This is a genomic window from Chryseobacterium panacisoli (genome assembly GCF_008274625.1).
GTDB lineage: Bacteria > Bacteroidota > Bacteroidia > Flavobacteriales > Weeksellaceae > Chryseobacterium > Chryseobacterium panacisoli.
Genome location: NZ_VTRU01000002.1, coordinates 288356 through 346026 on the forward strand (window position 1 = coordinate 288356; position 57671 = coordinate 346026).

Sequence of the window (57671 nt, forward strand, 5' to 3'; positions counted from 1 at the left end):
ACAGCTTACCACTACTGAGCAAATGCTGGACGAAATGTGTGCAACATTGGGAGGTAGAGCCGCAGAACAGGTAATCTTCAACAATATCTCTACAGGAGCGCTTTCTGATCTTGAAACAGTAACGAAGAGAGCCCAGGCAATGGTGACAATCTATGGATTAAGCCCGAACATTGGTAATATTTCTTACTATGACAGTTCAGGACAGTCTGAATACTCTTTCGGAAAGCCTTACTCTGAAGAAACAGCTACTAAAATTGATGCGGAGATCAAATTGATTATCGAAAATCAGTATGAAAGAGCAGTAAGAATTCTTGAAGAAAATAAAGATAAATTGGATGCTCTGGCAAATAAATTGTTAGAAAAAGAAGTGATCTTCCGTGAAGATTTAGAAGAAATATTCGGAAAAAGAGCATGGGATCCTGAATTGACGGAGAAACCCGTGACCAATACTATTCCTGAAAAAGATCAGCCAGTAGTGGAAACACCTCAGATCAAAGAAAAAGAAGAAGAAAGCGAAATACAGGCTCCAGAAAGCCCGACACAGCTTTAAGACTCTTAAAAATATACCTTACAAAAACCTGACAACTTCAAAATTGTCAGGTTTTTTCATATTTAAAGAGATATTTTGAACTCTATTGTAATTTATTTTCTATTTTTGTATAAAGTTGACTAAAAATAGATTAAGTTGAATTTATTCAAGAGGATTGTAAGCAAACTTACCAACCAGCCTGAAGAAGAGGATAAACAGAGCCTGGAGAAGCTTGGGGATTCGCTGAAAAATGCGGATCTTGACTATAAGTTTGCGCAATTATTTACGCATTCGGGGGGATTTTTTAATTATTGTGCAGATGAAGCGGAAGCTCTACAAACTTTAAATCAAATTATCAAAATTGAAGGTATCCACAACCTTTTCTGTTGGGATAAAGAACTTCAGAATTTTTTGAACGTCGTGAAGTCTACCCATACTTCAGAACTTCAGCCGTCTAATGATGCCGCATTCATTACATGTGAATACCTGATCGCCTATGATGGCAGGATCATGCTTTCGCATAATAATATTCTTCATTATCATTCTTCAAGACTTCCCGATAGAATTATCATAATTGCCAATGTTTCTCAGATTGTAAACAACCTGAATGATGCTATGGGGAAAATAAAAAGAAACGGGAATATCAAGAACCTTACTTCCATCAGCGGAAGCCAGTCTAAAATGGACAGTTCTTCCAATTCCAATACAAAACTGTTTTTATTGCTGCTTGAAGATTAAGCAATCACTTGTAAATTTTAAATTTTGGATAAAAATCTCATTCAAAGAACCGTATCAGGTATAGTCTATGTAGCCGTCATTATACTTTGTTCTACTCCGCTGGGAGCACAGCTGTTGAACAGCATTGCCCCCGGCCTTATCAAACAACAGTATCTTTTTTATGGCTTAATGAGTCTGTTACTGGTTGTGGGAACATGGGAATGTGTTAAAATCATGAAATTTGGAAGCGGATATGAAAAATGGGTAGTATTTCCATTGGTCATTTTTATATTCTATATTTTTTCCAAAAGATATTTCAACCACGATTTCTTTTTTGATTTCAGGCTCAGCGAAATATTAGCGCTGGCTCTGATTGGGATTGCTGTGGTTACTTTATTCAAATTTCCCACCGAATTATACTTCGACAGCGGGAAACTTATTTTTACCGTTATCTATGTAGCGCTGCCATTCAGTTTTGCATTGGGACTGCCAAAGTTCTCCAGCTATAGTGATGCTTTCTCCCTGGAGGTTTTATTCCTCTTTATTCTGATCTGGAGTAGTGACACCTTTGCTTATCTGGTAGGGAAATTCTTTGGAAAACATAAAATGGCGCCTAAAATTTCCCCTAAGAAAACATGGGAAGGATATGCGGGTGGTGTAGTGCTAACATTGGTTTTATCCTACTTTATTGAACATTATCAGCCTGAATTGAGAGGGAACTGGATGGTTGTAGGATTTCTGGTTGCTGCCTTTGCTCCGCTAGGGGATCTGGTAGAAAGCCAGCTGAAAAGAAATTTCGGGGTGAAAGACAGTGGAAACATCATTCCGGGGCATGGAGGAGTTTTAGACAGGCTGGATAGTTTTATTATCTGCGTTCCTGTCGTATATTTGTACTTTATTTTAGAAAAATTTATTTAGTCTCATGAAATTACATAGAGAATCAAAAGGAACAATTACCGTTGCGACCATACTTTTTATTATTTTGGGCGTATTAGCAATTTATTTCCTTAAAATATGGTCCCTGCTGATCATTATGCCTTTGTTGGTTATTTACAGTTTAGTTTTCTGGTTTTTCAGAGTTCCGGATCGTAATATCCTTGATCACAAAGAAAACGTGATAGCTCCGGTGGACGGAAAAGTGGTAATGATCAAAGAAGTGGATGAAGATGAATTTATAAAAGGAAAAGCCATTCAGGTTTCTATTTTTATGTCTCCGCTGAATGTTCACATCTGTAGATATCCGGTTTCGGGTGAAGTGATTTACAAAAAGTACCACCCGGGAAAATATCTGGTAGCATGGCATGAAAAGTCTTCTACAGAGAACGAAAGAACTACTATGGCCGTACAAACGATGACCAATCATAAAGTTGTCTTCAGACAAATTGCCGGATATGTGGCCAGAAGGATTGTTTTCTACTGTAATGAAGGTGATAAAGCAAAAGCCGGGCATGAATTCGGATTTATTAAATTCGGATCCAGAATGGATGTATTCCTGCCTTTGGATACTGAGATTATCTGTAAGATCGGAGATATTACAAAAGGAGGTTTGGATGTGATTGCTAAACTGAAAGAAAATTAAAAATAGTACTACTATATAAAAAACTAAAGAGAGCCTTCGTTGCTCTCTTTTTTATTTGAAAAATGATCATTTGAGTTTAACTACGCATGCGTAATATTGCGTATTCAGATATTAAATCTTTTTCATTAAGATGAATAATTTTGCAGCTACAAAAACACAAGTTATTCATGCTTTCAAGCCATAAAATGGATAACGGAATATGTTTTATGGTTTTTACTATTGATTTTTCTTTGTTATTAGTTTAATAATTTAATTTGAATTTTAGTAAATTAGAACAGGAAAACACAAATCATATTCTTTTATCACTGAAAAACACAAACATATATTTTGTTTTGTGAGTTTTTATGTTACTTAAAGGCTGTTAATATTGGAAAATTTATGCTTTCAGTAGTACGAATGCCAACTTGAGCTTGTGAAAACATAAAAAAAAACACGATGATTTATAAGTTTTTCTTTAAGATGATCAACGATGAAGCGGAGAAAATGAATGACGATTTTGATAGCAACTATCTAAATCTTATCAACCGGTATCTGCTTTTATTGTTCTTCATATTTTTGTTTTACTCCATTTTTATTATTGTTTTTTTCGGGGATATGTTGATTTCAATATTTCTTACCGTTATTACCTTTTTCTGGTTGTTTTTAATGGCAATAAAAGGGAAAACGAAGCGATTCAGGAACGTGCTGAAAACGTCTATCATCTTTACATTTGTGTTACTGACTTTTATAGTGAGTTTTTTTAATGTTTATACTTTCAAAAATGCAGGGGTAGAATATTTTTATTTTTGTCTTTTGTTTGCCGTTCCATTCTTTTTGAATTATAAGAAAGATGCTTTTTCTATCTTTTTCATTACATTCATGATCTGCATCAACTTCATTGTATGCCTTTACTTTGATTTTGATTTCCTTCCAAAAAGCAGATTTATAGAAGCAGAAGACTTTAAAACAATAAAGCTGCTTAATATCTTATTTTCTATTGCCTCTTTTCTGATGGATATTGTTTTTATCACCCAGAAAGACGCGCTGATTAATGGTTTAATTACCGATAAAAAAGAGAAAGATTCTACCATCAAAGATCTGGTTAAAACAAATGCAGAACTGATGAAGCACCAGATGCTGATCAATCATCTTTCGGAAGAAAATATCCTGGAGATTTTAAATTTGGCAGAAAGTAATTCACCCGTGTTTTTTGAAAAATTTCAGTTGTTTTTTCCTCACTTTATCCCTGATATTTTAAAAATAAATCCTAACCTTATTCATTCTGAACTGTATTTCTGTGCTTTGATGAAGCTTGATTTTGATACCAAGAAGATTGCGCAATGTACCAACAACAGTATTCGGGCTGTGGAAAGTAAAAAATACAGGATCCGGAAGAAACTGAATATATCCTCTGAGATTAATGTCAATAGCTTTTTGATTAAAATATAAACAAAATTCCGATTTTTGTTACTTATGCGTAATGTTGCGTGCCGATTGATGATGTTTTTTGTTTTTCTTGTCAATATTTTTACTTAAAAACATTGTGATGAATATTAAGAACATTCATATTGGGAGCCTGATCCGAACCAAAGTGGAAGAGCATCAGATTTCAATAGAAAGAATCTCCAGATTTTTAGACAAACCGGAAGATGATGTAGAAATGATGTATCAGGCAAAAAGTATTGATACGGACATTCTGATGAAATGGTGTAAGCTTTTAAAATTTGATTTTTTCAGATTTTATACCAGTCATCTTATTTTGTATGCTCCGCAGTCAAGAATTGATAATGTATTCAGGGAAAAGGGAAGCACTATACTTTTCAGAAAGAGTATTTATACACAGGAGGTAAAAAATTTTATACTTGAAAAAATAGAAATGGGATCAATGACAGCCAATGATGTTGTTGAAAGATATAAGATTCCCAAAACAACTTTGTACAAATGGATGAAAAAACTATAATATGATACCTGACTACAAGCAGATCTATACTGATATTCTTAAAGAAAAGTTTCCGGAAAAATCATTAGATATAACCATCCAAAATAAGCTTGAAAGATTACACTCAGCTATTGAAATTCTAAAATTTAATCAATTGATTTTTGGTGAACCGGAATATGCAATTGAGTTCAATAATCAAAGACTCCGTTCTTATGATGAAGAATCTATTTTGGAAATTCTCAGATATCAGAAAAAAAACGGATTGAGCAATTTTCAGCTCGGCTGTCATTTTAAAATAAGCAGAAATACAATTGCCAAATGGAAAACAGTTTTTAAAATATAACATTGATGTTTCATTTGGTTTAATTGAATTATTTTTTTAATTAATAAGCAATAATGATTTTTATGTTTGATTGACTGTATTTTTTTGAACTTATTATTGAATTTATTTAAATAACTCAACTTTTTGTTTGTGCTTTCATGTGATCGTAATCTGTTGTGGTTTTGTGAGTTTTACTACGCGTGAGTAGTATTGCGTAGGGAAAAATAATTTGTAATTGTCTGAGGGTAATAATTTTGTGACGGTTAAATGACTTAGTTAAAAATTTTACTCATTAAACAATTATAACTTAAAATGATGGACACAAAATTTACAATTCCCCCAATCAAAGTCTTGCTGATAGCACTGCTGTTTGCTTTTGGAAAATTTTATTCTCAAGCCAATAATGGAGCGGTAGGAATTAATACCATTACCCCTAATGCTAATTCCGTTTTGGATGTCATCTCAGGAAATAACAATAAAGGAATCCTTATTCCCAGATTAACTGAGGCACAGAGAAATGCTATTACGATCAACCAGTCCAATGATGATGGTCTGACGATTTACAATACCACAGAAGATTGTTTCAATTACTGGAGCCTTGCAGATAATGAATGGAAAAGTGTCTGCGGGCAGATGGGTAAATCTGTTTTTACCATAGACTGTTCCACTTCCAAAGCAATGGGAAGCTATGTAAAAGGAAAAGAACTTACTGGTTCCAATTACCTGAGCATTGCTGTGAATGTAACAAAACCGGGTAATTATACCATTTCCGGAACAACTACCAACGGATACAATTTTTACGGAACCGGAGTGTTTCTAAATGCCGGAACACAAACGATACAGATTCCAGGACAGGGAATTCCTCAGAATATCCAGACCGATAATGTGTCACTTGAAGCAAACGGAACAGCTGTTACCTGTACTCCTGCGATCTCTGTTACAGTACTAAGCCCTGCGGGGACATATACCATGAGCTGTGGAAGTGCAACAGTAAATGGGGTGTACAAAGTAGGAACAGCTCTTACGGCTTCCAATACGATTACTTTGCCTGTGAATGTTGCGGCACTGGGTAGTTATACCATTACCACCAATACAGTTGATGGAATTTCTTTCAGTGGTTCAGGAGTATTTGCAGCTACAGGAAATCAGAATATTACGCTGCAGGGTACAGGGTCACCTTCCTCCACGGCTGTAAAAACGATAACAATTACTTCGGACAGTCAGGGTGGGGTTTCAACGACATGTACAGTAAATGTAATTGTGGTTGTTCCGAAGAAAAAACTTTTAACGATCGGAACAGCACCAAACGGCTGCGGATATAATGTGTCAGGAACTTCTCCATCAGGGATGGTAACTAAAGCAGTTGCCAATTTTGGAACATTGGCCAACAGCATCGTAAAATACGAAGGATGGGATCAGATCATAGATGGTACAGACAGTCCGAGTGTTGCGCAGCTGACAACCTGGACAACCGGAGCCAACCCTGTAGATATTATTGTCATAGGATATGCATGGGGAATGAATGCTGCTGAGGCACAGGTGTTAAAAAATTATCTGGCAAAAGGAGGTGTAATTGTTGCTTATTCTGAAAGTAACAGCGGAATGCAGAATCTTTTCAGAAATGTTTTTGACGGATCAGTAAACACAGGAAGTGTAAACAGCGCGGGAGCGGTCTATAAACTGCCCATGACAAATGATGAAATTCTGAATGGCCCTTTTGGAGATATAAGAGGATTGCAATGGGGAGAAGATGCTTCTTCTACAACCTATGCAACAGGACTTCCTTCAAGTGAAATTACAGTGTATTCAGGAGATACAAACATCTCTACGGCTTCACCGTCAGGAACTGTAGGTCGTGTAACTGCATTCAAACATAATACTTTAAACTTCATCTGGGTAGGAGATGGTGGTTTCAACTCTCAGTGTGGGACAGTTACTTCTCCAAATACTTCAGATACTATATGTCCGTTCTATGCAGATACTAATTATAAGCCGATTGCTAAACCCAATTATGGAAATGGGGCTGCTGCTTATGAAATGAATGTATATAACTCAATATTCTATGCAAATGCTCTTGCCTGGGCGATTAAAAAGGCAGAATTCAGTGGAATAAACACAAAATGATAAAGTTTTTTAAAGATGACTCCGGCACGATTATTCGTGCCGGAGTTTTTTATTTTATATACTTTTTAATCTCTTCTGTAAGGCTTAATATGAATTCTACCGGCAGGTCTTCTTCAGTGTCAATTAAGAGGATTTTAAACTTCTTTCTGCCATCCAGAATCAGCTCCGGATAATCCAGCTTATCACCGTGGTAAAAGCTGATGTAATGTTTCTTGTATTTTTTGCTGTAATAGAAATAACACAGCATTTTCTTTTTGTATTTGATAAACGGAAGCCCGAAACTGAATGTTTCTGTAATATTTTCCGGATCTGAAGCTAAGATACTATCACGTAAAAATAAAAGAGTACTTCTTTCAGGCTCTTCGATTCTGTAGAAATACTCTTGTATAGGGTTCATTTTAACGGAATTAAAATATTAGTCGAAATTTTGAAGTTCAACAAGCTTGTTATACATTCCTTTTTTAGCGATCAGATCATGATGTGTTCCTTGCTCTACAATATCACCTTTTTCCATCACTACGATCCAGTCTGCTTTCTGAATGGTTGAAAGACGGTGGGCAATTACAAGAGAAGTTCTGTTTTCCATCATCTTCTCCAGGGCATCCTGTACAAATCTTTCAGATTCTGTATCCAGGGCAGAGGTTGCCTCATCCAGAATCATAATCGGTGGGTTTTTCAATACTGCTCTGGCAATAGAAACTCTCTGCTTCTGACCTCCGGAAAGCTTCCCTCCATCATCTCCGATATTTGAATCATATCCTTCAGGAAGTGTTGTGATAAATGCGTCTGCATTGGCAATTTTTGCAGCAGCAATTACTTCTTCTCTTGTCGCATCAGGCTTACCCATCAGGATATTATTATAAACGGAATCGTTGAATAATACGGATTCCTGGGTTACCATGCCCAGAAGTTTGCGGTATTCATTTAATTTTAAATGTTTAATATTGGTGCCGTCAATCATGATCTCTCCTTCAGAAACATCATAGAATCTTGCTAAAAGATTGGCAATGGTTGTTTTACCACTTCCACTTTGGCCAACAAGAGCCACTGTTTTCCCTTTTGGAATAGAAAGTGAGAAGTTTTTAAGAATCGTATGGTCTTTATCGTAGAAAAAGCCAATATTATTAAACTCGATAGAATGATTTAAAGTTGAGATGGAAACAGGATTTGCTATTTCATCAATTTTCACATCAGCATCCAGAATTGCCAAAACTCTTTCAAGAGAGGCTTCTCCCTTTTGTACATTGGAAATTGACTGAGACAGACTTTTTACAGGAGGTAAAATCTGGAAGAAGATTCCCAGGAAAACCAAGAAATCTGCAGGGGAGATGCTTTGCTCTACAATGATTTGTTTTCCCCCATACCAGGCGATAATTAAGAACGTAACCGAACCTAAAAATTCGCTCATCGGAGATGCTAATTCTTTTTTCCTTCCTAAGCTTATAGAACTGTTGATCCATTTCTGCATTGACTGCATAAAACGGTTGTCCATTATTTTTTCTGCACTGAAAATCTTAATCACCTTGGTAGATTTCAATGTTTCGTCTACGATCGAGAAGATCGTTCCCATTTCATTTTGGGCTTGGTGAGAGTCTTTTTTCAGGCTTTTTCCTATTAAAGCAATCATTGTTCCCATTACAGGTAATACCAGAAGAGAGAAAAGAGTCATCTCTGTACTTAAGAAGAAAAGAGTCACCAATGTGCTTATCAGCATAAAAGGTGCATTGATCAATTCAACTAAACTTCCCAGAATATTACCTTCAACTTCACCTACGTCATTTGACATACGAGACATCAGGTCTCCCTTTCTGCTTTCTGTAAAAAAAGAAACAGGTAAAGAAAGAATCTTTCTGTACATCGCTCCACGAAGGTCTTTAGTAACACCTACACGATAATTGATCAACAAAAATGAACCTAAATATCTGAAAAGGTTTCTCAGTAAAAACATAAAAGCCGTTATTACACAAAGCCAGGCCAGAACGTTAAGTGCTCCGTGCTCAGTTACTAAACTCTGAACATAATAATTGGCGTACTCTTTTGCGTAAGAGAAAAAATCTAAAATCTCTCCCGAATAAACAGGAGGATGGCTGTATTTTTTAGCTTCTATGGTTCCGAAAAGCATTCCCAAAACCGGTAGAATAGTCCCTAAGGAAGCAATCTGGAATACAGAATACATAAGGTTGAAAAACAAACTTCCGTAGATGTATTTTTGGTGAGGTCTTGCGAACTTCAGTATTTTAATATATTGGTTCATTCAATGAAAAAATTGGATAGCAAAATTACGTAAAATTAAAAGATAAGACGTTCTTAATCCTGTTTTACTTTAATGGATATGTTTCAAAAAATGTCTTTTTGTTACAACTCAGGGGGATTGTGTTTTATTTTTTAATAAATAATTGGGCATAGAAGCTTAAGCATTAAAAGATAAAAGGCTCTGGTTGTTTAATAAAAAACCGCTGAAACAGCGGTTCTTTATATGATGGTTTAATTAAAATTTTACCTGATCGTTATATTTAGGAGTGAAATTTTTAGGATTCAGTTTATCCAGCGTTTTCCCAAAGTTATTGATGATCTGTGTCATATTATCAAAATCTACGATGTTGATGTCATCATTTTCGTGATGATAATGAGATGCTTTCGTCATGTCTACGGTAGAGAATGAATGGGCAATGATTTTCTTTTTTACAAAGCTTACATTGTCTGAGCGGTAGAACAGCTGCTGTTTCGCATATGGATCTGCATTGAGTTTTAATCCGTTTACTGCATTTTTATTAAAAAGTTCATCAAGATCAGAGAATCCGTCTCCTGTCATATATAATGCATTTTTTCCCCACTGAGATTCTGTAGCTACCATTTCAAAATTGAAAAGCGCGGTCAGCTTATTATAAATGTGATCCAGATTTGTATCCGTTGAAATAGCTCTTGAACCAAGCATTCCTTTCTCCTCTCCATTGAATGCCATGAAAACCATTGAGAATTCAGGCTTTTTGTTTTTTAAATAATCGGCAATACCTACCAGGGTAGTAATTCCGCTGGCATCATCATCTGCTCCGTTATAAATGTTATCACCACTTTTGTCACTGGTTCCAATATGATCAAAGTGCCCTGAAAACCCAAGATACTGATCTGTTTTTCCTTTTTTGATTCCGCAGACATTATATACTGTTTTCCCATTATAATCAAACGGCACCAGATAAGATTTTCCGGTACAGTATTCCAGATTATTTTCTTTGAAAAGCTTGGCGATATAATTGGCTGCATTTTCATTTTCCTGAGTTCCGATTTCACGTCCCTTCATTTCATCCGAAGCGAGAGTGGAAAGGACTGTTTTTATCCTTTCTTTGGAAACCTCCTGAGAAAATGTAAGTATGGAGAATAGTGATAAAGTAAGAAATGTTAGCTTTTTCATTGTCTTTTATTAAACGTTAGATGATCTGTCGTGTTTTTGATCAAAAAGTTGCAATGAATTTACATAAATTAATTGATGTGAGGGTACAGACTGTATAAATAGGAATATGGCAAATAAAAAACAGCTCCTTAAAAGAAGCTGTTCTCACTCAAAAAATCGTTGTAAGGCTATCGAAGTCTGTCTACAGATTTTACGAGCCTCTCATCTTTACGGATATAAATGTTTGCAATAAGCAGACATATTACCGCAATCAATGGGAAAATCGGCTCAATACCCTTCTCAGGAATCTGAATTCCTCCGGATAAGTTTAGTAACCAGTACGCCAATACACCAATCAACAAAACGTTTATAATGATGCTGATGGTATTCAGCAAAATTTGTCTTTTTCTGTTTTTGAAACTAAAAATACTTAATGCTCCAATGATCACAAGCACGATACTGCCCATATTAAGTAAAGGAATACTGTCGGAAATGACAACATCCTGTCCTGTTATAAAAAGGAAAACAGCAGCTAAGACTGCTAATAACGTCCATATAGTTTGTATTCTCTGTAGCATTGAATATTAAATTCTTGGCAAAAATAACATAAATTTTGCACAATTCAAAAATAAGTGTAGATTTGCATTATACAATGTACTTGAAAACCAAAGTCACCGGACTTACTTTTCTTACTCACAATTAATTACATTTTTACATAAATATGTTTAACATAGAAACGTTAAGGTCAAAATCCGTAACGGAACTGACTAAAATCTTAAAAGATTTGGGCGTTAAAGTTGCAAGAACCAGCAATGAAAATGACAAGATCTTTGCTATTCTTGACTTTCAGGCTTCTAACCCTAAAGTTGCAAAAGATTATTTCAACGCCACAGAACCCGCCAGTATAAATACTGAAGAGGCCCCAGCAGAAAAAACTGCTAAAGCCCCGGTAAGAAAAGCTGCTCCGAAAAAACCGGCAGCAAAACCAAAAGCAAATACAAAAGCTCCGGAAGAACCTAAAACAGAGGAAAAAGTAGAAGAAAAGGTATCGGCTCCCGAAGAAATAAAACAGGAAGAACCTAAAGCAGAAGTATCAGTAGCGGTCACCACAGAAGATGTATCAGCTGCAGCTCAAGCTAAAAAGAAAAGAAAAAGAGTTTCTACCAACACAGGTAACGCAGAAGTATCTCAGGAAAGAACAGAAACTTCAAAAAACACAGAACCTCAAGAGCCTGCTCAGGCTGAAGAAAAGCCAAACAATCCCCCTCAACAACAGGCTAACAGACCTCAAAAAGGACACAACCATCCACAAAACAGTGGAAACCAACATAAAAATCAAAACCAACAACACCAGCAGCATCAAAACCAAAATCAGAATCAAAACAGACATTCTGAAAAGGCAGAGGAGCAGCACGACCATAAAAAAGAATTCAATTTCGATGGATTGGTAAGCATTGAAGGTGTTTTGGAAATTTTACCGGATAACTACGGATTTTTACGTTCGTCAGATTTCAGCTACATTTCTTCTCCAGATGATGTGTATGTATCTACAGCACAGATCAGGAATTATGGTTTAAAAACCGGAGATACGGTAAAAGGTATTGTAAGACTTCCAAAAGAAGGAGAGAAATATTTTTCACTATTAAAGCCTACAGAAGTTAATGGTCGTGATCTTGCGTTCATTAAAGATCGTGTAGCTTTTGAATACCTTACGCCGCTTTTCCCTGAAGAGAAATTCAATCTTGCAGGAAGCGAATCTACGGTATCTACAAGAATTGTGGATCTATTCGCACCTATCGGAAAAGGACAGAGAGCAATGATTGTGGCACAGCCTAAAACAGGTAAGACCATGTTGCTTAAAGATATCGCCAATTCTATTGCTGCTAATCACCCGGAAGTATACATGATGGTTCTTTTGATTGATGAACGTCCGGAAGAGGTTACTGATATGGAAAGAAGTGTAAATGCAGAAGTAATTGCTTCTACATTTGATGAAGCCGCTGAAAAACACGTGAAAGTAGCGAACCTGGTTCTGGCGAAAGCACAGAGAATGGTAGAATGCGGACACGATGTAGTAATCTTACTGGATTCAATCACAAGACTCGCAAGAGCATACAACACAGTTACTCCCGCATCAGGTAAGGTTCTTTCCGGAGGGGTAGATGCCAATGCTCTTCACAAGCCGAAAAGATTCTTTGGGGCAGCAAGAAAAATTGAAGGAGGAGGATCTCTGACGATTATTGCAACCGCATTGATTGATACAGGATCTAAAATGGATGAAGTAATCTTTGAAGAATTTAAAGGTACTGGTAACATGGAGCTTCAGCTGGACAGAAAAATTGCTAACAGAAGAATTTATCCTGCTATCGACTTAATTTCCTCCAGCACCCGTAGAGATGATCTGCTTCTGGATGAAGTAACTTCTCAGAGAATGTGGATCTTCAGAAAATATCTTTCTGAAATGAATCCTGTAGAAGCTATGGAATTTGTAAATAAGAACATCAAAGGAACTCTCAATAATGAAGAATTCCTGATGTCTATGAATAAATAAATTTTAATTTAATATTGTTAAATGAAAAGCACGGATCATTTGGTTCGTGCTTTTTGTTGGCCGTAAATAAAAAAAGTTAAAACTTAATTCATTCTAAATCAATGTATCAATGTTAAAGATTTATTAAAGTAATCTACAATCCTTGATAATACCTTAAATATTGGCTATTTTTGGGTTATAACATTAAAAATAAAGATTATGTCATTTGAATTACCAAAACTAGGATATGCATATGATGCATTAGAGCCGACTATTGATGCAAAAACTATGGAAATCCACCATACAAAACATCACCAGGCATATATTGACAATTTAAATAAAGCAATTGAAGGAACTGAACTAGCAGGAAAAACAATTGAAGAAATCTGCCAGACAGGAACTGACAAGCCAGCAGTAAGAAATAATGGAGGAGGACACTTCAACCACTCTTTATTCTGGGAAATTTTAACGCCGGGTGGAAGCAAGGAGCCGGTAGGAAATGTAAAAGCTGCTATCGAAAACTACGGAGGTCTTGAAAAATTCAAAACTGATTTTTCTGATGCTGCTAAAACAAGATTCGGTTCAGGATGGGCTTGGTTAGTAAAAAATGCTGACGGTTCTGTATCTGTTTCTTCTACACCGAACCAGGACAACCCATTAATGCCTGTAGCAGACGTTAAAGGAACTCCGGTTTTAGGATTGGATGTTTGGGAGCACGCTTATTATTTAAACTACCAAAACAGAAGACCTGACTATGTTTCTGCATTCTTCGATGTAGTAAACTGGGATAAAGTAGAAGAATTATTCAATAAATAATTTTCAGCTATTATAAAAATGAAAAGGTTCAGAGCAATTCTGAACCTTTTTTAGTATTATTTACAATTTATCTTATGGCATCGCTTCCGGATAATCCATTCAATCTTAGCTTATACTTCCAGTTTACATACACAAAAACCTGATATAACTTATATTCAAATTTGATCCCGTACTTTTCCTGCGGGTCATAATCTATCCCGGATTCTATGATATTGCTGTATCTCCCGGAATGATAATAACTGTTCCATTCGTTGACCAAAAATGTATTTTTTGTCTTCAGATAAGATTCTGTATACTGGCTGATGGGTTTGGCAACAGTACTCATAAAATAATCGAATTGCGTATCAATAACTGTAAGATCCCATTCTCCGTCTTCGTTTTTAGAAGGCTTCATTTCATGTTGTTCTTTATCCTTCTTTGGTGTTTCCTGAGAGAAACAGCTGTAAGGTATCAATACTGTCAATATCAATAAAATAATATTTTTCATGATGAAGGTATTTATATAAAAAAAGCACTCCAATAAGAGTGCCTAACTTTTTTATGGTTCTTTCTGAAGAACTACAAATGCCGGGAAGTGGTCACTGTATCCTCCTGTAAACTGGTCTCCATTCCAGGATCTGAAAGGGTAACCTTTATAGTTTCCTTCTTTATTAACTAAATAAGCCGGTGCGAAAATTTCTGTTTTGTACACCGAATATTCTTTAGTTACCTGATCTGAAATAACATTTTTAGAAACGATAATCTGGTCAAACAGGTTCGGAGCATCCTGATAGGCAAGAGATGCCACTCCTTTCTTATATAAAGGATACATCAGATTAAGGTATGGTGTTTCTTCACTTAAATCTTTAGGTGCTGCCTGAGCTTTCAGGTGGTTTTTTAAACTTGGGCTTACAGGATCATCATTAAAGTCACCCATTGCAAAAAGCTTCGTTGTGGGGTCTGCAGCTCTTATGCTGTCCATCTGTTGTTTCAATAAAGCGGCGGCGGCATTTCTTTTAGGTAGAGAAACCGCTTCACCACCCCTTCTTGAAGGCCAGTGGTTCATAAAGAATGCTACTTTTTCATTATCTAAGAACCCTGTTACCACAAGGATGTCTCTTGTGTACTCTCTTCTTCCGTTGTCACCGTATATTTTCAGTTCTTTTTTTAATGAATTGGTAGGAGTGAATCTTCTTTTCTGATAGATCAATGCAACGTCAATTCCTCTGTAGTCGTAAGAGTTGTAATGAATGATTCCGTAATCATATTTCTTTAAAGCAGGTTCGTTGATCAGATCCTGGATAACCTGTCTGTTTTCAACCTCAATTAAGCCAACGACCGCAGGAGCTGTTTTGGTGTATTGTGCTCCCATTTCAGAAATTACTTTGGCTTCGTTGGCCAATTTTGCTTTATAAATTTTAGTCCCGTAGTTTTTTGCGCTTTTGGGAGTAAACTCTTCAGAACCCCCTTGTTCTCTTACTACTTTTTTACCAATTAAAGCACCGTCACTCCATGGCCCGTCATATTTTTCAGCTTCCAGAAGTTTGATAGAATCCATAGGAATACTTCTGTGAAAAGCAGGATTCTTAATGTCCTTGGTTCCGTCAATATAATCCGCTGAACGGATAGTGTCCCAAAGGTTTTCTACATTCAAAAAACCTACTGTAGCTACTTTTCTCAGTTTTCCTTGTTGCTGTGAAAATGCCATAATCGAAATAATGATGGCCAACAGACTCGAAAATCTCTTCATCTTCTTTGAGTTATTATTAATACTATTTTAATTTACAAATTTACTTTTTTTAATTCACTGCATTTTAAATATTTGTAAATTTAAAAGCAATTATCTCAGTATCATTTATATAATGATTCTTAAAAGCTTGCAAGGTTAAAGAAAAATGTTGTTAAAAAAGTTACGAATTACAAAATTTGATTACATTTGTGCCCCCAACTTTTAAACTGTTGAAAATTAACAAGAAAAGTATTAAAAAAATAAATATACTCATGATTAAAAAACTATCATTAATCTCTTTATTTACTTTGCTGCCTGCGTCATATTATTATGCGCAGACAACAGTGTTTGCGTATCTTAAGGATGCGGAAGGAAAGCCTGTTGAGCAAGCAAGTGTAGATTTAAAAGGAGCAGGAAATGATGCAAAGGCAGACAAGATCGGTTATTTCCAATTTACAGACCTGATGCCGGGACATTATCAAATTATGGTTACAAAGCCGAATTTTGAAACTAAAATTTTTGAATTTGACGTAACTGCTAATGAGAAGAGAAAAGATCTTGGAGTAATTACTCTTTATTCGGCATTGAATGACACGGATCAGGGTTTAGCTATTATAGAGGATTCGGGAGAAAGTGATGGCGGCGGCGCGCAGCAAACTGCAACGGTAGGATTGCTGCAGTCTTCTCAGGATGTCTTCAACAGAATTGCAAGTTTCGATTTAGGGCCATACTGGTTCCGCCCAAGAGGAATTGATAGCAGAACGGGTGAGAACATGATCAACGGGATTTCTATGGCCGCTGCAGATAATGGAGACGTAGACTTCAGTACCTGGGGAGGATTGAACGAAATTACCCGTTACCCGGAAATTTCAGCTAATCATGCCCCTTCCGAATATGCTTTCGGAGGAACTACCGGAGTATTTTATAAGAATACCAAAGCCAGTGAGTACAGAAGAGGAAGCCAGCTGACCTACTCTCTGACGAACAGAAACTATACCAACAGATTATCTTACAGATTTTCCTCCGGAATGAATAAGAACGGATGGGCATTTACAGGAATGATCGCAAGAAGATGGGCACAGGAAGGGATTCAGGATGGTACTGCTTATGATGCATACAGTGGATATATTGGTATTGAGAAAAAATTCAGTGACAGTCATACCATGACTTTAAATGCCATTGGTTCTAAATATGAAAGAAGCTCTTCAAGCCCAAGTACTCAGGAAGTTTATGATTTCAGAGGAGTTCATTACAACTCATATTGGGGATGGCAAAACGGAGATAAAAGAAATGAGAGGGTAAAAAGAGGTTTCCAGCCAATGATTCAATTGCAGGATTTCTGGAAAATCAATAAAAACTCTCAGCTATGGACATCAGTTTCTTACCAGTTTGGTAAAGAATACAGTTCAAGATTAGATTGGTATAGAGCCAATAACCCGTCACCAACTTATTACCGTAATTTACCAAGCTATTGGTTAAACTATACAAATCCGTCTCCAGAACAGGCTGCTAACATTGGAATTACAAGAGACTGGTGGACTAATGATGATCAGTCGCACACACAGATCAATTGGGATAATCTTTATAATGCCAACAGAAATGTAGAATACAATGCGTTACTTGGAGGAAGAAGAGCGGCTTATTACCTTGTAGATGATGTAAAAGATGATAAAGTATGGAATGTTGCTACTCATTATACTTATAACTTCACCGATACTTCCCGTTTTATCTTAAACTTATCTTATCAGAATTACAGATCTGAACAGTACAGAGAAGTGAATGACCTTTTAGGTGCTGATTTTGCCCTGAATATGGACCCATTTGCATCCAATACTACTGCCGGAAGTGTTTGGGGGAAATTTAATACAAGAGAAAGCGATACCGATGTTGCTAAAAGAGAGGGTGATAAAATCGGGTACAGCTATATTTTCAGAAGACAGGAATTTAAAGTAAATCCTGCGTTTAAATTCTCAACAGGGAAATTTGATGTTTTTGTTTCCGGATTATTCGGATATACGACGAACAGCAGAGAAGGATTGTTCCAGCATTATCTGTATGAGTCTTCTTATGGAAAAGGAGCAGATCAAAACTTCTGGAATGCAGGTGTTAAAGGTCAGGTTACCTATAAAATCAACGGGAGAAACTTCCTGGTTTATAACGGAGCTTACTTTTCACAGTCTCCTTTCTTAAATGATATTTATTTTAATACAAGAGTAAGTGGTGTGACAACTCCTGGGATCAAGAACGTTGTTGTTGATGCCAATGATTTGAGTTATGTAATTTCTACTCCGATTGTTAAAATTAGACTGACCGGTTACCTTGTAAATACTCAAAACGAAACAAGCGTACAAAGATATTTCGCACAGGGAGTTAAACTCACAAACCTTACTGAGACCGGAGATCAGGCTCCTGTGCAGGATGGTGCTTTCATTACACAGGTATTGGCAGGTGCTAACAAAAGAAATATGGGTGTTGAGCTTGGAGCACAGGTGAAAGTTACCCCTACTTTGACAGCCAGCGGATTATTAAGTGTAGGACAGTATACTTATACTAATAATCCTACCGTTTATTTTGCATCTGATGCGGTTGGAACATTCAGAGAGCTTGACGGAAACGGAAATATTGTATCAAGATCTTATACCAATATGGGAGAAGCTACCCTTAAAAACTACAGACAGGGCGGAACACCTCAGGAGGCATATACTTTAGGTCTTCGTTACAGCAGTCCTAAATACTGGTGGGTAGGAGCTACATGGAACTATTTCGGACATTCATTCCTTGATCCGTCTCCGGTAACCAGAACAGAAAGATTCTATACAAACCCTAACACACCGGGAGTCCCTTATGATAACGTAACTGAGGAAGAGCTTGCAAGAATTCTGACTCCGACAAAATTACCTTCAGCGTTCTTCTTCAATGTGAATGCAGGTAAATCCTGGATGATCGGTAAGTATTATGTATTGGTGTCTGCCTCTGTAAATAATATCCTTAATAACAGAAACTTTATTACAGGAGGATTTGAGCAGACGAGAAACGTTAACTATACTGACTATGCTAACGACTATGACAGCGGAAACATGGTATTCGCTCCTAAATATTGGTATAACCAGGGTAGATCTTATTTTGTTAACCTTCAATTCAGATTCTAAAAACTAAAAATTAAAAATCGAAAACAATGAAAAATATATATTTTAAAGCAGCAATCTTTACGGCCATTTCAATGCTGGCATTCTCGTCTTGTGTAAAAACTGATGATTATGAGGTACCGGAAATCAAATGTACCAACAAATTTGCAGCAGCTAATCACCAGTTATCTGAGATTACAACCATTGCAAAAGCAAAACCCGTTGAAGCTGATATCATTAAAGAGGATTTCATCGTAGAAGCTTATGTTTCTTCAAGCGATGAATCCGGAAATCTTTACAAAATGATGTTCCTTCAGGATAAGCCTGAAAACCCAACTCAAGGTATTGAGATTGATATCGACGGCAGCAATCAGTATCTTGATTTCCCAGTTGGGGCTTTAGTAAGAATCAACCTGAAAGGATTGATCGTTCAGGGGGTTAATGGAAACATTAAAGTAGGTTCTTATGATCCTAACTATCCTATCGGTAGAATCAACCCGAATAAAGTTTCTAATTACATGGCAAGAGTTTGCGATGGACAGAAGCCTGTAGTAGCTGCAATGAAGCCATTAGAGTTCAACTTTATCTCTGATGCTCTGAAAAACGGTGCACATATTAACCAGCTTGTGAAAATAAAAAATGTTCAGTTTGAAGAGCCTGAACTGACAAAGAACTTTGCTGACGAATCAGCTACAGGTGACCGTTATATTACGGATAAAAAAGCAGGCAGATTAGATCTTCGTTTCAGTAACTTTTCAACTTTTGGGAAATCTCCGATCTCTCCTAAATATGAAAAAAGTGGTGATATCGTTCTTGTTTTAAGCCGTTTTACAAGCTCAAGTAACGCGACGGTTTTCACAGATCAGGCTTATATAAGGGATCTTAATGATATTAACTTCCCGAACGCCAGATTCACACCAGGGGAGCCGGAACTTCCATCTGCTAATGCGGTAAATCTTTTCCCAAGCTCTGATTTTGAAAACTGGACATCTTTCTTATCAAGTTTAAATAGCTTTGGGCTTATGCCTTATGCCTCTCAAGGGATTGGTTTGGGCTATAACGGAACAAATTCCCTTCAGATTAAAGGTACACCGGCCAATAATGACTATGTATTTACAGCGAATGCTGCGTCAGGAGTACCAGCGGCTCCGAAAAGAATTACAATGTATATCAAAGGGACTGCATCAGGAAAATCACTTTCTTTCAATGTATATAGAGCAACACCGCTTGCTCCTAATACGTCTGCTTTCTATACTTTCAATTTAGGAACATTCTCTACCGGTGCTACTTTAAGTCCGGAAAGTACAAATTCATATACAGGATCTATCAATACGAACGGACAATGGAGACTGATCGAGCTTACCCTTACAGGTCTTACCGATCTTAACACTACTTCTGGAAAAACTATGTTTGCCCTAAAAACCGGAAAAGACGGAGTATATGATCTTCAGATTGACAACATCAAAATTGAGTAATGCATTAGGATAGAATATATTTCTGATAAACTTAAAAAACACGGGCAGCTCGTAAGAGCTGCCCGTGTTTTATTTTATACTTTATTGATTTCAAAAAGCGAAGAATTTTATATTTTTAAAAACAGTTTTAAGCTAAGAATTATATTTAAGATGGAATACTTCATTTATGCTTTGAATCATACCTATACCGATGACTCTCATACGGACACCAAATTTCTGGGCTTCTCAAATAGCCTTGAGGATTTGGAGAAGCTAAAAGCAAAAGCCGTTCTGATGTCTGGATTCAGAGATTATCCGGATTGTTTTGTTACAGATTGTTATATTATGGATAAAATACATTGGAATAATGGCTTTGAGAAGGTAATTGGTGAAATAGGACGTGATTATATAGAAAAAGGTGATGAGATAGATGAGAACTGTATTTCAGTCAAAGAATTAGGTTTAAGTACTGTTTTCAGTGTCAGTCATTCCTATACTATCCATACTTTTTTAGATGATGAAAGATATATCGGAGTATTTTCAACCTTAAAAAAGGTAGAGAAAGCTATTGAAGAACTCAAAAATAAACCAGGTTTTAAAGATCATCAGGATGATTTTATTATCTGTGAACTGGATCTTGCAACACTTTTATGGAGCAGCGGATTTGGTAGCTGTTAAAAAACAAAAACCACCGCATTAGCAGTGGTTTTATTATTTTCGTTTACTTAACCGTAATTGTTGGATCCCAGTAAAAGTAACCGTACAGAATCTGTTTGTTACTGTCATTAGGGTCTAAAATGTAAAGTCCAAACTGTACATAGAAGTTCTCTTTACCTGTAGCTTTTACTTTAGAGTCAATACTGGCAAAAGTGATATCAGCAGCAGCGGCAGGAAGACCATTTTGAGAATTCAAATTTGGTACTGCAGCCTGTCTTCTTTCAACGGAATTGTATATAAAGCTGTTGAAGACCTGATCTCCGGACCAGTATTTAATATTGTAGATGATTACAGCATCATCCGAATTCTGATAGATTGATGTTCCTCTGAATGAGACTGTATCTCCGGCTCTTGCACTGAAGTTCAGATCAGCAGAACCCTGCCCTGAAATAGCGTTGGCATTGGAAACAATCATATGCTGGCTGTTATGATCAATTCCTGTAGGATTATTAGGATCTTTACTTGGGTTTTTATAAGTATCTCTTACATAATCCGTGTCGATAACAATCAGGACATCTATTTCCTGACTCGATGATTTAAGTTGCTCGTCCATGATATTTGGTTTTAGTTTGGTGTTTTCTTACTCATTTGGCTTTTCAGATTCTGCCCCGTGATTTAAGTGATTCCGGCTTCACCTTTTTGGCTGTAATTACAATACAAATGTACATTGCTGAAAATGAAAATATTACAGTGTAAATGCTGAAATTAAAGATTAGGTATTTGTACTTAATTAATCTCTTTTGGGTGAGTTGTTGTTTTGGATAAAAAATACCCTGAAAAGTTTTACTTTCCAGGGTACCCATTTTATAATGGTTAAATCTAATTTTTGCTTAAAAAGAAACCTCGTTCACTTCTTTTCCTCTTTGAAAGTTCATCGTTTTCTGGCTGCCTTTATAGGCGATGTTCACCAGATTGATCTGCTTAGGAAAAGCGCTTAAAAGGATCGTATTTTTAATCTTTAAGGTATTGATATCTGAAACACCACCGGTTTCAAAATATACCCATACAGTTTCTCCACTGACCTGACTTCCTGTGAAGGTTATCGTTTTAGGAGCTCCATTGACAAACACATCAAAATTATTGTTCACATATTTTTTTACCTCTGCTTCAAATCCAGCCGTGTTGGGGTTGATTTTGATCGCATCAGAAATGTGGCTTGTATTCATTTTTGTGGTAAACTTCAATGTCTTGCTTCCATCAACATAATCCACTTTGGTCATTGAAGAGAAAAAGTCTACATACATAAAACTCATTAACACAAAAAATGTTAAAATTCCTGATATATATAAAAGTTTTTTCATCTTAATTAATAGATTTACAATCATAGTTGTTTGTTATAAGTCACAAATAATATGCCAATTAAAAATTTACATTCACAGAATATTTATCATAAAAGGCTTTAATATGTGCTACGGCCTCGTCAGCGGTATCTACCACACGATAAAGATCCAAATCATCTTCAGCAATCATTCCTTCTTTCAGCAAGGTTGCTTTGAACCAATCTAATAATCCTCCCCAGAATTCACTGCCTACCAGAACAATTGGAAATTTTCCTATTTTGTTGGTTTGGATAAGAGTCATCGCTTCAGTAAGCTCATCCAATGTCCCGAAACCTCCTGGCATTACTACAAAACCCTGAGAATATTTTACAAACATTACTTTTCTCACGAAAAAGTAATCAAAATTCATAGAATAAGATTTATTGATATAAGGATTAAAATGCTGTTCAAAAGGAAGATCAATATTCAAACCAATAGATTTTCCTTTAGCATTGAAAGCTCCTTTATTTCCCGCTTCCATAACTCCCGGGCCTCCTCCGGTGATGATTCCGAAACCTATTTTGGTGATCTTTTCCGCGATATCTACAGCCATTTCATAATATTTGTTCTCCGGCTTCAGTCGGGCAGAACCAAATATAGAAACACATGGACCAATCTTAGCCAGTTTCTCATAACCGTCTACAAATTCAGCCATGACCTTGAAGACCATCCAACTGTCTTTAGCGATTGTTTCGTCCCAGGTTTTTTGTCTGAAACTGTTATGTAGTTTTGTTTCGTTAATGTCAAGTTCCGGATTTATTAAACTTTCATCCCTAGTTCCATCAATTTCCATTGCAAAATTTATTTAAAGTGTTTTTCGGCTTCTGTTACAGAAGATGGTCTTCCGACGTCGATAAGAATACTGTTGTGTACAAAACCGTGTATATGCTCGGTCTGCATCAGGTCCAGATATTCTTCCATAACAGAAAATTTGCCTGTTCTTTTTATTTTTTCGAAGATCGTAGGATTGATACAATGAATTCCACTGAACGCAAGAGCTTTAAAGCCTTTGTTGAATTCCGCCAGCCTTTGTTCACCAGTTTGTACATTCAGCCAGCCTCTCAAAACCATATCATCATTGAAAAGGAGTTTTCTCGAGCTTTCTCTGTCAGAAACCGCTAAAGTAGCAAAATCTTTTATCTTTTTGTGGTATGCCACCAACTCATTGATGTTCAGGTCGGTGAGGATATCCGCATTCATAATTAAAAAATCTTCTCCATGATCAAGAAATTTTCTCGCAAAAATCAAGCCACCTCCTGTTTCAAGAAGTTCGTTGGTTTCATCAGAGATTTCAATTCTGCATCCGAAATTATTATTTTTATTTAAGAAATCTACAATCTGATCTCCAAAATGATGAATGTTAATCACAAAATCCTTTATTCCGAAACTTTTCAGGTAAGTGATATTTCTTTCCAGAAGCGGAATTTCGTTTACTTTTGCCAACGCTTTCGGATGGTGATCTGTAAACGGTTTCAATCTTGTTCCTTTTCCTGCTGCGAAAATTAGAGCTTTCATAATAGTATACGTAATGAGTGATAGATAATGAGTAATATATAAGTGTAATAAGAAATTACTTATTGCTCATTACTGATTACTAATGTTCAGTTGCGGTTGTTCATCATGGTGAAGGGTTATCTCGGTTCCTTCAGGATATTTTTCCCGGATAAATTCAGCGATTTTAATAGCGGAATATACCGATCTGTGCTGCCCTCCGGTACATCCGAAGTTGATCTGCAGATGCTCAAATCCTCTTTCAAGGTAGTTATCGATATTGATAGAAACAAGAGATTTTACCAATTCTAAAAACTTTGGCATTTCCGTTTTTGTTTCCAGATATTCCTGAACTCCGATGTCATTACCGGTCTGGATTTTATATTCTTCAATTCTTCCGGGATTTAAAATTCCGCGGCAGTCAAAAGCGAAACCTCCGCCATTTCCTGAATTGTCTTTAGGAATTCCTCCTTTCTTGTATGAAAAACTGTGTATCTCGATGTGTAGCATATTCTTTCTTTTAAATTTTTAAACCATTAAGGTTTATTTAGTGATGTTGAGTGTTTTTTATTTCGTTTCTGTCAGTCTGAGCGGAGCCGAAGACTTAGTTATTTAATATTTCCTCAATTTTTTGCTTTGCCCTGTCTGATGTCAGCTGTTGAATTACTTTTTCCAGTTCCGGATAATTTTTCATCTGTTCCCAGGAAGCTGCAAATTGGGTAATATTCTGAATTCCTTTTTCCAGACTGGCCATAAAATGATGTTTTCTCTGAATCAAACCCCGGAATCCATAGGCTCCCAAAACCTGTAAAAATCTCATCATCTGAATAGGCATCACCGCATCTTTTAGTTGAATTCTTGTGTCGGGATTTTCAAACTGCTGAATATAAAATTCCAGCATTTCCTGTTTGAAGTCTTCAGTGAAGTTTGCTTTAGCCTGAAAAAGAAAAGAAATGACGTCGTACATTAACGGGCCCTTCATTGCAGACTGGTAATCGATGAAAGAAACTTCATTCTTTTCATTCACCATGATATTTCTTGCCTGAAAATCACGGATCATAATTCCTTTAGGCTCAAGACTTTCGATGAGTGATGCAATCTTTTTGAATTCTTTTAAAAGTGTCGATTTGTTGTATTCCAGCTCCAGGAAATCCGCTACAAAGTTTTTAAAATAATAAAGATCGTGAATCACGGGAAGTTCATCATAACTTTCATACTCAAAGGTTTTTGAAAAATCAATTTTTCCTTGTGTCTGCGTCTGCATTTGGAAAAGTCTCTCCAATGTCTGCTGTACTAAAGATCTTACAGCAGAAGATTGCTGTTCTTTTGTAATAATCTCGGAAAGGGTATGCTGTCCCAGAAATTCCTGGATGTACATTTTTCTGTCATCAGAAACAGCAAGAATAGAAGGAGTATTAAGTTTCAAATTTGAAAATATCGCAGAATAGTAAAGGAAACTTTCATTTTCCGGAATATTCTCATTGTAGGTGATGATGTATTTTTCAGTGCCGGCAGTGGCCAGAAAATTTACCCTCGCAGAACCGCTTTGAGCTAATGTGACGAATTCGGAAGATTTTTTACCCAATTGGTTTTCAAAAAATCGTTTTGCGTTTTCAGAAGTCATAATATGGAAACAAATATACTAAATTAACATGAGTTGGGAATTATAGTTTAAGGAAGTGAAAATGTGAAGGAAAGAGACCATTGTGATGAGGTTATGAAAGGAGTGTTGAATATTTATTTTACCAGGTATTTTAAGGAAAATTTTTCAGTATTATATTCAATAATCGGTGGATATGATGGTGTTTTTTAAGTTTCTTGATTCAGATTCAGGATATTACAGGCTAATTTTTATCTTTGCAGAATGTTGAAAGACTTTAAACCTGTTTTAGGTATTTTATTGCGTTTCATTATTATTTACCTGGTATTGCTTTTTACCTATCAGTTCTATCTGAATAGTGGTAAAGATTCCGGGTTAGATTCTTTTTCAAGAATCATTGCCAATCAGGTGGCTGCTTTGCAGAATACCATGGGTTATCCTACGGAGCTTTATGATGATGTAAAGAATGAGCAGGTTTGGTTTTATGTAAAACAACGCTATGAGACGAGAATGGTGGAGGGCTGTAATGCTGTTTCTGTGATCATTCTGTTTGTCTCTTTTGTTTTTGCTTTTTATAAAGGAATGAAAACCTTTGTCTTTGTTGGGGCAGGGCTGATTATCCTGTACATCATGAATCTTCTGAGAATTGTGGGATTGAATATTGTCATGACAGATTATAAGGAATACGGTAAAATGTTCCATGATTTTATTTTTCCTGCCATTATTTATGGAACTGTCGTTGTACTTTGGCTGGTATGGATTAAATTTTTTGCTTTAAAACATGAAAATTCTTAGTTGGCTTCTGGTCATAGCAGGAATCTGCGGGTTGATAGGTGTAAGAGTTCTGGAAGGAACTATTTTTTATGATCCGTTTTTGGGTTACTTTCATGAAGCGAATAAAAATATTGAATTCCCTACATTTGAATGGGGAAGACTGATTGGCGGACATTTGTTTAGATTTGTCTTAAATCTTTTTTTTTCCTGCCTGATCATTTATGGTTTCTTTAAAAACAAGCAATGGACATTGCAGGGTGCTGTAATGATGGTTATTGTGTTTATGATCTCTTTTCCGATTTACCTGTACTGTATTTATGATAAATTCGAGATAGGCTATCTTTTTTCTTTTTATATGAGAAGATTTGTGATCCAGCCCTTGATTATACTGCTGATTGTCCCGATGTTTTATTATAGAAAGCAGATGATGAAAGAGGGAAAATAAGTGAATTTATCTATTCTACGGTATGTTTATCTACGCTCGTTACATTTTCCGGTGTCCATTCTACCCGTCTGATAAAATCTTTTTCGCGGACAGGGCAGTCTTTGATCTGGCAGACCGGGCATGAAATCGGTTTGCAGTCATCCATATGAAAATTGAACTCAATACTGCGCTTCATGTTTTTGGCAAGAAGGATAATGACCTTTTCCATCTCACTATGGGCATCACGAAGGTCATAATACCAGGGAAGTGTAATATGAGCATCAATATGCAATGAAGAACCGAATTGCTGTATTTTCATATTGTGTACATCAATCCATTCTATCTGTCTGTTTCCTTCAAGAATTCGGATGACCTGATTTAATATTTCAGGATCCTGCTCATCCATAATACCACTTAGGGATTTACGGACGATTTTATAGCCTACAAATATGATATAAAGTCCAAAAGATAATGCTACTGCTGAATCCAGCCAATAAATTTTAGTAAAATAAACAATTACCAGGCTGACAACCACTCCAAGAGTGGTAATGGTATCGGACTGAAGGTGTTTCCCAGATGAGACGAGGACCAGAGAATTTTCTCTTTCTCCCTTTTTTATAGAAATATATCCTAATAAATAATTGATGATTGCCGTGGCAGCAATAATCCATATCCCGAGATCTATTTTGCTCAGTGTTTTTCCTACAATAAGGCTGTGAATTCCTTCATAGATAATCATAACGCCGGCAATAGCAATAAGAGCGCCTTCAATACCGGACGTTACAAATTCTACTTTCCCGTGGCCGTAGGGATGGTCCTCATCTTTAGGCTTGGCTGCAAGGTGAAGGGAATAGAGCCCCATGAATGCACTGATGACATTGACAATACTTTCCATAGCGTCGGAAAATACTGCATCGGAATTGGTAAGCTTCCAGGCAATAATCTTTCCGACAAAAAGGATAACTCCAAACACTGCAATAAGCTTTTGGAATCCTATTTTCTCTTTGTGGGTATTTTTCTGGGTATTCATATAAGTTTGATAAAAAAAAGAATCTCAATTCTGAGACTCTTTTTTATTTTGTTAGTTTATACTAAGTTGTTTGCTACAAGGTATTCTGCAATTTGTACAGCGTTTGTTGCTGCTCCTTTCCTCAGATTGTCTGCTACGATCCAGAGGTTGAGCGTTTTGGGCTGTGACAGGTCTCTTCTGATTCTTCCTACGAAGACTTCATCTTTTCCTTCCGAATATAAAGGCATCGGGTAGTGGTTGTTTTTCACATCATCCATCACGATGACACCAGGAGTTTCGGATAAGATTTTTCTTACTTCATCCAGTTCAAATTCATTTTCAAATTCAATGTTTACACTTTCAGAATGTCCTCCCTGAACCGGAACTCTTACAGCAGTTGCTGTTAAGTTGAAGGTGTCGTCACCTAAAATTTTCTTCGGTTCCTTCATCAGTTTAATCTCTTCTTTCGTGTAGTCATCATCAGCAAATACATCACAGTGGGGCAATGCATTTTTGAAGATCTGATAAGGATATACTTTTTCAGTAGATTCATCTCCGCTGATTTCACCGTTTAACTGGTCTACAGCAGCTTTCCCTGTTCCTGTTACAGACTGGTAGGTAGAAACAATCACTCTTTTTAAATCATATTTTTTGTTCAATGGTCCTAGAACCATTACCAACTGAATGGTAGAACAATTCGGATTTGCGATGATTTTATCTTCTTTTGTTAAAACATCAGCATTGATTTCAGGAACGACTAATTTTTTATCAGGATCCATTCTCCATGCCGAAGAATTATCAATTACAGTGATTCCTGCTTCTGCAAATAGAGGAGCGAATTCAAGAGAAGTAGAACCACCCGCAGAGAAGATTGCAATATCCGGTTTGGCAGCTATAGCGTCCTTCATGCTTACGATGGTAAATTCCTTCTGTTTATACTTCACCTTCTTGCCTACAGATCTTTCGGATGCTACCGGGATTAATTCTGTTACAGGGAAGTTTCTCTCCTCCAAAACTTTAAGCATAACTTGTCCAACCATTCCTGTTGAACCTACTACAGCTACTTTCATTGATTTAATTAAAAATTTAAGATTAAACTATTTATAAATTATAACACATATAATTTCTTTATCTTTTTTAAGCTCCGAAGACTCTTGTCCAAGGGAACGCGAATGCAAATAAACCTACTGCAATCAGTCCCATAATCACTACTCCTAAAGAAATAGTATCATTGGATTTTACTTTTTTGTTGGCAATGGTCATCAAAACTGCTGCAATAAGCATAGAGAATGGATGCTCAACATATTGAAATCTCAATGCTGCATTTTTCATTACTTCTCCCATGTTTAATCCTTTGCTGAAAGTTGTGATCAACATAATGATTCCTAATAAAAACTGAACGTGGAAGAAAATCATCGTGAATAGCGTTGTTTTCTTCAAAAATTTGTTCACTTTTCCACTGAAACCAAACATGGTCGCTAAAAGTGCAATGATAAATAATGTTACCAAAAGAATTTCAAGATACCCGAAACCTTTGTGGGCATTAAGTAAAATGTTGTAAAAATCCATACTTTCTATTTTTTGTACACAAAGATAACAAAAATCCCGGCTCAAAGCCGGGATTGATATTTATAAAATCTAATATTGTGATATTATTAGAAGTTGAATGATAAGGTTGCTGCCCAAGTAGTTCCGAATCCGAAATAAGCACGGTTACCTGTTGCGATACCATTGTACATCATACCAAGTTGTTCATAAGTCTGCTTAGCAGTGTTGTTTGATCCATCAGCAAGCTTAGTTGGAACATCGTTAGCAAAAACACTTGTAGCAGAGTCAGAGATATAAATCTTATCAAACAGGTTGTAAACGTTAGCTCCGATTGTGAAATACTGAGCTTCGTTTTGTAGTCTGATTTTGTAAGAGAAACCTACATCAAATAAGTTGAAATCCGGTAATTTTAATACTCCTCTTTCCTGAGCTGAAACATTTGTAAATGTTCCTGCATCAATAGTAGAATAAAGTTTACCTACATATCTCCATGTTCCAAAGATATTAAGATCTTTTACTGGTTTTACAGTAAGTCCTAATGATGCTGTCATCTGAGGGATACTGTTGTTACTTGAACCTCCTACTTTTACTTTATCTAAATATAGTTCATTTCCTGCTGAACCAGCTAGAGTAACAGGATTGTTGTTATCATCGAAAGAAGCTACATTAGCATTTCCTTTGTAATAATAATCTCCCCAAGAGAACATCCCCTGAATTTCCAAGAAACGGTTTGGTTTGTACACTCCGTCAAATTCTACTCCCTGGTGAACTTCAGTAATACCATTGATTTCAGAATAACCTGTGGTAGTAGAACCATCAGCTAAATTGAAAGTCTGACCTGTTTTTCTTAACCATCTGTCTTTCCACTGTGTTCTGTATACGTTAACATTTGCAGTGAATTTTGCAGATCTGAATCCATATCCAATTTCAGCAGAAGAAATTTTTTCGTTACTTAAATAAGGATTAATAAGCTGCTGGTTACTTGGGTAAACAGTGTTTAGGAATGGCTGCTTGCTATAATAACCTAAATTAGCAAAAACGTTATGTTGCTCATTGATGTTATAGTTAGCACCCCCTTTAATGTTATATCCGAAAATATTTTTAAATCCTGTTTTTGTGTTTACTGTTTGTCCTTTTAATGTGCTTCCGTCTACTACGTAGTTATCAATTCTCTGATAACCCTGATTAGATACGGAACCTTGTAAGAATGCAGATAGATTGTCTTTGTTATATTCTACCTGCGCAAATCCACTGTACCAAAGTACTTCTCCATCATTGCTGTATCCTACCTGATCTTCGGCTGGAGCTAGTTTTCCTCCAAAAGGATTCCAGGTAAGTTTTTTATAATCATAAAGAGTATTTACGATTCTTGGAGCAGGTAAGTTTTTGTTAGCGTTATCCTTGTATCCTGCAGCTCCATAAAGGTCTGTAAGAACCTGATAGTGGTAGCCATAGTAATATCTGTCATCTGTACCTATTGAGAAGTTCCAGTTGTCATTGATTTTGTGTTGGAAGTTAGCTAAGATACCATACCAGTTGTGAGAGTTGATATTTGATCTACGAACCAAAGTACTTCCTGCACCAGCAGTATTTAAGTTAACTGCTGCGTTAGCTGCAAAAATAGCGTCATAGTTGAAGTGACCTGCTGCATCATAGAAGTCAGTCATTCCTTTTCCACCTACTCTACCTAAATCACCTGTTCCACCACCTCTACCGTTAGACATGTATAAAACTGTACTTAATTTAGACTTTTCACTCATAGTCCAGTCCCAGTTCAACATCATTACCGGCTTAGCATAATAGTTTGATCTGTTTGCTAAAGCAACTTTGTTCCCGTTAGCATCAGTATAGTATCCAAAGTCTGAATTGTATCTTCTGTAAGGAGATCCATCATGATCCGGGTTATAGTTGATGTAGTTTTGGATTGTAGGAGCAAAAGTTCTTTGATCGTGCCACTGAGGAGCAGATGTTATTGTGAACTGTAAGTTATGTTTTTTATTGATTTCATAACCTAATGCAAAGAAATATGCATAAGATTCATAATCAGTATTTTCAATATAAGTACCTCCGGCTTGTCTGCTCATTAAGAATGATGCAGATACACCATCTTTAGATTTTCCAGTATTGTAAGAAAATGAAGTTTTTAAATAATCGTTGTTACCAACACCTAATCTGATTACCCCTCCTCTTTTCATATCAGCAGAACGGGTAAGGAAGTTTACTGTACCTCCTACAGAAGCAATAGCTAATTTAGAAGAACCTAAACCTCTCTGAACTTGTAATGTACTTGTTACATCAGATAAACCAGTCCAGTTTGAGAAATAAACAGCACCACCTTCCATATCGTTAACTGGCATACCGTTTACCATTACAGCGATGTTTCTAGATTCGAAACCTCTGATTGTAAGACCTCCATCACCAAAACCACCTCCGGATTTTGTAGCGTAAACAGATGGAGTAGTGTTCAAAATCTCAGGTAATTCCTGGTTACCTAATCTTTCTGCTAGTTGTGCTGCTTTAATGGTAGAAGCAGCAACAGGTGTTTTTCTATCTTTAGCGATATCCGTAACACCTCTTAAGATTACCTCCTCAATGTCCTTGGATTTAGTTTTCGTAGAATCCTGAACCTCTTGAGCGTAATAAACACTAGCTGTAGATAATGTAATTACCGCAGTCAGTATTGATTTGTTGATTAATTTCATAATCGTTAGTAATAGTTAGATTTAATTTTCTGCAAAATTCGCAAAATAAAATTTAACTATTATTAACTCAATGTTAATTTTTAATCAGTCTTAATAATGTTAAAGTGTTAAAAACCAGCATTATGGCTAAAAATTGAATTTTTTTATGAAAAAAGTCATGTTATTGAATTTTTAACAAAGTGGGGGTGTTTTTGTTAAAAATTCAACGCTATTTCACTGCTTTGAGACTCAAATCTATATTCTCAGCAGAGTGTGTAAGGGCACCTACAGAGATAAATGTCACCCCTGTTGAAGCAATTTCTTTAAGCATATCACGGGTAATTCCACCGGAAGCTTCAGACTCACATGAGCCGTTGATCATTTTTACAGCCTGCTTCATGGTCTTTACGTCCATATTATCAAGCATGATTCTGTCAACCTTTGCATTGATAGCTTCCTGAACTTCTTCAAGGTTTCTTGTTTCAACCTCTATTTTTAACTTTTTTTTGTTCTTTTTAACGTAATTCTTTGCCATTGCCACTGCATTGGTGATGCTTCCATTGTAGTCGATATGGTTATCTTTCAGCATGATCATGTCATAAAGACCATATCTGTGATTGGTTCCACCACCTATGGCAACCGCCCATTTTTCACACATTCTGAAGTTAGGAGTTGTTTTTCTTGTATCTAAAAGTTTAGTTTTTGTGCCTACCAATCTTGAGTCCCAGTCATGGGTAAGAGTAGCAATACCGCTCATTCTCTGCATACAGTTAAGAACGAATCTTTCTGTGGAAAGGATAGATCTTGCACTTCCTGTTACAATAAGTGCCACATCTCCGAATTTACAAGGAGTTCCGTCTTTAATGAAAACTTCCACTTTCAGATTTTTGTCAAAAGTTTTGAAAATGATTTCTGCCAGCTCAACACCCGCAAGAATACAATTCTGTTTTACTAAAAGCTTAGCACTTTGCACAAGATCCTGTGGAATGGTAGACAAAGTAGAGTGATCTCCATCCTGGATATCTTCTTCAAGGGCGTTTTTTATAAATGTCTTTAATGCTTTATCTGTTACGTAGGCTGGTCTTTTCATTTTGTGATGCTTTTAGGCTAAATCTTTATTATAAAACGCTCCCTTATTTTCCGTCATTTCCATGGATTGGGTAATGATAAGGTGGGCAACGGTTGTTAAGTTTCTTAATTCTGACAATTGCGGAGAAAGTATAGAGTAATGATAGATTTCGTCTACGGCAGCAGCAATCTCCTGATGTTTCTGTAGTGCCATATTCAGACGTCTGTTGCTTCTTACAATACCTACCAGGTCGCTCATCATTTCCTGAAGCTGCTTTCTGAGATAGCTTACGATGACCATTTCGTCCATGATTTTCATTCCTTCTTCATTCCACTCCGGAACGGCTTTCAGGTCATCAAAGTTGAAACTGTTTTCATTCAGAAGGGCTACTGTTTTCATGGCAGCGTTGTGTCCGAAAACCAAACCTTCAAGCAATGAATTGGAAGCAAGTCTGTTGGCTCCGTGAAGTCCTGAGTTGGTACATTCACCCACAGCAAAAAGATTTCTGATGGAGGACTGTCCGTCTCTGTCAACTTCAATACCTCCCATTAAATAATGGCAGGCCGGTACAACGGGGATCAATTGTGTGAAGGGATCAATTCCTTCGTCTCTGCATTTTTTATAAATATTAGGGAAATGTTCTAAGAATTTTTCATGGTTCATTTCTTTGCAGTCTAAACCAACAAATTCGTCTCCGGTAATTTTCATTTCGGCGTCGATGGCTCTTGCAACGATATCTCTGGATGCTAATTCTTCACGTTCATCATATTTATGCATGAATTTTTCGCCCCTTTTGGTTCTTAATTTCGCTCCGTCTCCACGAACTGCTTCCGAAATTAAAAACAACATTCCATCCATTTTGCTGTACAAAGCTGTTGGGTGAAACTGGTAATACTGCATATTGGAAACATTTCCTTTTGCACGGGCTACAAAGGCAATTCCATCTCCTGTAGCAATGGTAGGGTTGGTAGTGTTTTTATAAACATGTCCGGCACCTCCTGTGGCAACCAGTGTTATTTTAGAAGTAATTTTTTTGATGGTCTTGGACTTTTCATCCAGAATATATGCACCATAGCAATGAATATCTCCTTCGTTGAGCTCTTTTCCGGGAACATGGTGCTGTGTAATGATATCAATGACATAGTGATGGTCGAGAATTTCAATATTCGGGCTGTTATTGGCTGTTTCCAGCAAAGCTCTTTCAATTTCAAAACCTGTAATATCTTTGTGGTGTACGATTCTGTTTTCAGTATGGCCACCTTCTCTTCCTAAAGCGAATTCACCATTTTTCATATCGAAATTTGCGCCCCATTCTACAATTTCTTTAAATCTTTTTGGAGCTTCCGTAACGACCATTTCTACGACATCGCGTTTGTTCTCACCGTCTCCGGCGCGCATAGTGTCTTCAATGTGTTTGCTGAAATTATCATTTTTAGAATCTGTAACTACTGCAAGACCGCCTTGTGCATATTTGGTATTGCTTTCGTCTTCGTCAGATTTGGTTACGATAATGATTTTGGCATCAGGGAGCTGTTCAGAAACTTTAATGGCATAGGAAAGTCCGGAAATGCCGGAACCGATTACTAATACATCCGCTTTTATCATATGCTTGCTTTAGGTACAATCGTTTGAAACGATTAAATAAATTTAAACAATTTTTCGTTTGGTTTCCTTACTTTTTTCATGTGCTGAAAATGGTCTTCTTCAGAACGGTAGCCTAAAGCGAGGGTAACGGTTACTTTTTCTGTTTCGGGATTGATATTCAGAATTTCTTCTATAAGATCCTGGCGAAAGCCTTCCATAGGGCAGGAGTCTATATTTTCAATAGCGGCGGCATACATAAGATTGGCCAATACTATATAGGATTGTTTTTCTGCCCAATTGAAGATTTCATCCTCTGTTTTCTGGGTGATATGCTGATTAATACTGTTTCTGAAAGGATCCAGTTTCTCAACAGGAGTGTCTCTTACTTCAGAAATATGATTAAAATATCCCCGGATATAGTTCTCTTCAATAATTTTCTTTGAAATAATAACGATAAGATGAGAACAGGTGGAAATCTGAGAAGGATTATAGAAAGCCGGAATCAGTTTCTGCTTCATTTCTTCACTCTCAACAATCACAATTTTATAGGGCTGAAGTCCCAGCGAGCTGGCAGACAGCTTTCCTGACTCAAGAATATTGTGAAGAGTTTCCTGAGGAATAATCTGATGATTGAATTTTTTCACAGAATATCTTCTGCTTAAAGCTTCCAAATAATTCATAGGACAAATTTAAGAATTGAATATGAATAAAGAGTCTTTAAAATGAAATATCTCCGCCCTGTTAATACAAAAAAATCACCCTGGCTGGCAGGGTGATTCTTTTGATGTGATGGAAAGTGTAATTATTCTCTGTTTTTTACAACAATCCAGCCTGAGAATTTTATCGGAGTACTGTTTTTATTATTTTCATTCCATGAAACAGAATACCAGTAGTTTCCTGTAGGAACTTTTTTACTTCCATTAGTGGTACCTGCCCATTTGTAGCCATTGGTTTTATCGGCCTGGAACATTTTGTAGCCATATCTGTCGAAGATGCCTATTTCCAGATTCTGTTTGTTGGCCAACGCAGAATAATCAACAAAATCATTAATACCGTCATCATTAGGAGTGATCACGTTGATCAGATTAGGTACAGTAATATTAACTTCAACAGGAACACAATTATAACCGTCTCTTACATATATTTTAGCCTCACCTCTGGCAATATTAGTAAAGATATTAGAATCCTGCCAATTGATATTATCCATAGAATATTGGTAAGGAGGAGTTCCGCCATTGGCATACACTGTCACTGTGCTTCCTGAAATATCAACAGTGGTAATAACCGGATTATCAGAAGGATATACTGTCACTTTTTGTGTGGCAATACAATCTCCTGTTTTAAGTTTTACCCAATAAGTACCTACGCCTACATTCTTGATAGATTGAGTGGTCGCTCCCGTGCTCCATTCATAGCTTTTGAAGCCAGCGCCAGCATCTAATGTTGTTGTATTTTCTATACAGATCGTCTGATCCAGTAATGTTCTTGAGAAGACTGGTGGTATGACTGTTAAAGTAACTTTAGCAATTGAATAACATCCGTTTGCGTTGAATACTTTAATGTAAACAACTCCATTAGGAGCAATATATGCTGCGGGAGTAGAAATTGCATTAGTTCCACTGATGGCATCAGCCAATGAAGGGTAGTATTCTTTATTAAGCCCACCTTGAGAAACGATGGCTCCTGTAAGGTTAAAAGATGCCATAGATGGATTGGTTTCTATAAAGCAGGATTTTATTTCAACATCATTGACAACAACGACAGGGTAGATGTTAAGTGTAATTTTAGCTGTACTTACACAACCTTGAGGAGTCGTTACTCTTACATATATTGTAGCTGCTGCAGATGCATAGGCAGAAGGATTTGTAATCTGATTCGTGCCATTATTCAGGTCGTACAGAGTAGGGTAGAATTCTTTGGTAGTTCCGGCAACAGTTGTTACAGCAGCAGAGTTAAGATCAAAGGTTGCTGTTCCGGCATTGTTATTATTACATCCGGAAAGTGTGGCGTCCGTTGCTGCAAAGGGAGTAGGATTAAGCTGAATAACACCGTCACCATTGTCACAAAGAGTAGAAGTCGGGTCTTTTACAATAACCTTGATGGTGGTGTTTCCTGAATATTGGAAACTTGCAGGATTGGCGATAGGGGTAGAACTTCCTAAAACATAATAAGTGAAAATATAGTTTCCAGGATTATTCACAAATTGAGAGTTAAAAGAAGTAAGATCTACTACACCATTTCCGGTAGCGGGATTTGTACATACGAAAGGAGTTACCGTATTACTTAAAATAGGAACTTTATCTACATATACTTTAACATCTTTAATAGAATGTCTCGCGCTGGCACCTCCGGTTGCTGCAGAGAAACCAAAATATCCCTGTGACATTCCTACCGCACCTCCGGAAGGAGCAAAAGACTGATCTACGATAAGTACACCGTTGATTCTTACTTTGATGATCCAGTTTGTTGGGTTGGTAAGGTCTGTTTCTCCGTTTACTTCAACATGTCTGTAAGTATCTCCTACAAACGGTTGAGTAGCGATAAGATCAGGAGAATGGTATGTACTTCCAGGAGTAGTGTTGAATTCAATATTGTTACCAGCTGTATTATTGGTGCCGTAAAGAATATGAACTTTACTCATTTGCCCCTCCGTAGTGTTGTTGAAGATATCAAAACCAACCATTAGCCCGGAAGCATTCGCCGGGATACCAAGTCCTCCTCCTGAAACGAATCCTGTAGGCGGATTGGCAAGATACCAGAAAGTAAAGCCATCTCCTTTTCCAAACTGAGTAGTTCCGTTTCCGTCAATTCTGAAATCGAATTCCACTTTCCATTTATCACAATAGCTCAGGGTAATAGGAGTGGATAATTTTACAGCCCCGTATCTGCTGGTCTGATCGGTTGTAAGTCTTACAAAGTCTCCGCTTACTACAGCATCAGAGACAAGATCCCAGCCTGTTGTATTTACAGGATTTCCGGTAAGTTGATATGTTTGTGAAAATAACCTTCCCGGCAAGCATGATAAGATAGTAAGTAAAAAAATGAGTATATTTTTTTTCATAGTGGATGGATTATGATGTTGTTTGTTTTTTGATATAAAATTGATTTTGTTACATGTGTAATTTGATCATAAAAGCAATATTTAATTTTAAATTCCGGAGGTGAAGATTCTTTTAATACCGAAACTACCCCATATGAGGTAGTTTCTGATACTAAATTTATTCTCTGTTTTTAACCAATACCCAGCCTGAATATTTGGTTTCTGTATTGTCTTTATTATTTTCGTTCCATGAGATCGTGTACCAGTAAGTTCCTGTAAGAACTTTTTTACCGGAAGCCGTTCCGTCCCATGTGAAGTTTCTCATTTTTCCAGCCTCATACAATTTATTGCCATATCTGTCGTAGACAATGAAGACAAGGTTTTTCTTGTATGCGAGTGCAGAGTAGTCAATGAAGTCGTTTACGTTATCGCCGTTCGGAGTGATGGCATTAATCAGATTAGGTACGGTAATCTGAACTTCAATAGGAGTACAATTGTAGAAGTCTTTTACATATACTCTTACTTCTCCTCTTGCCAGTCCGGTGAATATGTTGCTGGTCTGCCAGTTGACTCCATCCAGAGAGAATTGATACTGAGGTTTTCCTCCTGCTACATTTACGGTGATCGTGTTGTTGTCAATATCAATGCTGGAAATTACAGGATTTGCAGATGCATTTATTTTTACAGTCTGTGTAGTGATACAGTTTCCGGTTTTAAGCTTCACCCAATAAACACCAACTCCAAGGTCTTTAACAGATGAGGTGGTGGCTCCGGTGCTCCACTCATAACCATCAAATCCAGAGCCTGCATCCAGATCTGTTTTCTCACCAATACAAATGGTTTTGTCTTTCAGAACAGAAGATGGAACAGGTGGTAGTACAATAAGATTGATTTTGGCAATATTAAAACATCCGTTGGCATCTGTTACTTTTGCGTAAACAACTGTACTTGTGGATAAGTACTGAAGAGAGTTCATGATCTCATTGGTTCCGTCTAAAGCATTAGCAATGGAGGTGTAGTATTTTTTTGTTACGCCGGTAGTTAATGTAGTAACATCCGCAGTGGTAAGATTAAAAATAGCATTGGTAATACTGTTTTCAATAAAACATGATCTTAGTGTGGCTTCTTTTACAGGTGTGTCAGGATAAAATGCAAGTGTGATTTTTGCTGAGCCTGTACATCCCTGAGGAGTTGTCACTTTCACATACACGTCTCCCGGAGCAGATATATAGTTGCCGGGATTTTGAATCTCATTAGTATCTGCATTGAGGTCTGCTAATGTTTTATAATATTTTTTAACAGCTCCCGGAACTCCTGTAACATTTGCTGTATTCAGGTTGAAAGCGGCAGTTCCGGCTTTGTTGTTATTACATACGGTAATGGTTCTGTCCTCGGCTTTAAAAGGAGCGAGAACCAGTAAGATCTTACCATCCGGATTGTCACAAAGCAGTCCTGCATTATCTTTAATAACAACAGTAACCGTTGTATTTGTATTGAATTGGTAATTGGCAGGATTGGTAATAGGTGTGGAACTTCCCAGTGGATAATACGTAAAGGTATAATTTGAAGTATTGTTAACGAATTGCGAATTGAAAGAAGTTAGGTTTACAGATCCGTATCCGGTGGTAGGATTAGGACAGAAAGACTGAGTGGCTGAGTTTTGTAAAATAGGAACTTTATCAGTATAAATTTTTACATTTTTAATAGAGTGTCTTGATCTTGCTCCTCCCGTGGAAGCTGAAAATCCGAAATATCCTACAGTCATTGCCGCAGCTGTTCCGGAAGGGGCAAAAGATTGATTACAGATTACATTTCCGTCTATTGTTATTTTTAAGATCCAGCTGGTAGGATTCGCGGGATCTACCTGTGCAGTTACTTCAACATGCTTGAAAGTTGTTCCCTGAAAAGGTTGGGTAGTATTCAGATCTGGTGAATGGAAGGAGCTTCCGGCAACATTGAAGAACTCAACATTATTGGTATCACTTGTGTTTTGAACCTGCCCGTAAGCAACGTGAACCTTGCTCATTGTCGCAGTAGTGGTATTGTTGTAAGTATCAAACCCTACTACAAGACCTACCGCATTTTGAGATACTCCAAGACCCGATCCCAATACACTTGCAACAGGAGGATTGGCAAGATACCAGAATGCAATTCCATCTCCGTTGGAGGTTTGGTTAGAGTCCATTCTGAAATCAAATTCAACTCTCCATTTGTCACAATATTTTAGATTGATAGGGTCATTCAGCCTGATAGAACCGGATTGGTTATTGGTATCTGGGGTAAGCTGAATAAAATCTGTGTTTACCTGAGTCGGGGAAACCATCGTCCATCCAGTAGTAGTCACTGGGTTTCCGATAAGCTGATAAGTCTGTGCAAAAGAGTTCCCGGCTATACAGAGCAAAAAAACAGATAAATACAATAATAGATTTTTATTCATTTAATGGGACTTTGATTAATGTGTAAAGATATTAAATCCCGATTAAATAATATGTATATAATGTTAATTTTGCTAAAAGTTTTAATTATTTTTTAATAAAATAGCATTTCTTGTGATGGAATAACGAACGTAGTAGTGGTAATTATGTATTTGTACTAAATAAACTAAAATAAAGAATTGTTATCTAAACCCTCAAAATAGGTATCAATTTCGAGATCAGAAGAACTGGCTGCTGCCACTGCTAATTTGTCGCAAAGCTCGTTTTCAAAGTGCCCCGCATGGCCTTTTACCCAATGCATTTTAGGGGTGTGTTTATTGTATAGCTCAACAAATTTTTTCCAAAGGTCAGGGTTTTTTACATTCTTCCAGCCTCTCTTGATCCATCCGGCAATCCAGTTTTGGTTGATTGCATCTGATACGTACTTACTGTCCGTATACACATGGATCTCATTTTCTGTAGATTTCAGTTTTTCCAGTGCAGTGATGACTGCCAGAAGTTCCATTCTGTTGTTGGTGGTTTTTCTGAACCCTTTGGAAAATGTTTTCTGATAGTTTTTTTCAGGAACTCGCATGAGAATTCCGTATCCGCCTTTTCCCGGATTTCCACTGCAAGCCCCGTCGGTATAAATTTCGATTCTCAAATCTGCTTTTTAAAAAGTTGAATTATGGTTGTGAATTTAAACTGAAATTGGTTTAAGCTTCAACTTAAAACGGAAAATCGTCATCGTCATCAAAGTCATTCATTGATGAACCGGAAAGTTTTGAACTGTCCGGAAGGTCAAATGCTGCTCCAGGTTGAATGGTGGTTTTGATTTTGTCAAAGCCGCTCGGTTCTCCAAAATTAGAAGGATATCCTCCTCCGGCTCCATCCATGGCTGCTTCAATGTCACCGAATTTTGCAAAATGTTTTAAGAAAGATAGTCGGACATCTGCCGTAGCACCATTTCTGTGCTTTGCAATAATCAGCTCTGCCTGGTTTTCGGTAGAAGTTTCCTGGCCTTCCTCGTCATTATCCCAAACGGTAATTTTATAGTATTCCGGTCTGAAGATGAAAGATACAATATCCGCATCCTGCTCAATCGCCCCGGATTCCCTCAGGTCTGAAAGCTGAGGTCTTTTTCCCGGGCGGGCTTCCACACTTCTCGAAAGCTGTGAAAGAGCAATCACGGGAACATTAAGTTCTTTTGCGATTGCTTTTAATGAACGTGAAATCATGGAGATCTCCTGTTCACGGTTTCCAACTCCTTTTCCGCCGCTGCTTCCTGCTGTCATCAGCTGAAGGTAGTCGACCATGATGATTCTTACACCATGCTGCATGACAAGTCTTCGGCATTTTGCCCGGAAGTCGAATATGGAAAGGGAAGGGGTTTCGTCAATATATAAAGGTGCGTTTTCCAACTCAGATACATTAGAGAATAGTCTCTGCCATTCTTCATCATCCAAAGTTCCTTTTCTTAATTTCTCAGAAGAAATTCTTGTTTCAGAAGCGATCATTCTGGTGATCAGCTGTACAGATGCCATCTCGAGAGAGAAAAGAGCCATAGGAACTTTGTGTCCTACTGCAATATTTCTTGCCATGGAAAGAAGAAATGCTGTTTTACCCATCGCGGGACGTGCGGCAATAATGATAAGGTCAGAATTCTGCCAGCCACCGGTTTCTTTATCTACATCTCGGAATCCTGAAGGAACCCCTGAAAGTCCCTCTTTATCTTTTAAAGATTTAATCGTATCAATAGCCTGTTTTACTAATGAATTGGCAGTATCGAATCCCTTTTTAATCGTTCCGTTGGTAATTTCAAAGAAAGATTGTTCTGCTTTATCCAGAAGTTCAAAAACATCTGTAGATTCTTTGTAGGAAGAATCTATTACATTGGCAGAAACATTGATAAGGCTTCTTAAAATATATTTCTCAAGAATTACACGTACATGGTATTCAATATGGGCAGATGAACTTACTCCCATGGTAAGATCAATGATATAGTGATCGCCGCCTGCCTGGCTTAGTTTGTCTTCTTTTTTTAATTCCTGAATAATGGTCATTAAGTCTACCGGATGGTTGCCTTCATAAAGCTTTAAGATGGTAGCAAAGATGACCTGATGTCTAGGATCATAAAATACTTCTGAAGTAAGAAGGTCAATGGAATGGTCAAGACCTTTTTTGTCAATCAAAAAAGTTCCGATAACAAGTCTTTCGAAATCCACTGCATTGGGAGGCATTTTTCCATCCGCAATAGACAATTCTTTTGCAAAGTTTCCGTGTGTCAGGGATGATAATGTTTCTTTCTGCGCCATGGTGCAAAGATAGTTTATTTAAAAAATAATAAAAAAATAGTATTCAACAAATTATTAGCAGTCTTTCGGAAAATGCTGTAAACAGGAGATTGATCTTGTTGATAAAAAAAATCACCTCGGCTTGAGGTGATTTTTTTTTAAAAGATTGAGGATAATTTATTCTTTATTTTTTACCAATACCCATCCTGAATATTTGGTTTCTGTATTGTCTTTATTGTTTTCGTTCCACGAGATCGTGTACCAGTAAGTTCCTGTCAGGATTTTCTTACCGAAAGCGGTTCCGTCCCAAGTGAAATTTCTCATTTTGTTGGCTTCATGAAGTTTGTTTCCATATCTGTCATACACAACGAAGATAAGATTTTTCTTGTACGCCAGTGCAGAGTAGTCGATCACATCATTTACGTTGTCTCCGTTTGGAGTGATAGCGTTAATAAGGTTAGGAACAGTAACCGTCACCTGAACAGGAGTACAATTATAAGTGTCTTTTACATAAACTGTATTTTCACCTCTCGGAAGTCCTGTGAATGTATTGGAATCCTGCCAGTTGATGCCGTCTACAGAAAATTTATATGGAGGAACTCCACCTGTAGCAGTAACGGTGATATTATTGTTTGATATTTCTATTCCTGAAATCACCGGCTGAAGGCTTGCATGTACACGTACTTCCTGAAGCGTGAAACATTTTCCTGTCTGAAGTTTTACCCAATAAACACCAACTCCCACGTTGTTGATAGATTGTGTTGTTTCGCCTGTGCTCCATTCGTAGCTGTCGAATCCAGGTCCTGCATCCAAAGTAGTTTTGGCTTCCGCACAAATCGTTTTGTCTTTTAATACAGCTGATTTTACCGGAGGTAATACTACCAGTTCTATTTTAGCAATTGAATAACATTGTTTATCATTGTCTACTCTTACATATACCGTTTTACTTTCTGAAAGATAATTAAATGGCATTGTAATAGGATTGGTCTGGGCATTTGCATCAGCTACCGATGTATAATACTTGATGATAGTTCCTGTAGGGGTTGGTACAGGTACTCCGATATCTGCTTTGGAAAGATCGAAAGTTGAACGGGTAACATCATTGTCAATATAACAATTTTGAAGTACAGCATCTTTTAATACTACTGTTGGGTAGAATAATAGTCTGATGGTAGTGGTTGCTTTACACCCGAAAGTAGAAATTACTTTTGCATATATAGTTGCTTCCGGAGAGATATAGTTGGCAGGATCGGTAATTTCGTTGATTTCTGCATTCATATCATCAACCGTAGTATAATACTTAATAGTTGCTCCGCTTCCACCGAATATATTGGCTGTTGTCAAATTATATTTAGCAGTACCGGCTCCATTGTTATTACAAGAATATAGAGTGGCTGTATTGGCTGAGATGCCTACATTCACAAACTTAAATTTCCCGGTTATGAAACATCCATTGATAGGATTCGTTGGATTATTCGGATCTTTATATACAATTCTGTAATAGTATGTTGTTGTTCCATCTACAGTTGCTATGGTAAGAGGGTTTTCTCCTGTAAGGGCATCATTGGTTGTTTTGTGATACGTAACCTTGAAGTTAGAACTGTTACCATTAATAATCCCTGCTGACAGGGTTGTAAAATCGAATTGTGAAGGCAATGAACAAACCATTACCTGCATTGGGTCATTAGGAGTTGCTCCAGGAATTCCCGGTGGAATGAATGGGTTAGGAGAAAGAATCGGATCGTTAAATGCAGAACTTAAACTCGCAGTACCTGACCATTCCATAGAAAAACCATTAACGGATCTACTGAAGTTATCAATAACCAAATAATAAGTTTGTCCTACTAATACATCCATATAAGGACTCCATTTACCATTGTTCATACTGGCTGTAGTGCCGGGAGGATTGGTAGGGAATACTGCAGGTGGAGCAAGAGTAAGATCCAGACCTGTGTCTCCCGGAGTACCGCTATAGTTACATCTTATCGGCTGTATGAAGACATGATCCGCATTCTGTAAAGAAGCACAGCCGTTTGCTGTTGGTCCATAAACTGCAAAATCATAATCATCACTCTGGTCGTTAGGTTTTATTTTAAATGCAAGTGTACCTGGTGTAGATACAGTGAAAGTGTACCAAACGGTATATCTTTCATTGGTGCTAAGGCATCCTCCGTTTGCATTAAGAATCTCTATAATATTTCCAGGTCCTGAAGGGGTGTAAGAAATATCAGAGTTACCACAGATGGGAATCGCTGTGATACAATCTGACTGTGAGTAGACTATCTGTGTTATCAATAAAATAAAAAGAAGTAGTATTTTTTTCATTGTTGAAACGATTTTTGTTAAACAAAATTGGGATCAATTAATTTTTCATGGTTTGTTAAAAGAAAAAGCCGCCAAAGCGGCTTTCTCATATTGTATTTATATTATTCTCTGTTTTTTACAACAATCCAGCCTGAAAATTTGAATGGAGTATTCTTCTTGTCATTCTCATTCCATGTTACGGAGTACCAGTATGTACCGGTCGGGATCTTCTTCCCTGCAATGGTTCCGTCCCATTTGTATCCGTTGGATTTATCTCCTTGGTGAATTTTTGTTCCGTATCTGTCAAAGATACTCAATACAAGGTTTTGTTTGTCTGCAATTGCAGAATAATCTACAACGTCGTTCACACCATCTCCATTCGGTGTAATCATATTGATCAGGTTAGGAACCACTATTGTAACTTCAATAGGTTCACAGTCATAAGCATCTTTTACATATACTTTATAGGTTCCTCTTGCTACATTAGAGAATGTATTGGAGGCCTGCCATATGATTTTATCCATAGAATACTGATAATCCGGGGTTCCTCCTATAACATTTACCGTTAATGTAGTGTTAGAAACATCAATGTTTGTAACTACCGGCTGATCAGAAGGGTATACTGTTACCTTTTGAGTAGCAACACATTCTCCCGTTTTTAATTTTACCCAGTAAACTCCTACTCCTACGTCTTTGATAGATTGTGTTGTAGCTCCCGTACTCCATTCATAGCTTTTGAATCCAGGTCCGGCATCTAAAGTTGTAGTGTCTTCTATACAAATGATTTTATCTTTCAGGACACTGGATGTTACCGGAGCGATAACTGTTAGCCCGATTTTCACAACTACAAAACATCCTCTGGTGTCAGATACTCTTACATATACCAGACCGCTTGGTGCAGTATAATTAGCATTTAAAATCTCGTTGGTTCCATCTATTGCGTCCGTCAGTGAAGGGAAGTATTTTTTTGTGATACCTGCCTGTGGCGTAATTACAGCAGCGTTATCAAGGTTGAATAAAGCTGTAGAAGGATTGGCTTCAATAAAGCATGATCTTAATTCTGCATCTTTTGCAATAATTGCCGGATAGAACTTAAGGGTAATTTCTGCAATATCGGTACATCCGAATACAGAGGTTACTTTTACATATATTTTACCTTCTGCAGAAACAAACTGATAGATGTTGGTGATCTCATTAATAGAGTTATTCAGATCATATAAAGTATAATAATATTTTTTTGTCGCTGTAGGGTCTGCAAAAACATCTGCAGTTGTAAGGTCATACATTGCCGTACCTGCATTGTTATTGTTGCAGCTTGTTAGGGTAACGTTTGTTGCCTTGATCGTACCGTCTTTAAATTTAAATTTACCCGTCTGTCTACATTTATTAATAGGACTGTTCGGATTGGTAGGATCAGTATAGTTGATACTGTAGAAATAAACACCTACAGGAGTAACTGTCTGAGGGCCAATAAGAGGGTTGTTACCTGTTAAAGCATCATTTTGGCTTGTATGATAACTAATGCTGAAGTTCGGGTTACCGTTAAGAATTCCTGCTGTTAATGAAGAGAAATCAAAAGTTGCAGGGTTTGCACACACCACTACTTCTCTAGGATCAGCAGGGGTTGCTCCTGGAATTCCCGGTGGAATGAACGGATGAGGCTGTATAGTTGGATCTGTGAATGGTGAAGATAAAGTTGCCGTTCCGCCCCATGATAATTTGAATCCGTTAGCAGACTCTCTGTGGTTGTTTACAATTAAATAATAAGTCTGACCAGGTAATACATCAAGGTATTTCACCCATTTGTCTCCCGATGCATCCTCACTAAGGTCTGTAGCGGTCATGCTAAGACCTGTATTTCCATTTTGTCCTGAATAAGAACAACGGATTGGAGCTCCAAGGTTACCACATGATTTGTTTGGACCATATACACCAAAATCATAATCATCGGATTGATCATTAGGAATGATTTCAAAAGTTAGGGTTCCGGCTGTAGCTACAGTAAAAGAATACCATACAGAGTATTTTTCATCGGAAGATAAACATCCGCCAAGATCTTCGGCAATATCTCCATGCCCGCCTGGAGTATATGAAATATCCGAGTTACCACAGACTGCCATTGCAGTAGTACAGTCTGACTGGGCAAATAAAAAGTGTGAAAATATAATTGAGAAAACAAGTAATGCTTTTTTCATAAGAGTTGATTTTAAAAACAAATAGTAAAATTGTTTAATTACTAAAAAATGCGGAGTTTTATCTGATACAAAAATGTTTTTATGAACATTATATAGTATAAGTTTTTTGTATCAAAATAAAAACTGACCGCCCGATTTGCTCAGGAGATCATACATTTTCTTACTGTTAATTTGTTCCGATCAGCTGTCTTCCCCAGTTTGGCGAACTGGATGGATCATTTGATGTTTCAAATTCCTTGACTGCTTTTTGATAAAACTTGATAGCCTCTGCTTTGTTACCCTGCTTTTCAGCCATCTCAGCTTTTAAGAAAGAAAGTCTTGGATTGTTCTTTACAGTTGTTTCCGCCTTCGTCATGAAGCTTGTTGCTGTCTTTAATTCCTTTTGAGGATCTGCAGCCGTTTTTATCCTGATTTTCTGAAAATGGATAAGACCAAGAAGGATATTTACTTCTCCGTTATTCTTCTCAGAAGCAAGAGCCTGCATAGCCAGTTTTCTTGCAGATTCATTAGGCTCTCCAAGAGGGCTGTTTGGGCTGTTCTTTAAAAGGAAATTTGTTTTAAGATACAATGCTGCTGCAGCATAATAATTAGCCTGCCATTTTTCTGAAGTTTTAGCCTCTGAAAACTTAGAAAAAAGAGTATCATAGTCGTTTTCTGTTTTTGCGTTATTCAGTTGCAAAACAGATTGCTGTAAGGTTTGATCTGAAAAAAATTGGGCATTCATCAGCGAACCTGTGACGATAAAGCTCAACATTAGTAAAAGTTTATACATAGGGGGATATTTTATAGAGCAAATATAAAAAATTATTAACGTTAAATTAAAGATTTTGAGATATATTTAAAGAAAGTAATATATTGATTTTTAATATTGTATTTTATCATTTGAGTGAAATTATACAGAGATCGTAAAGATTTTAATGATTTCGCTTAATATTTGGGGTTTAATCCTTTAAATTATTTTGAAAATACATCTATAAAAGTAAAATCAGAATAGAAAACGTTCTATTCTGATTTTAAGTATTTCGGATTATGATTTTTGCTTTATAAAATTTGAAATGGATTGAGAAATAATAAGTTAATATTGCATTTTTCTTAGCTTAGGATTGGTGCTTCCTACAAGTAAAGCCACGAGAACAGTCATACATCCTCCAAATACTACAGAGCGTACAACACCCAGTAATTTAGCCATAACACCACTTTCAAATTGTCCCATTTCATTGCTGGACATAATGAAGATTGAGTTTACACTGAGAACACGTCCTCTTATATGATCGGGGGTTTTTAACTGTACAATGGTACCTCGTATAACCACTGAGATTCCATCAAGCATTCCGCTCATCACAAGGAACATGAAAGACAGCCAATACAACTTGGATAAACCAAACCCAATAATACAAAGTCCGAATCCGGTAACAACAGCAAGAAGTATTTTTCCCTGATTTTTTCGAAGAGGAACAATGGATAAAATAGTAATGATACACATTGAACCGATATCAGATGCTGCATTCAGCAATCCGAAACCTTCAGCCCCTGAATTTAAAATATCAGTAGCAAATACCGGGATCATAGCCACTGCACCTCCAAAAAGTACGGCAAACATATCAAGACACAACGCTCCCAGAATCTCTTTGGTTTTAAAAATATAAGAAATCCCTTCTCGCATACTTTCCACAACATTTACTGTTTCTTTCTTGTATTCTGAATATTGTTTATGAAGCTGCCAGAAAAATAGTGAAGCAACAAATATTAATGCCAGAATAGCGACCAATGTCCATTTTACTCCTATAAACCCAATAAGAATACCGCCTACCGCATGCCCACACACAGAAGATATAAGAAATGTGGCCTGGTTCAGAGTAACTGCGTTGGGAAGGTTTTCTTTCTTAACTATTTTAGGAATCATGGAAGGAACAATAGGACCAATAAATGCCCTTGCTATTCCGGTAAAAAAAATAACTCCATAAATATAATAGGTGATCTGATGCCCTGTAAAATGCATCTCTACATCAAGGAATGCAGGAACCAGAAGAAGCCCGATCAGGAAAATGTAAGCATAATTACAGATGAGAAGCAGTCTCTTTTTCTCATTCATATCAATAACGTGCCCGGCATACAACGCACAGCTTACAGCAGGAATTACCTCCGACAGCCCGATAAGGCCTATTGAAAAAGGATCTTTTGTTAATTGATACACCCACCATCCTAATAAAGTGGCCAGCATTCTGAAAGCTAAAACAATAAAAAATCTCCCGGTGAGAAGATTTCTGAACTCAACATTTTGTAATGTTTGTAACGGGGTAAAGGAAATCATGAACAAAAATAGCCCTAAAAATCTATTTAGGACTATTCATATGTTGATTTTTAAAAGATATATTAAATATATCCTGAAAGATAAAATCTATTTTAGTCTGCTCTTGAAGAGCTGATTACGATTGCAGCAACACCTGCAGCCCCAATAAGAGTAGCGCCGGCAGCAATTCTTGCCTTTCTTCTGTCTTTTACAGCCGCTACATTTGATTTAGGGATCACTACCTCTGTACTGTCTTTTTTACCCGCTGTACCTACAAGGTTATTACCAACAACGTTTCTGAATAAGATGGTCTGTTTCGGAGAGCCGTCTCTCATAGTTACTTTGTATACCTTTCCGGCTTCAAGATTGGAGTAATTGTTTTTTGAAATATCTTCGCTGTATTTTGTAGTAGCACAAGATGTAATAACAAATAAAGATGTTAGTAAAGACGATTTCAACAGTACAGATGCTTTCATTATTTTCTTTTAGTTTTTCAAATTTATAATTTTTTTCGAATATACGTTTTTGGAATTGAAAAAATGTGATTAATTTTTGTAAATTTCTAAGAGATCTGCAATGTTTCGGTCATTGGCCAATCTCGGAGTCTTATTTTGGCCTCCTAATTTCCCCTGAGATTTAGCATATTCCTGAAAGGCATTCTTTTTTAGGGTGGTGATATGCAGCTTCTGTAAAATATTCCCGGAAATAAGATCATCATAATAGGTATTTCTTGCTCTCAACTGCAAATCCAGCTCATCTCTGAATGCTTCTAAATGCTCTGGTTCCTTTTCAAATTCAATCAGCCATTCGTGATAAGGAAGTCCTTCGCCAGGATTTACCTGTGGGGCAAGATGGAATTCTGTAATCTGTGCCGGATGTTTTTCAAGAGTAGCCTTCATTGCTTCCTCCACCTCAAAAGCAATCACGTGTTCTCCGAATGCCGAAGTAAAATGCTTGGTTCTGCCGCTTACCAGAACCCTGTAAGGATCTTTGCTGATAAATCTTACAACATCTCCGATAGAATAAGCCCAAAGTCCGGAATTGGTGGTAAGGATCAGGGCATAATCTTTATGAAGCTCAGTTTCCTTTAACGTTAATCTTCTTGCCCCCGGCTTACCATATTCTTCCAAAGGAATAAATTCATAAAAAATTCCATGATTGGTCAAAAGCAGAAGACCTTCTTTTGTATAATCATCCTGAAAAGCAAAAAAGCCTTCAGAAGCAGGAAACGTCTGGATAATATCTACCTTTTCTCCCAGGAGATCTTCCATTTTATCCCGGTATGGTTCGTAATTGACACCTCCGGTAACAATAAGCTGCAGATTAGGAAAAAGCTGTTTGATTTTTTTGCCATGTTTCTCTGTTAATTTCTCAAAATACATGATCAGCCAGGGGGGAATTCCTGAGATCAGGGTCATATTTTCACGTTCCGTTTCTTCAATAATTTTATCTACTTTGGCTTCCCAGTCTTCCATGATATTGGTTTCCCAGCTTGGCAGACGGTTTTTTTGCAGATAATTTGGGATATGGTGTGCTACAATACCGGATAATCTTCCTGTTTTTATTCCAAAAATCTCCTCCAGTTCAGGGCTTCCCTGCAGAAAAATCATTTTTCCGTTCACAAAGTCAGCATTATTTTTTTTACTGATATAATGAAATAAGGCGCTTTGGGCACCGGCAACCTGAAGCGGCATTCCTTCTTTAGAAATAGGGATATATTTAGATCCGGAAGTTGTTCCCGAAGTTTTGGCAAAATATTCAGGCGTTTCTGTCCATAAAATATTGGCCTGTCCCTTTTTTACCCTTTCTATATAAGGTTTAAGATCTTCATAATCTGCAACGGGTACTCTTTCCTGAAAATCTTTCACAGAACGGATGCTTTCAAAATCATGTTCCCGGCCAAAAAGTGTTTTTTGAGCTGTGCTGACTAGAGAAAGCAATAATTCCTCCTGGCTTTTCTCTGCATTTTTTTTGAATTCCTCTGCTTTCTGAACATGTTTCTTTGCCCAGATCAGCGCTGCATTTTTCTTGAAGAAGTTTAACATGGTTCAAATTTATAAATAAGTAGAGAATATGGAATCATTTTTTACAAAGCTTCACATAAAAAAACCGATGGAACAAGTTCCACCGGCTTTTCGAAATTTGATTATGAAAATAACAACTATATGTTAATGTTATGCTTATTTGTTCACTTTGTACCTTTTATCAGGAGTGCCATCTTTTTTCAGGTGCTTGTTTTCTTTATATCTCTTATCAGGAGTACCGTCTTTTTTCATTTTGGCAGCCGGTGGTGCAGGCTTCACTGCTTTTGCATCCATGGCTGGTTTTGCAGCTTTTACTTCTGCAGGTTTAGTGGCTTTCACTGTAGTTTTTACAGGTGCATGAGCCTGAGTGGTTGTAGCGGGAGCGGTCTGCTGGGCAGTTGCAAGTCCTAACCCGAGGATCAATGACATTGCAGATAATAATTTTTTCATAAGAATATTTTGTTTGTTTTTGTTGAATAAAGATATACAAAAAGCAGGCTAAAAAAATTGGATTCTTAAACTTAACTAAAGTTTATTACTGCTTAAAAAAAAATTAAAACCCTTCATTTACAATAGAAAAGCCTGTCTTCAGATGAAAACAGGCTTGCAATAATATATAAATAGACAGGAGGCTAGCGCGTACAGTTGGCTGTCCACGTTTTACCATCCTTTGCGAATAGAATTTTTAACGTATTATTGTCAATTCTGATATAAGAGGTTGCTGTAGAACCAATCATAACAAGAGTATGATCTCCTTCCTGGTTAAACTCTATTCCGTTAAGATCCGGAATGCTGTTTGAGAAAGCGAAATTATACTTGGTGCCGCTGGCAATCTTCGTTACAAAAACACTTCCGTTATCTGTGCTTATATTCGTAGATCCACCATCGTTATAAGAAACACTGCCTTTGTATGTTCCCGCAAAGAATTCATTGTTTACCGGGTCATCATCCTTACTGCACGACGAAAAAGATAATGCTGTAAATACTACCAGCATCATAACGCTTAAGATTTTAATTGCTTTTTTCATAATACCTAAATGTTTGGTTAGGATTGAAATGCCAAACACTATGCCATGGAGAAATAATTGGTTTTTTTTAACGGGTTCTTAAATAAATTTGTAAAAAATTAAGATTTATTATGCTAAGTCATTCATTTTAAATCTGAAAGTCTTTAGTTTTTCAATGAAACAAAAAAATATCCGTACCTTTGTATTATCATAAACGATTTCGGAAAACTCCCGAAATCGCTTTTGTCGTTTATACCATTACTATTTATGCAATTAAAATCCATCAACGAAAAGTTTCTTCCAGATCTGATGCAGAAAGAGTTCGGGAAAGAAATTTTCACCCAGTTAGAAAGCAGCCAGCATATTGCCGTAAAGGGAAGTGCAGGGTCTTCAGTTTCTATTTTTGTGGCTGAGCTTTTTTTAGCTCAAAAGAAAAATATTCTTTATCTGGTAGATGATAAGGAGGATGCATTGTATGCCAATACAGAGATGGAAGACCTTCTTGGTAAAGATAAAGTGCTGTATTTCCCAGCCACTCATCTTGAACCTTATCAGGTGGAAAAAACACAAAATGCCAATCTGGTTTTAAGAACTGAAGTTTTAAATAAAATCAATTCCGGGAGATCTCCGAAAGTCATTGTGGCCTATGCCGGAGCTTTATCTGAAAAGGTGCTGAAAAAAGAAGATTTTAAAGCGATCTCTCATCATATAAAAGTAGGAGATCAGCTGGACTTTGATTTTGTAGACGAACTGCTCACCCATTACCATTTCCAACAGGCCGATTTTGTTTCAGAGCCGGGAGAGTTTTCTGTAAGAGGAGGAATTGTAGATGTATTTTCTTATTCATACGAAAAGCCATACAGGATTACATTCTTTGGTAATGAAGTGGAAAGCATTAAAACTTTTGATATTGAAACCCAGCTTTCGGTAGATAAAGTAAAGGATTTTCAACTGGTTTCCAATATGAACTTTTCTGTGACAGGAAGCAGAGTCTCATTACTACAGTTATTACCAGATCAAAGTTTTGTGGTTTCTAAAAATGGAATGATAGGAATGCAGAAGATCAGAACATTCTATGAAAAGTCTCTCGAGAAATATGATGCTTTAAGTAAAGATATTGCACACAGAACCCCTCAGGAGCTTTTTATTTCTGATCAGGAGTTTTTATTTGATTATAAAAAATTCAGAACAGTTGATTTTGGCGGATCAATGATTGAAGGGTTGAAGGAAATTACCGAAGTTAAAATGGAGCAGCTTCCACAGCCGTCTTTCCATAAGAACTTTGAACTGCTGATTGAAGATATCGAAGAAAAACAGAACAGCGGATTTGATACATGGATTTCCTTTTCAACAGAAAAGCAGAAAGAAAGACTTGAGTCTATTTTTGAAGAACTTGAACATGAACTTCCTTTTAAAAGTTTTAAATCTGAACTGCATGAAGGATTTGTAGACAACGGACATAAGCTTCTGGTTTACACAGACCATCAGATCTTTGACCGCTATCAGAGATATAAAGCCAAAAATACTTTTGCCAAATCAGAACAGCTTACCCTGAAAGACCTGATGTCTTTGAAAATCGGGGATTATATTGCCCATATTGATCACGGGATCGGAAAATTTATGGGACTGGTAAAAGTAAATAATGATGGTAAGATTCAGGAATGTTTTAAGCTGACTTATAAAAACGGAGACTTATTATATGTAAGTATTCACTCCCTGCATAAGATTTCGAAATACAACGGACCGGATGGAAGAGAGATTGTGTTGAGCAAACTTGGCTCCCCGACTTGGAAATCGTTGAAACAAAAAACGAAAGCGAAGGTAAAACAAATTGCCTTTGATCTTATTCAGTTATATGCACAGCGAAAAACGGCAAAAGGTTTTGCTTATACGCCGGATTCTTATCTTCAGAATGAACTGGAGGCAAGCTTTATCTATGAAGATACTCCGGATCAGGAAAAAGCAACAGTAGATGTAAAGAAAGATATGGAAGCTGATACCGTTATGGATAGGCTGGTGTGTGGTGACGTAGGTTTCGGTAAAACAGAAGTTGCAATACGTGCAGCATTTAAAGCGGCCACAGACGGTAAACAGGTTGCCATTTTGGTTCCCACAACCATTCTTGCTTTTCAGCATTACAGAAGTTTTAAAGAAAGACTTAAAGATTTCCCTGTAAATGTTGGTTATATAAACCGATTCAGAACCGCAAAACAAAAATCAGAAACCTTAGAGGCTTTAAAGAATGGAAAAGTTGATATTATCATTGGAACACACCAGCTGGTAAGCAGTTCTGTGAAGTTTAAAGACCTGGGTCTGCTGATTATTGATGAAGAACATAAGTTTGGTGTCTCAGTAAAGGATAAGCTGAAAACACTTAAAAGTAATGTTGATACGCTTACCCTTACAGCGACTCCTATTCCAAGGACTTTACAGTTTTCATTAATGGCGGCCAGGGATTTATCTGTTATCAAAACACCACCACCTAACAGGCAGCCTGTAGATACGCAATTGATCGGGTTCAATGAAGAGATTCTTCGTGATGCTGTTTCTTATGAGCTTCAGAGGGATGGCCAGGTTTATTTCATTAATAACAGAATAGAAAACCTGAAAGATATTGCCGGACTTATTCAGAGGCTGGTGCCGGATGCAAGAGTGATCACAGGACATGGGCAGATGGAAGGAAAGCAGCTGGAGAAGAATGTACTGGATTTTATGGAAGGGAAATATGATGTTCTTGTGTCCACAACCATTGTAGAAAGTGGTGTGGATGTCCCGAATGCCAATACCATTTTCATCAATGATGCACAGCGGTTTGGTATGGCGGATCTGCATCAGATGAGAGGAAGGGTAGGACGTAGTAACAGAAAGGCATTCTGTTATCTGATCACCCCTCCTTATGATATGATGACTTCCGATGCCAGAAAACGCCTGGAAGCTATTGAACAGTTTTCCGATCTGGGAAGTGGTTTCCAGATTGCAATGAAAGACCTTGAGATCCGCGGTGCCGGTGATCTTCTGGGTGCTGAACAAAGCGGGTTCATCAATGAAATGGGGTTTGAAACGTATCAGAAACTAATGCAGGAAGCGTTGGAAGAGCTGAAAGATGATGCTGACTTTGAAAGTCTGTTTGAAAATGAGGAAGACAGACAAAAGCTTTTCAAATCTGTAAAAGATGTCAATATCGATACTGATCTGGAGCTGATGTTACCCGATTTCTATATTTCCAATACTGAAGAAAGACTGATGCTGTACCAGAAAATTGCTGAAATTAACAATGAGACGGATCTTCATAAGTTTGAACTTGAACTGATTGATCGTTTTGGAGCATTACCGAAAGAAGCTGTGAATCTGTTGAAAAGCGTTTCTCTTAAGTGGCTTGCCGCAGATATAGGATTTGAGAAGATTGTTATGAAAAATGGAGTGTTCTTGGGATACTTTCCGGGAAATCCTCAGGATAAGTTCTATCAGACGGATAGATTCAGACATATTATTAATTATCTCACCCGAAATCCTACTGAAGCCCAGCTTAAAGAGAAGCCTGGGAAAGAAGGTAATCAGCTGATGATGAGGAAGGAAAGGGTGAAAAATGTTGATGAGGTTAATATATTACTTAAAGCTATTATTGAACATAATTAAATTATAAGATTTGTTTATTGTAAACAAATCTGTAAAAGATGTAAAAAGCGTATAAAAATTTCAAATTTTTATACGCTTTTTTGTGATTGTTATCATGTTTTTACTGAGTAATATTCCTTTGTAGGGGAATTAAGCTCATTTTGAGGGGTTTAAAATCACTTTTTAATGATTAAAAATATCCTGTAGATTCCCGTACAGTAAGGGGTTGAGACCTTAATAGATTTTTTTTAAACGTACAAAGTGGAGTTATGTAGTAATAATTCTACTTTTCTGTGTGATTAATTCTATGTTGTAATGTGTTTATTTCTATAGGTTTATGGATGTATAACTGGAATTTTTAGGACTTCATTGTGTACCTTTGCAGTCCTTATTATGAAAAAAATTATATATTGCTGCGCAGCTGGACTTCTATCACTCTGCGCTAATGCACAGGTGGGAATAGGTACTGCAAAACCTAAATCTGTTCTTGATGTGAATGGAAAAACCACCTTAAGAAAAGAACTTAGAGTAGGCGGGACTTCAACTCAGGCTGGAAATGCCGGGTTAAACGGCCAGGTTTTGGTTTCTCAGGGTGAGGGTTTGCCTCCCGTGTGGAAGTCTTTGAATATTTCCTTTATGGAAGAGGGGCAGTATAAGTTGATCAACTCTTATCTGTCGTCAGATCAAGCTGGTATTATATCGCTTACCGATGGTACTGCTGGTGATGGTGTTTACAAAAACAGTGTTGGAGATAATATTACTGATGCTGCTAAAGGAACATGGAAAAAGATTGATGGGCTTAAGAATACCTTTACCATCAAAAATGGTAAAAACAGACTTACCTATCAGTTCCAGACAGGAATAGAAATCAAAGCACCTACCTCTACGACAATAGAAAGTGTAAGATTTACCTGCGGTGTTTTCAGAAACGGAACTTTGGTAGCGGTACGCCCGGATAGAATTGCTTCTAATAACAACAGTGGAAAAAATGGTCTTCAGGACTATATCTTTACTCTTAACTATACCGAACAGAACGTTCCCGTTGGAGCTCATACGATCGAGATTGCATGCAGAAAGATTGACACGTCAAATTCTACCTCACAATTTGCTATCGGACGTAATGTACAGGCTTCAAACGGAGCTTCCAGTGCATTTACTTTGGAATCTACGATGAAAATGGACGTTATTGAATACGTGAGCTATAAAACGAACTAATGATGAAAAAACTATTATCAACCCTGTTTCTGACCATAGGACTTTTGGTATCGGCTCAGGTAGGAATAAAAACAGATACTCCAAAAGCAACTCTTGATGTCAACGGAGATGTCAACTTAAGAAATAAAATTGCGGTTCTTAATACTACCGATAACTCAATTTCTCAGGGGAATAACGACCAATTACTGGTTTCTCAGGGAGAAGGCTATGCCCCGATCTGGAAATCGCTTCGTATTCCTGAATATGAGCCTAATAAATTTTACCTGATCTATAACAATTCTTTTTCAGATAAAGTAGGGATTTCATTTACTTCTTCTGATGATTCTTCGGTAGGTTTAACCTCAAGAGGAGGAACTTTTACCAAAGGAAAAGAGATCAGCAGCCTTACTAATTTTAAAAAAATAAACAACCTTTCACAGGTAATCAGTGTCTTCAGTACTCAGAGCAAAGCATACTTCCAGTTTGAAACGGTTGTGCAGGCGGACTTTGGAGCTGCGGGTACTACAGATACCTCAATAGATTATGCCTGTGGGATTTTTGTAGACAATAAACTGGTGAATCTGAGACAGAGAAACTTAAAAGCAATCAGTAGTACATATCCTTTCCTTACCCATACTCAGATTGGTATTGTAGAGAATCTTGCGAAAGGCAATCATACCGTAGATGTTGCCTGTACAAGATTGGGCTCTTATGGAGCGTCCAGCAATACCCTTACGATAGGAACGAATGTATACTCTAATATTAATGGCTTTATTTCACAGTCATCTCTTAAAGTAGATGTATATGAAGTCCCAGAAGTGTTTAACACCATTATAAACTAAAGCAGATTATGAAAAAAATATTATTT

50 protein-coding genes (2 of these 50 running past the window's edge) are annotated in these 57671 nt (G+C 37.0%); 19 read left to right on the plus strand and 31 right to left on the minus strand.

The genetic code is table 11. The features are described from left to right. The 8 genes from ftsH to FW781_RS11830 form a co-directional block, all read left to right on the plus strand. Nucleotides 1–550, plus strand: the 3' portion of a protein-coding gene (ftsH, locus tag FW781_RS11795) for an ATP-dependent zinc metalloprotease FtsH (protein ID WP_149387615.1). The gene continues 1469 nt to the left of window position 1, outside the view; only the last 550 of its 2019 coding nucleotides appear in the window; the start codon falls outside the window, past its left edge; the stop codon is at nucleotides 548–550. Nucleotides 551–685: 135 nt separating this feature from the next. Further along, on the plus strand, nucleotides 686–1267 hold the full coding sequence (locus FW781_RS11800; protein ID WP_172625714.1) for an LUD domain-containing protein: 582 nt from the start codon (nucleotides 686–688) through the stop codon (nucleotides 1265–1267). 24 nt (nucleotides 1268–1291) lie between these two features. Continuing rightward, nucleotides 1292–2164 (plus strand): phosphatidate cytidylyltransferase, encoded by an 873-nt coding sequence (locus FW781_RS11805; protein ID WP_149387617.1) that lies wholly within the window; start codon nucleotides 1292–1294, stop codon nucleotides 2162–2164. 4 nt (nucleotides 2165–2168) lie between these two features. Further along, nucleotides 2169–2825, plus strand: a complete 657-nt coding sequence (locus FW781_RS11810; RefSeq protein ID WP_077413451.1) for a phosphatidylserine decarboxylase family protein — start codon at nucleotides 2169–2171, stop codon at nucleotides 2823–2825. Nucleotides 2826–3260: 435 nt separating this feature from the next. Then, on the plus strand, nucleotides 3261–4253 hold the full coding sequence (locus FW781_RS11815) for a helix-turn-helix transcriptional regulator (RefSeq protein WP_149387618.1): 993 nt from the start codon (nucleotides 3261–3263) through the stop codon (nucleotides 4251–4253). A 97-nt stretch (nucleotides 4254–4350) separates the two neighbouring features. Beyond that, nucleotides 4351–4764, plus strand: coding sequence for a transposase (locus FW781_RS11820; protein WP_149387619.1), 414 nt, complete (start codon nucleotides 4351–4353; stop codon nucleotides 4762–4764). 1 nt (nucleotide 4765) lies between these two features. After that, nucleotides 4766–5086, plus strand: coding sequence for a helix-turn-helix domain-containing protein (locus tag FW781_RS11825; RefSeq protein WP_149387620.1), 321 nt, complete (start codon nucleotides 4766–4768; stop codon nucleotides 5084–5086). 291 nt (nucleotides 5087–5377) lie between these two features. Beyond that, nucleotides 5378–7189, plus strand: coding sequence for an autotransporter outer membrane beta-barrel domain-containing protein (locus tag FW781_RS11830; protein WP_149387621.1), 1812 nt, complete (start codon nucleotides 5378–5380; stop codon nucleotides 7187–7189). Nucleotides 7190–7238: 49 nt separating this feature from the next. Here FW781_RS11830 and FW781_RS11835 read toward each other — a convergent pair whose 3' ends face one another. From FW781_RS11835 to FW781_RS11850, 4 genes are all read right to left on the minus strand, one after another. Next, nucleotides 7239–7586 (minus strand): DUF1801 domain-containing protein, encoded by a 348-nt coding sequence (locus FW781_RS11835; RefSeq protein ID WP_149387622.1) that lies wholly within the window; start codon nucleotides 7584–7586, stop codon nucleotides 7239–7241. An 18-nt stretch (nucleotides 7587–7604) separates the two neighbouring features. Further along, nucleotides 7605–9443: an ABC transporter ATP-binding protein gene (locus tag FW781_RS11840; RefSeq protein ID WP_149387623.1), complete on the minus strand. Its 1839-nt coding sequence runs from the start codon at nucleotides 9441–9443 to the stop codon at nucleotides 7605–7607. A gap of 234 nt (nucleotides 9444–9677) precedes the next feature. After that, nucleotides 9678–10598, minus strand: coding sequence for a M28 family peptidase (locus FW781_RS11845; RefSeq protein WP_149387624.1), 921 nt, complete (start codon nucleotides 10596–10598; stop codon nucleotides 9678–9680). A gap of 167 nt (nucleotides 10599–10765) precedes the next feature. Then, the gene (locus tag FW781_RS11850; RefSeq protein ID WP_149387625.1) at nucleotides 10766–11155 is read right to left on the minus strand and encodes a DUF4293 family protein; all 390 of its coding nucleotides are present in this window, start codon (nucleotides 11153–11155) and stop codon (nucleotides 10766–10768) included. A 143-nt stretch (nucleotides 11156–11298) separates the two neighbouring features. Here FW781_RS11850 and rho point away from each other — a divergent pair, with 143 nt between their 5' ends. Then, nucleotides 11299–13128 (plus strand): transcription termination factor Rho, encoded by a 1830-nt coding sequence (gene rho / locus FW781_RS11855; protein WP_149387626.1) that lies wholly within the window; start codon nucleotides 11299–11301, stop codon nucleotides 13126–13128. Between the two features lie 198 nt (nucleotides 13129–13326). Then, nucleotides 13327–13923 (plus strand): superoxide dismutase, encoded by a 597-nt coding sequence (locus FW781_RS11860; protein ID WP_149387627.1) that lies wholly within the window; start codon nucleotides 13327–13329, stop codon nucleotides 13921–13923. A gap of 67 nt (nucleotides 13924–13990) precedes the next feature. On the opposite strand, the gene FW781_RS11865 is transcribed toward FW781_RS11860, so the two are convergent. Together FW781_RS11865 and FW781_RS11870 are read right to left on the minus strand one after the other, a co-directional pair. Next, on the minus strand, nucleotides 13991–14410 hold the full coding sequence (locus FW781_RS11865) for a DUF6146 family protein (RefSeq protein ID WP_149387628.1): 420 nt from the start codon (nucleotides 14408–14410) through the stop codon (nucleotides 13991–13993). A gap of 51 nt (nucleotides 14411–14461) precedes the next feature. Next, nucleotides 14462–15652, minus strand: a complete 1191-nt coding sequence (locus FW781_RS11870; protein WP_149387629.1) for an endonuclease/exonuclease/phosphatase family protein — start codon at nucleotides 15650–15652, stop codon at nucleotides 14462–14464. Nucleotides 15653–15903: 251 nt separating this feature from the next. Here FW781_RS11870 and FW781_RS11875 point away from each other — a divergent pair, with 251 nt between their 5' ends. The 3 genes from FW781_RS11875 to FW781_RS11885 all read left to right on the plus strand — a co-directional run bounded on the left by FW781_RS11875 (nucleotide 15904) and on the right by FW781_RS11885 (nucleotide 20888). Next, the gene (locus tag FW781_RS11875) at nucleotides 15904–18780 is read left to right on the plus strand and encodes a carboxypeptidase-like regulatory domain-containing protein (RefSeq protein WP_149387630.1); all 2877 of its coding nucleotides are present in this window, start codon (nucleotides 15904–15906) and stop codon (nucleotides 18778–18780) included. A gap of 26 nt (nucleotides 18781–18806) precedes the next feature. After that, the gene (locus FW781_RS11880) at nucleotides 18807–20231 is read left to right on the plus strand and encodes a DUF5689 domain-containing protein (protein ID WP_149387631.1); all 1425 of its coding nucleotides are present in this window, start codon (nucleotides 18807–18809) and stop codon (nucleotides 20229–20231) included. Nucleotides 20232–20381: 150 nt separating this feature from the next. Continuing rightward, nucleotides 20382–20888 carry a DUF7336 domain-containing protein gene (locus tag FW781_RS11885; RefSeq protein ID WP_149387632.1) on the plus strand — a complete coding sequence of 169 codons (507 nt, stop codon included), beginning with the start codon at nucleotides 20382–20384 and terminating at the stop codon, nucleotides 20886–20888. 43 nt (nucleotides 20889–20931) lie between these two features. Here the strand turns inward: FW781_RS11885 and FW781_RS11890 are convergent, their stop codons facing one another. The 6 genes from FW781_RS11890 to FW781_RS11915 form a co-directional block, all read right to left on the minus strand. Next, complete coding sequence (locus FW781_RS11890) at nucleotides 20932–21480, minus strand: inclusion body family protein (protein ID WP_047376397.1); 549 nt, start codon at nucleotides 21478–21480, stop codon at nucleotides 20932–20934. A gap of 277 nt (nucleotides 21481–21757) precedes the next feature. Beyond that, nucleotides 21758–22228 carry a DUF6702 family protein gene (locus FW781_RS11895; RefSeq protein WP_228408605.1) on the minus strand — a complete coding sequence of 157 codons (471 nt, stop codon included), beginning with the start codon at nucleotides 22226–22228 and terminating at the stop codon, nucleotides 21758–21760. Nucleotides 22229–22286: 58 nt separating this feature from the next. Then, on the minus strand, nucleotides 22287–23039 hold the full coding sequence (locus FW781_RS11900) for an LOG family protein (RefSeq protein WP_142717229.1): 753 nt from the start codon (nucleotides 23037–23039) through the stop codon (nucleotides 22287–22289). An 8-nt stretch (nucleotides 23040–23047) separates the two neighbouring features. Next, nucleotides 23048–23761 carry a nucleotidyltransferase family protein gene (locus FW781_RS11905; RefSeq protein ID WP_149387633.1) on the minus strand — a complete coding sequence of 238 codons (714 nt, stop codon included), beginning with the start codon at nucleotides 23759–23761 and terminating at the stop codon, nucleotides 23048–23050. A gap of 69 nt (nucleotides 23762–23830) precedes the next feature. Next, nucleotides 23831–24247, minus strand: a complete 417-nt coding sequence (locus tag FW781_RS11910) for a RapZ C-terminal domain-containing protein (RefSeq protein ID WP_149387634.1) — start codon at nucleotides 24245–24247, stop codon at nucleotides 23831–23833. A 94-nt stretch (nucleotides 24248–24341) separates the two neighbouring features. Further along, a complete protein-coding gene (locus FW781_RS11915; protein ID WP_149387635.1) occupies nucleotides 24342–25361 on the minus strand; it encodes an aminoglycoside phosphotransferase family protein in 1020 nt (339 codons plus the stop codon). A 240-nt stretch (nucleotides 25362–25601) separates the two neighbouring features. Between FW781_RS11915 and xrtF the strand changes: the two genes are divergently transcribed. Further along, a complete protein-coding gene (xrtF, locus tag FW781_RS11920) occupies nucleotides 25602–26132 on the plus strand; it encodes an exosortase family protein XrtF (RefSeq protein ID WP_149387636.1) in 531 nt (176 codons plus the stop codon). Next, complete coding sequence (locus tag FW781_RS11925) at nucleotides 26119–26556, plus strand: exosortase F system-associated membrane protein (protein ID WP_149387637.1); 438 nt, start codon at nucleotides 26119–26121, stop codon at nucleotides 26554–26556. The genes xrtF and FW781_RS11925 overlap by 14 nt, the downstream gene beginning before the upstream one ends. 10 nt (nucleotides 26557–26566) lie before the next feature. On the opposite strand, the gene FW781_RS11930 is transcribed toward FW781_RS11925, so the two are convergent. The 19 genes from FW781_RS11930 to FW781_RS12020 all read right to left on the minus strand — a co-directional run bounded on the left by FW781_RS11930 (nucleotide 26567) and on the right by FW781_RS12020 (nucleotide 52015). Further along, a complete protein-coding gene (locus FW781_RS11930; RefSeq protein ID WP_149387638.1) occupies nucleotides 26567–27565 on the minus strand; it encodes a cation diffusion facilitator family transporter in 999 nt (332 codons plus the stop codon). Between the two features lie 56 nt (nucleotides 27566–27621). Next, a complete protein-coding gene (locus tag FW781_RS11935; protein ID WP_149387639.1) occupies nucleotides 27622–28614 on the minus strand; it encodes an aspartate-semialdehyde dehydrogenase in 993 nt (330 codons plus the stop codon). Nucleotides 28615–28681: 67 nt separating this feature from the next. Further along, on the minus strand, nucleotides 28682–29113 hold the full coding sequence (locus tag FW781_RS11940) for a hypothetical protein (RefSeq protein WP_149387640.1): 432 nt from the start codon (nucleotides 29111–29113) through the stop codon (nucleotides 28682–28684). A gap of 86 nt (nucleotides 29114–29199) precedes the next feature. After that, a complete protein-coding gene (locus tag FW781_RS11945; protein ID WP_149387641.1) occupies nucleotides 29200–31794 on the minus strand; it encodes a TonB-dependent receptor in 2595 nt (864 codons plus the stop codon). 208 nt (nucleotides 31795–32002) lie between these two features. Next, the gene (gene nadC / locus FW781_RS11950; protein ID WP_149387642.1) at nucleotides 32003–32863 is read right to left on the minus strand and encodes a carboxylating nicotinate-nucleotide diphosphorylase; all 861 of its coding nucleotides are present in this window, start codon (nucleotides 32861–32863) and stop codon (nucleotides 32003–32005) included. A 12-nt stretch (nucleotides 32864–32875) separates the two neighbouring features. After that, on the minus strand, nucleotides 32876–34447 hold the full coding sequence (gene nadB / locus FW781_RS11955; RefSeq protein ID WP_149387643.1) for an L-aspartate oxidase: 1572 nt from the start codon (nucleotides 34445–34447) through the stop codon (nucleotides 32876–32878). Between the two features lie 32 nt (nucleotides 34448–34479). Then, a complete protein-coding gene (locus tag FW781_RS11960; RefSeq protein ID WP_047380324.1) occupies nucleotides 34480–35106 on the minus strand; it encodes an NAD(P)H-dependent oxidoreductase in 627 nt (208 codons plus the stop codon). Between the two features lie 122 nt (nucleotides 35107–35228). After that, a complete protein-coding gene (locus FW781_RS11965; RefSeq protein WP_149387644.1) occupies nucleotides 35229–37487 on the minus strand; it encodes a T9SS type B sorting domain-containing protein in 2259 nt (752 codons plus the stop codon). 157 nt (nucleotides 37488–37644) lie between these two features. Next, on the minus strand, nucleotides 37645–39903 hold the full coding sequence (locus FW781_RS11970; protein ID WP_149387645.1) for a T9SS type B sorting domain-containing protein: 2259 nt from the start codon (nucleotides 39901–39903) through the stop codon (nucleotides 37645–37647). 164 nt (nucleotides 39904–40067) lie between these two features. Continuing rightward, nucleotides 40068–40544, minus strand: a complete 477-nt coding sequence (rnhA, locus tag FW781_RS11975) for a ribonuclease HI (RefSeq protein WP_149387646.1) — start codon at nucleotides 40542–40544, stop codon at nucleotides 40068–40070. Between the two features lie 64 nt (nucleotides 40545–40608). Continuing rightward, nucleotides 40609–42195, minus strand: coding sequence for a replicative DNA helicase (gene dnaB, locus FW781_RS11980; RefSeq protein WP_149387647.1), 1587 nt, complete (start codon nucleotides 42193–42195; stop codon nucleotides 40609–40611). 156 nt (nucleotides 42196–42351) lie between these two features. Then, complete coding sequence (locus FW781_RS11985; protein ID WP_149387648.1) at nucleotides 42352–44499, minus strand: T9SS type B sorting domain-containing protein; 2148 nt, start codon at nucleotides 44497–44499, stop codon at nucleotides 42352–42354. A 101-nt stretch (nucleotides 44500–44600) separates the two neighbouring features. Then, nucleotides 44601–46673, minus strand: coding sequence for a T9SS type B sorting domain-containing protein (locus tag FW781_RS11990; protein ID WP_149387649.1), 2073 nt, complete (start codon nucleotides 46671–46673; stop codon nucleotides 44601–44603). Nucleotides 46674–46839: 166 nt separating this feature from the next. Then, nucleotides 46840–47445, minus strand: coding sequence for a tetratricopeptide repeat protein (locus FW781_RS11995; protein ID WP_149387650.1), 606 nt, complete (start codon nucleotides 47443–47445; stop codon nucleotides 46840–46842). Between the two features lie 303 nt (nucleotides 47446–47748). Further along, nucleotides 47749–48984, minus strand: coding sequence for an MFS transporter (locus tag FW781_RS12000; RefSeq protein ID WP_149387651.1), 1236 nt, complete (start codon nucleotides 48982–48984; stop codon nucleotides 47749–47751). 92 nt (nucleotides 48985–49076) lie between these two features. Beyond that, the gene (locus tag FW781_RS12005) at nucleotides 49077–49439 is read right to left on the minus strand and encodes a hypothetical protein (RefSeq protein WP_149387652.1); all 363 of its coding nucleotides are present in this window, start codon (nucleotides 49437–49439) and stop codon (nucleotides 49077–49079) included. A 69-nt stretch (nucleotides 49440–49508) separates the two neighbouring features. Continuing rightward, nucleotides 49509–51008 carry a GH3 auxin-responsive promoter family protein gene (locus tag FW781_RS12010; RefSeq protein WP_149387653.1) on the minus strand — a complete coding sequence of 500 codons (1500 nt, stop codon included), beginning with the start codon at nucleotides 51006–51008 and terminating at the stop codon, nucleotides 49509–49511. A 135-nt stretch (nucleotides 51009–51143) separates the two neighbouring features. Further along, nucleotides 51144–51437: a hypothetical protein gene (locus tag FW781_RS12015; protein WP_149387654.1), complete on the minus strand. Its 294-nt coding sequence runs from the start codon at nucleotides 51435–51437 to the stop codon at nucleotides 51144–51146. Between the two features lie 182 nt (nucleotides 51438–51619). Beyond that, a complete protein-coding gene (locus FW781_RS12020) occupies nucleotides 51620–52015 on the minus strand; it encodes a hypothetical protein (protein ID WP_149387655.1) in 396 nt (131 codons plus the stop codon). A 246-nt stretch (nucleotides 52016–52261) separates the two neighbouring features. Here FW781_RS12020 and mfd point away from each other — a divergent pair, with 246 nt between their 5' ends. From mfd to FW781_RS12040, 4 genes are all read left to right on the plus strand, one after another. Continuing rightward, nucleotides 52262–55630, plus strand: coding sequence for a transcription-repair coupling factor (mfd, locus tag FW781_RS12025; RefSeq protein ID WP_149387656.1), 3369 nt, complete (start codon nucleotides 52262–52264; stop codon nucleotides 55628–55630). 372 nt (nucleotides 55631–56002) lie between these two features. After that, entirely contained in the window at nucleotides 56003–56824 is an 822-nt protein-coding gene (locus FW781_RS12030; RefSeq protein ID WP_149387657.1) for a hypothetical protein, read from the plus strand. 2 nt (nucleotides 56825–56826) lie between these two features. Then, nucleotides 56827–57645, plus strand: a complete 819-nt coding sequence (locus tag FW781_RS12035) for a hypothetical protein (RefSeq protein WP_228720191.1) — start codon at nucleotides 56827–56829, stop codon at nucleotides 57643–57645. A gap of 8 nt (nucleotides 57646–57653) precedes the next feature. Then, nucleotides 57654–57671: the beginning of a hypothetical protein gene (locus FW781_RS12040; protein WP_149387659.1), read on the plus strand. 720 nt of this gene lie beyond the right edge of the window; the window shows 18 of its 738 coding nt (coding positions 1–18); it begins with the start codon at nucleotides 57654–57656; the stop codon falls past the right edge of the window.

Excerpts from the sequence above, each read along its gene's own strand:
- FW781_RS11880 (WP_149387631.1), top strand. The coding sequence starts at position 18,807 with ATGAAAAATATATATTTTAAAGCAGCAATCTTTACGGCCATTTCAATG.
- dnaB (WP_149387647.1), bottom strand. The coding sequence starts at position 42,195 with ATGGCGCAGAAAGAAACATTATCATCCCTGACACACGGAAACTTTGCA.
- FW781_RS11960 (WP_047380324.1), bottom strand. The coding sequence starts at position 35,106 with ATGAATTATTTGGAAGCTTTAAGCAGAAGATATTCTGTGAAAAAATTC.
- FW781_RS12010 (WP_149387653.1), bottom strand. The coding sequence starts at position 51,008 with ATGTTAAACTTCTTCAAGAAAAATGCAGCGCTGATCTGGGCAAAGAAA.
- mfd (WP_149387656.1), top strand. The coding sequence starts at position 52,262 with ATGCAATTAAAATCCATCAACGAAAAGTTTCTTCCAGATCTGATGCAG.
- FW781_RS11995 (WP_149387650.1), bottom strand. The coding sequence starts at position 47,445 with ATGTATAAACTTTTACTAATGTTGAGCTTTATCGTCACAGGTTCGCTG.
- FW781_RS11870 (WP_149387629.1), bottom strand. The coding sequence starts at position 15,652 with ATGAAGAGATTTTCGAGTCTGTTGGCCATCATTATTTCGATTATGGCA.
- FW781_RS11810 (WP_077413451.1), top strand. The coding sequence starts at position 2,169 with ATGAAATTACATAGAGAATCAAAAGGAACAATTACCGTTGCGACCATA.
- FW781_RS11845 (WP_149387624.1), bottom strand. The coding sequence starts at position 10,598 with ATGAAAAAGCTAACATTTCTTACTTTATCACTATTCTCCATACTTACA.
- FW781_RS11815 (WP_149387618.1), top strand. The coding sequence starts at position 3,261 with ATGATTTATAAGTTTTTCTTTAAGATGATCAACGATGAAGCGGAGAAA.
- FW781_RS11890 (WP_047376397.1), bottom strand. The coding sequence starts at position 21,480 with ATGGACGAGCAACTTAAATCATCGAGTCAGGAAATAGATGTCCTGATT.
- FW781_RS11945 (WP_149387641.1), bottom strand. The coding sequence starts at position 31,794 with ATGAAATTAATCAACAAATCAATACTGACTGCGGTAATTACATTATCT.
- FW781_RS11885 (WP_149387632.1), top strand. The coding sequence starts at position 20,382 with ATGGAATACTTCATTTATGCTTTGAATCATACCTATACCGATGACTCT.
- FW781_RS11970 (WP_149387645.1), bottom strand. The coding sequence starts at position 39,903 with ATGAATAAAAATCTATTATTGTATTTATCTGTTTTTTTGCTCTGTATA.
- FW781_RS11985 (WP_149387648.1), bottom strand. The coding sequence starts at position 44,499 with ATGAAAAAAATACTACTTCTTTTTATTTTATTGATAACACAGATAGTC.
- FW781_RS11865 (WP_149387628.1), bottom strand. The coding sequence starts at position 14,410 with ATGAAAAATATTATTTTATTGATATTGACAGTATTGATACCTTACAGC.
- FW781_RS12005 (WP_149387652.1), bottom strand. The coding sequence starts at position 49,439 with ATGAAAGCATCTGTACTGTTGAAATCGTCTTTACTAACATCTTTATTT.
- FW781_RS12020 (WP_149387655.1), bottom strand. The coding sequence starts at position 52,015 with ATGAAAAAAGCAATTAAAATCTTAAGCGTTATGATGCTGGTAGTATTT.
- nadB (WP_149387643.1), bottom strand. The coding sequence starts at position 34,447 with ATGATAAAAGCGGATGTATTAGTAATCGGTTCCGGCATTTCCGGACTT.
- nadC (WP_149387642.1), bottom strand. The coding sequence starts at position 32,863 with ATGAAAAGACCAGCCTACGTAACAGATAAAGCATTAAAGACATTTATA.
- FW781_RS12035 (WP_228720191.1), top strand. The coding sequence starts at position 56,827 with ATGAAAAAACTATTATCAACCCTGTTTCTGACCATAGGACTTTTGGTA.
- FW781_RS11860 (WP_149387627.1), top strand. The coding sequence starts at position 13,327 with ATGTCATTTGAATTACCAAAACTAGGATATGCATATGATGCATTAGAG.
- FW781_RS11825 (WP_149387620.1), top strand. The coding sequence starts at position 4,766 with ATGATACCTGACTACAAGCAGATCTATACTGATATTCTTAAAGAAAAG.
- FW781_RS11875 (WP_149387630.1), top strand. The coding sequence starts at position 15,904 with ATGATTAAAAAACTATCATTAATCTCTTTATTTACTTTGCTGCCTGCG.
- FW781_RS11935 (WP_149387639.1), bottom strand. The coding sequence starts at position 28,614 with ATGAAAGTAGCTGTAGTAGGTTCAACAGGAATGGTTGGACAAGTTATG.
- FW781_RS12030 (WP_149387657.1), top strand. The coding sequence starts at position 56,003 with ATGAAAAAAATTATATATTGCTGCGCAGCTGGACTTCTATCACTCTGC.
- FW781_RS11840 (WP_149387623.1), bottom strand. The coding sequence starts at position 9,443 with ATGAACCAATATATTAAAATACTGAAGTTCGCAAGACCTCACCAAAAA.
- FW781_RS11910 (WP_149387634.1), bottom strand. The coding sequence starts at position 24,247 with ATGCTACACATCGAGATACACAGTTTTTCATACAAGAAAGGAGGAATT.
- FW781_RS11835 (WP_149387622.1), bottom strand. The coding sequence starts at position 7,586 with ATGAACCCTATACAAGAGTATTTCTACAGAATCGAAGAGCCTGAAAGA.
- FW781_RS11850 (WP_149387625.1), bottom strand. The coding sequence starts at position 11,155 with ATGCTACAGAGAATACAAACTATATGGACGTTATTAGCAGTCTTAGCT.
- FW781_RS11925 (WP_149387637.1), top strand. The coding sequence starts at position 26,119 with ATGAAAATTCTTAGTTGGCTTCTGGTCATAGCAGGAATCTGCGGGTTG.
- FW781_RS11990 (WP_149387649.1), bottom strand. The coding sequence starts at position 46,673 with ATGAAAAAAGCATTACTTGTTTTCTCAATTATATTTTCACACTTTTTA.
- FW781_RS11830 (WP_149387621.1), top strand. The coding sequence starts at position 5,378 with ATGATGGACACAAAATTTACAATTCCCCCAATCAAAGTCTTGCTGATA.
- FW781_RS11820 (WP_149387619.1), top strand. The coding sequence starts at position 4,351 with ATGAATATTAAGAACATTCATATTGGGAGCCTGATCCGAACCAAAGTG.
- FW781_RS12000 (WP_149387651.1), bottom strand. The coding sequence starts at position 48,984 with ATGATTTCCTTTACCCCGTTACAAACATTACAAAATGTTGAGTTCAGA.
- FW781_RS11930 (WP_149387638.1), bottom strand. The coding sequence starts at position 27,565 with ATGAATACCCAGAAAAATACCCACAAAGAGAAAATAGGATTCCAAAAG.
- FW781_RS11915 (WP_149387635.1), bottom strand. The coding sequence starts at position 25,361 with ATGACTTCTGAAAACGCAAAACGATTTTTTGAAAACCAATTGGGTAAA.
- FW781_RS11940 (WP_149387640.1), bottom strand. The coding sequence starts at position 29,113 with ATGGATTTTTACAACATTTTACTTAATGCCCACAAAGGTTTCGGGTAT.
- FW781_RS11895 (WP_228408605.1), bottom strand. The coding sequence starts at position 22,228 with ATGAAAAAACTTTTATATATATCAGGAATTTTAACATTTTTTGTGTTA.
- FW781_RS12015 (WP_149387654.1), bottom strand. The coding sequence starts at position 51,437 with ATGAAAAAATTATTATCTGCAATGTCATTGATCCTCGGGTTAGGACTT.
- FW781_RS11905 (WP_149387633.1), bottom strand. The coding sequence starts at position 23,761 with ATGAAAGCTCTAATTTTCGCAGCAGGAAAAGGAACAAGATTGAAACCG.
- FW781_RS11965 (WP_149387644.1), bottom strand. The coding sequence starts at position 37,487 with ATGAAAAAAAATATACTCATTTTTTTACTTACTATCTTATCATGCTTG.
- rho (WP_149387626.1), top strand. The coding sequence starts at position 11,299 with ATGTTTAACATAGAAACGTTAAGGTCAAAATCCGTAACGGAACTGACT.
- FW781_RS11900 (WP_142717229.1), bottom strand. The coding sequence starts at position 23,039 with ATGGAAATTGATGGAACTAGGGATGAAAGTTTAATAAATCCGGAACTT.
- xrtF (WP_149387636.1), top strand. The coding sequence starts at position 25,602 with ATGTTGAAAGACTTTAAACCTGTTTTAGGTATTTTATTGCGTTTCATT.